The 57033-nt window shown below is 38.7% G+C and carries 57 protein-coding genes and 3 pseudogenes (1 of these 60 running past the window's edge); 16 read left to right on the forward strand and 44 right to left on the reverse strand.

The features are described 5' to 3' along the window. Together ACH0AK_RS04275 and ACH0AK_RS04280 are read right to left on the reverse strand one after the other, a co-directional pair. On the reverse strand, positions 1 to 2054 hold the 5' portion of the coding sequence (locus ACH0AK_RS04275; RefSeq protein ID WP_226075691.1) for an ATP-binding cassette domain-containing protein. Its footprint begins 190 nt before the window's first position; only the first 2054 of its 2244 coding nucleotides appear in the window; its start codon is at positions 2052 to 2054; its stop codon lies beyond the left edge, outside the window. 252 nt (positions 2055 to 2306) lie between these two features. Further along, entirely contained in the window at positions 2307 to 2963 is a 657-nt protein-coding gene (locus tag ACH0AK_RS04280) for a redox-sensing transcriptional repressor Rex (RefSeq protein WP_010734798.1), read from the reverse strand. 215 nt (positions 2964 to 3178) lie between these two features. Between ACH0AK_RS04280 and ACH0AK_RS04285 the strand changes: the two genes are divergently transcribed. Then, entirely contained in the window at positions 3179 to 5119 is a 1941-nt protein-coding gene (locus ACH0AK_RS04285; RefSeq protein WP_499796737.1) for an ABC-F family ATP-binding cassette domain-containing protein, read from the forward strand. A gap of 73 nt (positions 5120 to 5192) precedes the next feature. Here the strand turns inward: ACH0AK_RS04285 and rhaM are convergent, their stop codons facing one another. The 10 genes from rhaM to ACH0AK_RS04335 form a co-directional block, all read right to left on the reverse strand. Then, positions 5193 to 5516 carry an L-rhamnose mutarotase gene (gene rhaM / locus ACH0AK_RS04290; protein ID WP_010734796.1) on the reverse strand — a complete coding sequence of 108 codons (324 nt, stop codon included), beginning with the start codon at positions 5514 to 5516 and terminating at the stop codon, positions 5193 to 5195. A 397-nt stretch (positions 5517 to 5913) separates the two neighbouring features. Further along, the gene (locus ACH0AK_RS04295) at positions 5914 to 6984 is read right to left on the reverse strand and encodes a hypothetical protein (protein ID WP_226075694.1); all 1071 of its coding nucleotides are present in this window, start codon (positions 6982 to 6984) and stop codon (positions 5914 to 5916) included. A 265-nt stretch (positions 6985 to 7249) separates the two neighbouring features. Next, a complete protein-coding gene (locus tag ACH0AK_RS04300; RefSeq protein WP_226075698.1) occupies positions 7250 to 8380 on the reverse strand; it encodes an ABC transporter permease in 1131 nt (376 codons plus the stop codon). After that, positions 8380 to 9480: an ABC transporter permease gene (locus tag ACH0AK_RS04305; protein ID WP_438725311.1), complete on the reverse strand. Its 1101-nt coding sequence runs from the start codon at positions 9478 to 9480 to the stop codon at positions 8380 to 8382. The genes ACH0AK_RS04300 and ACH0AK_RS04305 overlap by 1 nt, the downstream gene beginning before the upstream one ends. A gap of 11 nt (positions 9481 to 9491) precedes the next feature. Then, positions 9492 to 10427, reverse strand: coding sequence for an ABC transporter ATP-binding protein (locus tag ACH0AK_RS04310; RefSeq protein WP_023520088.1), 936 nt, complete (start codon positions 10425 to 10427; stop codon positions 9492 to 9494). 65 nt (positions 10428 to 10492) lie between these two features. After that, positions 10493 to 11623, reverse strand: coding sequence for a sensor histidine kinase (locus ACH0AK_RS04315; RefSeq protein ID WP_499796739.1), 1131 nt, complete (start codon positions 11621 to 11623; stop codon positions 10493 to 10495). Continuing rightward, positions 11624 to 12256, reverse strand: coding sequence for a response regulator transcription factor (locus ACH0AK_RS04320; RefSeq protein WP_010734789.1), 633 nt, complete (start codon positions 12254 to 12256; stop codon positions 11624 to 11626). Between the two features lie 385 nt (positions 12257 to 12641). Continuing rightward, a complete protein-coding gene (locus ACH0AK_RS04325) occupies positions 12642 to 13121 on the reverse strand; it encodes an LPXTG cell wall anchor domain-containing protein (RefSeq protein ID WP_499796740.1) in 480 nt (159 codons plus the stop codon). 323 nt (positions 13122 to 13444) lie between these two features. Next, a complete protein-coding gene (locus ACH0AK_RS04330) occupies positions 13445 to 14239 on the reverse strand; it encodes a hypothetical protein (protein ID WP_023520092.1) in 795 nt (264 codons plus the stop codon). Next, the gene (locus tag ACH0AK_RS04335; protein ID WP_158411068.1) at positions 14208 to 15344 is read right to left on the reverse strand and encodes a GLUG motif-containing protein; all 1137 of its coding nucleotides are present in this window, start codon (positions 15342 to 15344) and stop codon (positions 14208 to 14210) included. Before ACH0AK_RS04335 ends, ACH0AK_RS04330 begins: the two co-directional genes overlap by 32 nt. An 852-nt stretch (positions 15345 to 16196) precedes the next feature. On the opposite strand from ACH0AK_RS04335, the pseudogene ACH0AK_RS04340 reads away from it, so the two are divergent. Continuing rightward, positions 16197 to 16292 (forward strand): annotated as a pseudogene (locus ACH0AK_RS04340) (putative holin-like toxin); the annotation flags it as partial. 309 nt (positions 16293 to 16601) lie between these two features. Further along, the gene (locus tag ACH0AK_RS04345) at positions 16602 to 16748 is read left to right on the forward strand and encodes a putative holin-like toxin (RefSeq protein ID WP_010734785.1); all 147 of its coding nucleotides are present in this window, start codon (positions 16602 to 16604) and stop codon (positions 16746 to 16748) included. Positions 16749 to 16964: 216 nt separating this feature from the next. On the opposite strand, the gene ACH0AK_RS04350 is transcribed toward ACH0AK_RS04345, so the two are convergent. The 7 genes from ACH0AK_RS04350 to ACH0AK_RS04380 form a co-directional block, all read right to left on the reverse strand. Further along, positions 16965 to 17240 carry a helix-turn-helix domain-containing protein gene (locus tag ACH0AK_RS04350; protein WP_023520094.1) on the reverse strand — a complete coding sequence of 92 codons (276 nt, stop codon included), beginning with the start codon at positions 17238 to 17240 and terminating at the stop codon, positions 16965 to 16967. Then, positions 17240 to 17587 (reverse strand): type II toxin-antitoxin system RelE/ParE family toxin, encoded by a 348-nt coding sequence (locus tag ACH0AK_RS04355; RefSeq protein ID WP_023520095.1) that lies wholly within the window; start codon positions 17585 to 17587, stop codon positions 17240 to 17242. The genes ACH0AK_RS04350 and ACH0AK_RS04355 overlap by 1 nt, the downstream gene beginning before the upstream one ends. A 317-nt stretch (positions 17588 to 17904) precedes the next feature. Next, on the reverse strand, positions 17905 to 18978 hold the full coding sequence (locus ACH0AK_RS04360) for an ABC transporter substrate-binding protein (RefSeq protein ID WP_023520096.1): 1074 nt from the start codon (positions 18976 to 18978) through the stop codon (positions 17905 to 17907). Beyond that, positions 18975 to 19805: an ABC transporter permease gene (locus tag ACH0AK_RS04365; protein WP_019723762.1), complete on the reverse strand. Its 831-nt coding sequence runs from the start codon at positions 19803 to 19805 to the stop codon at positions 18975 to 18977. The genes ACH0AK_RS04360 and ACH0AK_RS04365 overlap by 4 nt, the downstream gene beginning before the upstream one ends. Beyond that, positions 19802 to 20608: an ABC transporter permease gene (locus ACH0AK_RS04370; protein WP_019723761.1), complete on the reverse strand. Its 807-nt coding sequence runs from the start codon at positions 20606 to 20608 to the stop codon at positions 19802 to 19804. The genes ACH0AK_RS04365 and ACH0AK_RS04370 overlap by 4 nt, the downstream gene beginning before the upstream one ends. 11 nt (positions 20609 to 20619) lie before the next feature. Further along, positions 20620 to 21705: an ABC transporter ATP-binding protein gene (locus ACH0AK_RS04375; protein WP_010734779.1), complete on the reverse strand. Its 1086-nt coding sequence runs from the start codon at positions 21703 to 21705 to the stop codon at positions 20620 to 20622. Positions 21706 to 21722: 17 nt separating this feature from the next. Next, positions 21723 to 22265, reverse strand: coding sequence for a helix-turn-helix domain-containing protein (locus tag ACH0AK_RS04380; RefSeq protein ID WP_019723760.1), 543 nt, complete (start codon positions 22263 to 22265; stop codon positions 21723 to 21725). 230 nt (positions 22266 to 22495) lie between these two features. On the opposite strand from ACH0AK_RS04380, the gene ACH0AK_RS04385 reads away from it, so the two are divergent. The 6 genes and pseudogenes from ACH0AK_RS04385 to ACH0AK_RS04410 all read left to right on the forward strand — a co-directional run bounded on the left by ACH0AK_RS04385 (position 22496) and on the right by ACH0AK_RS04410 (position 27189). Next, a complete protein-coding gene (locus ACH0AK_RS04385; RefSeq protein WP_137072686.1) occupies positions 22496 to 23485 on the forward strand; it encodes an acrylyl-CoA reductase family protein in 990 nt (329 codons plus the stop codon). Further along, positions 23482 to 24210, forward strand: a complete 729-nt coding sequence (locus tag ACH0AK_RS04390) for a phosphopantothenate--cysteine ligase (protein WP_499796742.1) — start codon at positions 23482 to 23484, stop codon at positions 24208 to 24210. The genes ACH0AK_RS04385 and ACH0AK_RS04390 overlap by 4 nt, the downstream gene beginning before the upstream one ends. A 10-nt stretch (positions 24211 to 24220) precedes the next feature. After that, positions 24221 to 24775: pseudogene (gene coaC, locus ACH0AK_RS04395) on the forward strand (phosphopantothenoylcysteine decarboxylase); the annotation flags it as partial. A gap of 16 nt (positions 24776 to 24791) precedes the next feature. After that, entirely contained in the window at positions 24792 to 25406 is a 615-nt protein-coding gene (locus tag ACH0AK_RS04400; RefSeq protein WP_010734774.1) for an ECF transporter S component, read from the forward strand. A 143-nt stretch (positions 25407 to 25549) separates the two neighbouring features. Continuing rightward, complete coding sequence (locus ACH0AK_RS04405; RefSeq protein ID WP_023520099.1) at positions 25550 to 26200, forward strand: NAD(P)H-binding protein; 651 nt, start codon at positions 25550 to 25552, stop codon at positions 26198 to 26200. A gap of 2 nt (positions 26201 to 26202) precedes the next feature. After that, positions 26203 to 27189: an NAD(P)H-quinone oxidoreductase gene (locus ACH0AK_RS04410; RefSeq protein ID WP_023520100.1), complete on the forward strand. Its 987-nt coding sequence runs from the start codon at positions 26203 to 26205 to the stop codon at positions 27187 to 27189. A 51-nt stretch (positions 27190 to 27240) separates the two neighbouring features. Here the strand turns inward: ACH0AK_RS04410 and ACH0AK_RS04415 are convergent, their stop codons facing one another. Next, positions 27241 to 28752, reverse strand: a complete 1512-nt coding sequence (locus ACH0AK_RS04415) for a flavocytochrome c (RefSeq protein WP_137072690.1) — start codon at positions 28750 to 28752, stop codon at positions 27241 to 27243. A gap of 281 nt (positions 28753 to 29033) precedes the next feature. Between ACH0AK_RS04415 and ACH0AK_RS04420 the strand changes: the two genes are divergently transcribed. Then, positions 29034 to 29876 carry a DUF2238 domain-containing protein gene (locus ACH0AK_RS04420; protein WP_023520102.1) on the forward strand — a complete coding sequence of 281 codons (843 nt, stop codon included), beginning with the start codon at positions 29034 to 29036 and terminating at the stop codon, positions 29874 to 29876. 836 nt (positions 29877 to 30712) lie between these two features. Here the strand turns inward: ACH0AK_RS04420 and ACH0AK_RS04425 are convergent. The 3 genes from ACH0AK_RS04425 to ACH0AK_RS04435 form a co-directional block, all read right to left on the reverse strand. After that, positions 30713 to 31288, reverse strand: coding sequence for a GNAT family N-acetyltransferase (locus ACH0AK_RS04425; protein ID WP_499796743.1), 576 nt, complete (start codon positions 31286 to 31288; stop codon positions 30713 to 30715). Positions 31289 to 31306: 18 nt separating this feature from the next. Continuing rightward, positions 31307 to 32212 (reverse strand): UDP-N-acetylmuramate dehydrogenase, encoded by a 906-nt coding sequence (gene murB, locus ACH0AK_RS04430; RefSeq protein WP_041684266.1) that lies wholly within the window; start codon positions 32210 to 32212, stop codon positions 31307 to 31309. Between the two features lie 70 nt (positions 32213 to 32282). After that, positions 32283 to 33203: a Gfo/Idh/MocA family protein gene (locus tag ACH0AK_RS04435; protein ID WP_023520105.1), complete on the reverse strand. Its 921-nt coding sequence runs from the start codon at positions 33201 to 33203 to the stop codon at positions 32283 to 32285. A 105-nt stretch (positions 33204 to 33308) separates the two neighbouring features. On the opposite strand from ACH0AK_RS04435, the gene ACH0AK_RS04440 reads away from it, so the two are divergent. Together ACH0AK_RS04440 and ACH0AK_RS04445 are read left to right on the forward strand one after the other, a co-directional pair. After that, a complete protein-coding gene (locus ACH0AK_RS04440; protein ID WP_023520106.1) occupies positions 33309 to 34061 on the forward strand; it encodes an exodeoxyribonuclease III in 753 nt (250 codons plus the stop codon). A 153-nt stretch (positions 34062 to 34214) separates the two neighbouring features. Continuing rightward, a complete protein-coding gene (locus tag ACH0AK_RS04445; RefSeq protein ID WP_010734765.1) occupies positions 34215 to 34748 on the forward strand; it encodes a 3'-5' exonuclease in 534 nt (177 codons plus the stop codon). A 131-nt stretch (positions 34749 to 34879) separates the two neighbouring features. Here ACH0AK_RS04445 and ACH0AK_RS04450 read toward each other — a convergent pair whose 3' ends face one another. The 4 genes from ACH0AK_RS04450 to ACH0AK_RS04465 all read right to left on the reverse strand — a co-directional run bounded on the left by ACH0AK_RS04450 (position 34880) and on the right by ACH0AK_RS04465 (position 37804). After that, entirely contained in the window at positions 34880 to 35407 is a 528-nt protein-coding gene (locus ACH0AK_RS04450; protein WP_023520107.1) for a GNAT family N-acetyltransferase, read from the reverse strand. Further along, a complete protein-coding gene (gene tsaE / locus ACH0AK_RS04455; RefSeq protein ID WP_023520108.1) occupies positions 35400 to 35873 on the reverse strand; it encodes a tRNA (adenosine(37)-N6)-threonylcarbamoyltransferase complex ATPase subunit type 1 TsaE in 474 nt (157 codons plus the stop codon). Before tsaE ends, ACH0AK_RS04450 begins: the two co-directional genes overlap by 8 nt. A gap of 114 nt (positions 35874 to 35987) precedes the next feature. Further along, the gene (pta, locus tag ACH0AK_RS04460; protein ID WP_010734762.1) at positions 35988 to 36968 is read right to left on the reverse strand and encodes a phosphate acetyltransferase; all 981 of its coding nucleotides are present in this window, start codon (positions 36966 to 36968) and stop codon (positions 35988 to 35990) included. A 155-nt stretch (positions 36969 to 37123) separates the two neighbouring features. Beyond that, positions 37124 to 37804 carry a uracil-DNA glycosylase gene (locus tag ACH0AK_RS04465; protein ID WP_023520109.1) on the reverse strand — a complete coding sequence of 227 codons (681 nt, stop codon included), beginning with the start codon at positions 37802 to 37804 and terminating at the stop codon, positions 37124 to 37126. Positions 37805 to 37927: 123 nt separating this feature from the next. Here ACH0AK_RS04465 and ACH0AK_RS04470 point away from each other — a divergent pair, with 123 nt between their 5' ends. Both ACH0AK_RS04470 and ACH0AK_RS04475 read left to right on the forward strand, forming a co-directional pair. Continuing rightward, positions 37928 to 38797, forward strand: coding sequence for a Cof-type HAD-IIB family hydrolase (locus ACH0AK_RS04470; protein WP_023520110.1), 870 nt, complete (start codon positions 37928 to 37930; stop codon positions 38795 to 38797). A gap of 26 nt (positions 38798 to 38823) precedes the next feature. Next, the gene (locus tag ACH0AK_RS04475; protein WP_010734759.1) at positions 38824 to 39339 is read left to right on the forward strand and encodes an LURP-one-related/scramblase family protein; all 516 of its coding nucleotides are present in this window, start codon (positions 38824 to 38826) and stop codon (positions 39337 to 39339) included. Positions 39340 to 39513: 174 nt separating this feature from the next. Here the strand turns inward: ACH0AK_RS04475 and ACH0AK_RS04480 are convergent, their stop codons facing one another. The 5 genes from ACH0AK_RS04480 to gloA2 form a co-directional block, all read right to left on the reverse strand. Continuing rightward, positions 39514 to 41058, reverse strand: a complete 1545-nt coding sequence (locus tag ACH0AK_RS04480) for a hypothetical protein (RefSeq protein WP_226075710.1) — start codon at positions 41056 to 41058, stop codon at positions 39514 to 39516. A 285-nt stretch (positions 41059 to 41343) separates the two neighbouring features. Further along, positions 41344 to 41910 (reverse strand): GNAT family N-acetyltransferase, encoded by a 567-nt coding sequence (locus ACH0AK_RS04485; RefSeq protein ID WP_023520112.1) that lies wholly within the window; start codon positions 41908 to 41910, stop codon positions 41344 to 41346. A gap of 53 nt (positions 41911 to 41963) precedes the next feature. After that, positions 41964 to 42143 carry a hypothetical protein gene (locus ACH0AK_RS04490; protein WP_010734755.1) on the reverse strand — a complete coding sequence of 60 codons (180 nt, stop codon included), beginning with the start codon at positions 42141 to 42143 and terminating at the stop codon, positions 41964 to 41966. An 80-nt stretch (positions 42144 to 42223) separates the two neighbouring features. Next, a complete protein-coding gene (locus tag ACH0AK_RS04495) occupies positions 42224 to 42733 on the reverse strand; it encodes a hypothetical protein (RefSeq protein ID WP_010734754.1) in 510 nt (169 codons plus the stop codon). A gap of 92 nt (positions 42734 to 42825) precedes the next feature. After that, positions 42826 to 43206: an SMU1112c/YaeR family gloxylase I-like metalloprotein gene (gene gloA2 / locus ACH0AK_RS04500; RefSeq protein ID WP_010734753.1), complete on the reverse strand. Its 381-nt coding sequence runs from the start codon at positions 43204 to 43206 to the stop codon at positions 42826 to 42828. A 277-nt stretch (positions 43207 to 43483) separates the two neighbouring features. On the opposite strand from gloA2, the gene pnuC reads away from it, so the two are divergent. Further along, positions 43484 to 44230 (forward strand): nicotinamide riboside transporter PnuC, encoded by a 747-nt coding sequence (pnuC, locus tag ACH0AK_RS04505; RefSeq protein WP_010734751.1) that lies wholly within the window; start codon positions 43484 to 43486, stop codon positions 44228 to 44230. A 148-nt stretch (positions 44231 to 44378) separates the two neighbouring features. Here the strand turns inward: pnuC and ACH0AK_RS04510 are convergent, their stop codons facing one another. The 6 genes from ACH0AK_RS04510 to ACH0AK_RS04535 all read right to left on the reverse strand — a co-directional run bounded on the left by ACH0AK_RS04510 (position 44379) and on the right by ACH0AK_RS04535 (position 51318). Then, complete coding sequence (locus tag ACH0AK_RS04510) at positions 44379 to 45644, reverse strand: hypothetical protein (protein ID WP_023520113.1); 1266 nt, start codon at positions 45642 to 45644, stop codon at positions 44379 to 44381. Positions 45645 to 45809: 165 nt separating this feature from the next. Continuing rightward, positions 45810 to 46454: a pyroglutamyl-peptidase I gene (gene pcp / locus ACH0AK_RS04515; protein ID WP_010734749.1), complete on the reverse strand. Its 645-nt coding sequence runs from the start codon at positions 46452 to 46454 to the stop codon at positions 45810 to 45812. Positions 46455 to 46703: 249 nt separating this feature from the next. Further along, on the reverse strand, positions 46704 to 47648 hold the full coding sequence (locus ACH0AK_RS04520; protein WP_034691805.1) for a DUF979 domain-containing protein: 945 nt from the start codon (positions 47646 to 47648) through the stop codon (positions 46704 to 46706). Between the two features lie 10 nt (positions 47649 to 47658). After that, entirely contained in the window at positions 47659 to 48345 is a 687-nt protein-coding gene (locus ACH0AK_RS04525; RefSeq protein WP_023520114.1) for a DUF969 domain-containing protein, read from the reverse strand. A gap of 412 nt (positions 48346 to 48757) precedes the next feature. Next, a complete protein-coding gene (locus ACH0AK_RS04530) occupies positions 48758 to 49510 on the reverse strand; it encodes a TraX family protein (RefSeq protein ID WP_318841658.1) in 753 nt (250 codons plus the stop codon). Between the two features lie 383 nt (positions 49511 to 49893). Next, the gene (locus ACH0AK_RS04535; RefSeq protein ID WP_023520116.1) at positions 49894 to 51318 is read right to left on the reverse strand and encodes a basic amino acid/polyamine antiporter; all 1425 of its coding nucleotides are present in this window, start codon (positions 51316 to 51318) and stop codon (positions 49894 to 49896) included. Positions 51319 to 51526: 208 nt separating this feature from the next. On the opposite strand from ACH0AK_RS04535, the gene nrdI reads away from it, so the two are divergent. Next, positions 51527 to 51976: a class Ib ribonucleoside-diphosphate reductase assembly flavoprotein NrdI gene (gene nrdI / locus ACH0AK_RS04540; RefSeq protein ID WP_010734744.1), complete on the forward strand. Its 450-nt coding sequence runs from the start codon at positions 51527 to 51529 to the stop codon at positions 51974 to 51976. Between the two features lie 36 nt (positions 51977 to 52012). Here nrdI and ACH0AK_RS04545 read toward each other — a convergent pair whose 3' ends face one another. The 6 genes and pseudogenes from ACH0AK_RS04545 to ACH0AK_RS04570 form a co-directional block, all read right to left on the reverse strand. Further along, positions 52013 to 53986, reverse strand: coding sequence for a glucose PTS transporter subunit IIA (locus ACH0AK_RS04545; RefSeq protein ID WP_023520117.1), 1974 nt, complete (start codon positions 53984 to 53986; stop codon positions 52013 to 52015). 13 nt (positions 53987 to 53999) lie between these two features. After that, a complete protein-coding gene (gene murQ, locus ACH0AK_RS04550; protein ID WP_023520118.1) occupies positions 54000 to 54893 on the reverse strand; it encodes an N-acetylmuramic acid 6-phosphate etherase in 894 nt (297 codons plus the stop codon). Then, positions 54890 to 55957, reverse strand: a complete 1068-nt coding sequence (locus ACH0AK_RS04555; protein WP_023520119.1) for a DUF871 domain-containing protein — start codon at positions 55955 to 55957, stop codon at positions 54890 to 54892. Before ACH0AK_RS04555 ends, murQ begins: the two co-directional genes overlap by 4 nt. 270 nt (positions 55958 to 56227) lie before the next feature. Beyond that, positions 56228 to 56500 carry a hypothetical protein gene (locus ACH0AK_RS04560; RefSeq protein WP_010734740.1) on the reverse strand — a complete coding sequence of 91 codons (273 nt, stop codon included), beginning with the start codon at positions 56498 to 56500 and terminating at the stop codon, positions 56228 to 56230. 19 nt (positions 56501 to 56519) lie between these two features. Next, positions 56520 to 56825, reverse strand: a complete 306-nt coding sequence (locus ACH0AK_RS04565) for a hypothetical protein (protein ID WP_023520120.1) — start codon at positions 56823 to 56825, stop codon at positions 56520 to 56522. 16 nt (positions 56826 to 56841) lie between these two features. After that, a pseudogene (locus tag ACH0AK_RS04570) lies at positions 56842 to 57033 on the reverse strand (triacylglycerol lipase); the annotation flags it as partial.

The following is a 57033-nucleotide window of genomic DNA, read 5'->3' on the forward strand; positions in this document are numbered from 1 at the left end:
CGCTCGATGATTTCTAAGATACTCTTGATATCTGCCATGTGTAAACCGGTTGTTGGTTCGTCCATAATGTAGATATTGCCTTTTTTACTTAATTCTTTCGCCAGTTTCAACCGTTGACATTCTCCTCCTGACAATGTATTTAACGGTTGTCCCAACGTCATATATCCTAGCCCTACTTCTAAAATTTGTTTCAATTTTCGTTGAATCGATTTTTCTTCAAAAAATGCCACCGCTTCAGTCACACTCATCGCTAATACTTCATCGATCGATTTCTCTTTTAATTTGTACTGATAAACTTCTTCTTTGAATCGTTTACCGCCACAGGCTTGGCAAAGGACCTCTACAGAATCCATAAAAGATAATTCCATTTTGATATGACCATGTCCTTTACAAGTTTCACATGCCCCTTCTGAATTATAAGAGAACAGTCCGGCAGAAACATTATTTTCCAACGAGAAGACCTTGCGGATATCGTTCATGATCCCTGAATAAGTCGCTGGGTTAGAACGAATATTCCCTGCAACAGCTGACTGATCGATATTGATTGCTTCCGGGTAATCCTTCGCAAACACACCATTCACTAAACTGCTCTTTCCTGAACCAGCTACTCCGGTCACTACTGTAAAAACACCTAATGGTACTCTGAGAGAAGTATTTTTAAGATTATGCAATGTCGATTTTGAAGTTTCAATAAACTTGTCTGTTTTTCTTGGCTCCTGTTTGAAATCTGTCATTTGTCCAAAAGCTTTTCCTGTCAATGTATCTGAAGCCAGTAATCCTTCGTAACTACCTTCATAGGTGATATACCCACCATTTTTTCCTGCTTTTGGTCCAACGTCAATGATATGATCTGCTGCTTTGATGACATCTGGATCATGTTCTACAACAATGACCGTGTTTCCTTTATCACGCAATTTGATCAATAGTTCGTTTAACCGATGAACATCTCGTGGATGTAACCCAATACTAGGCTCATCGAAGATATAAATGACGTCATTCAAACTAGAAGATAAGTGCTTGACCATTTTCACTCGTTGGCTTTCTCCTCCAGATAAAGTCGCTGTCTCGCGATCTAAAGAAACGTAATCTAACCCAATATTGATCAGATCTTGTAGTCGTGATTGGAGATTTTTCAACACTGGTTGGATCATTTCATCTGTGATCCCCGGTAAGATTTCTAATAGTTCATCCAGTTGCATCGCTAAGAAATCTGCGATTGAATATCCGTTGATCTTGCAGCCCAAAACCTTTTGATTGAATCGTTTTCCCTGACATTCTGGACATCTTTGTTCATCCATGAACGCTGCGATTTTTTTCTGGGTCGCGGCAGAGCTCTCATTGCCCCCTTTGATATTGGAACGATTGAAACGTGCCACTAATCCCTCATAGGTCGAACTCATCCCTTCCATATACAACGAATCGATTTTTTCTCCTGAAGCATACAAGAACTTTTCCATTTCTTCTGTTGAATAATCCTTTAATGGCTTATCATTGTCAAAAAAACCTGTGTTCGTGAAAGACTTCAATAACCAAGATCCGACTTTGTAGCCTGGAAGTATAATCGCTCCTTCATTCAACGATTTTTCTAAATCTAACGCTTTGTCTAGATTCAATCCAACGATTCGACCAATCCCTTCACACGCTGGGCACATGCCGTGAGGATCATTGAATGAGAAATTCCAAGCGGGGCCTAAATGGGGAATGCCAATACGAGAGAAAAGCAAGCGGATCAGTGGGTTGATATCTGTGATCGTTCCTAGTGTTGAACGCGAATTCCCACCTAAACGGCTTTGATCTACAACGACTGCCATAGATAAATTGTCGATGGCATCTGCTTCTGGCTGACTATACTTAGGTAAGAAATTCTGCACAAATTTAGAGAAATTTTCATTGAGTTGTCTTCCCGCTTCTTGGGCAATCGTATCAAAAACGATGGAAGATTTTCCCGAACCGGAGACACCTGTAAAAATCGTGATCTTTCTTTTTGGGATTTGTAAATCAAACCCTTTTAGATTGTTCTGTCTGGCATTATGTATCCTGATATATTCCTGCATTGCTGATCCTCCCGTATTCCCTCGATTTTTTTGGTGAAGTATTATTATAACACAGAAACAATGTATCACTATAATAAATTTCGAAGCTTTCAGTTGTTCACCTATCAGCCTCCTAATTGAAGAGACGCCAATGAAGGAAAATATCACTTATTTTTATCTATTTCTAAAAAAGATCATAAAAAAACAAACTATTTTTTCTAGTGAATAGAAAAATAGTTTGTCATTGATGGTTTAACTTTTCTTTATTTCCGGTTATTCGTTGTCGTCATGCTCATGCAAGGACGCATCGGAATGCAAGAAGTAGATCAACGTTTGTAACTCGTTCGTCAAATCGACATTTTGGATCAATACTTCGGATGGTGCATTTAGTCGAGCAGATGTAAAGTTTAATATCCCTTTGACACCAGCTTCTGTCAAACGATTCACTACTTCTTGTGCTTTTTCGGCAGGTATCGTTAAGATTGCCACTTCGATTTGTTGGATCTTGATTTGTTCGATCATGTCATCCATTGGATAAACGGGGATACCATCAACGATCCGACCCACGATTTCTGGGTTCACGTCAAAAGCGCAGCTGACACGGATACTATTACTTTGGTGAAACTTATATTTCAACAAAGCACTTCCTAGATTACCGACCCCGATCAATGCAACGTTCGTCAATTGGTCATCATTCAAGGTTTTTGCAAAGAAATGCATCAAGTCCTCTACATCATAACCGTAACCACGTTTTCCTAGTTCGCCGAAATAGGAAAAATCACGACGGATCGTCGCACTATCTACTTGGACTGCTTCACTTAGTTCAGTTGATGAAACTTTTTTCTTACCTGCGTTATTCAAGATTCTTAAATAACGATAATATAAAGGCAGGCGTTTTGCGGTTGCCTTTGGAATTACATGGTCTTTCACTTCATTACCTCCACTGTATTTCTTCTCGATTTATACATCATATCAGTACTTACACAAAAAAATCAATTTCGTTGCTTGTATATTGTGAATTTTTATTCTTATTCTCATTTTCCTAGCTTCTCAGAACCTCGCAGTAACTATGAATTTGTGGTAGACTACAATAGAAAAAGTCCATGAAATTCTAGGATAATTCACAAAGTAGAAAAGAGGATTCGATGATACTATTACAAGCCAATCAAATCGCTCGCCATTTTGGCGCTGAGATTTTATTTGAAAATATCCACTTAGAGATCCAAACGGGCGCACGTATCGCTTTAGTCGGACGTAACGGCGCCGGTAAATCGACATTATTAAAAATCATTGCTGGCATTGAAGCCCCAGATGTAGGTAATATCGCAAAAAATAAAACAGCTACCCTTGGTTATTTGGCCCAAGATACAGGATTAGATTCCACTGAAACCGTCTGGAATGAGATGCTAAAAGCATTTGAAGAAGTGCGCTTGATGGAACAGCGGATGCGTGACCTTGAAGTATTTATCAGTGAAGGCACTCCTGACACGCCGGCTTATCAAGCCTTCTTGAAAGAATATGATAAATTGCAGCATGATTTTTCTGATAAGAACGGCTATAGTTATGAAAATGAAATTCGCTCTGTATTGCATGGATTCAAATTTGATCCGTCGTTTTACGAGCAACGAATCGATACGTTATCTGGTGGTCAAAAAACAAGATTAGCTTTAGCTAGGATGCTTTTACAACATCCAGATATCTTGATCCTGGATGAGCCAACCAACCACTTGGACATCGAAACACTTGCTTGGTTGGAAAACTATTTGCAAAGTTATACTGGTGCCCTTCTGATTGTCTCCCATGACCGTTATTTCTTGGATAAAGTGGCGACTGAGGTATATGAACTAAGTCGGAAAAAGATGCGTCACTATAAAGGAAATTATTCCAAATATTTAGATATGAAAGCTGAACAATTAGCTTCTGATTGGAAAGCCTATGAAAAACAACAAACAGAAATCAATAAACTCGAAGATTTTGTTGCCAGAAATCTTGTCCGTGCGTCAACGACAAAACGTGCCCAAAGTCGTCGAAAGGCATTAGAAAAAATGGAACGGTTAGACCGTCCACAAGGAGATGAGAAACAAGCTCATTTTCTCTTCAACGTGGCGAAACCTTCGGGAAATGTTGTGTTGCAAGTAGAAGATGCCGCTATTGGCTATGACGGCACCATCTTATCTGAACCAATCAACTTGGATATCCGTCGTCAAGAAGCAATCGCATTAGTGGGACCAAATGGAATCGGTAAATCCACTTTACTAAAATCGATCATCCAACAGCTGCCTTTCATCCGTGGAAAAGAAACACTTGGTACGAATGTCAGCATTGGTTATTACGATCAAGGACAAGCGGAACTGCACACTAATAAAACGATTCTAGCTGAATTGTGGGATGAACATCCAACCGTTCCAGAAAAAGATATCCGTTCGATTTTAGGCGCTTTTTTATTTTCTGGTGAAGACGTTGAAAAAACGATCCCCTTGTTAAGTGGTGGAGAGAAGGCACGTGTCGCGTTAGCTAAGCTAGCAATGAATCAAGAGAACTTTTTGATTTTAGATGAGCCAACCAACCACTTAGATATCGACAATAAAGAAGTGTTGGAAAATGCATTGATCGACTATGAAGGAACATTGCTCTTTGTCTCTCATGACCGCTACTTCATCAATCGTATCGCCACTAAAGTCATTGAACTCTCAGAAAACGGAAGCAAAGTCTACTTGGGGGACTATGATTATTATTTAGAAAAGAAAAAAGAAGAAGAAGAAATTGCAGAACTGTTAGCAGCTGAACAACCTGAGGTCAGCACGCCTTCAACAAACAAATCCACTTACTTCCAAAGCAAAGAGCAACAAAAGATCATGCGGAGCTTGCAACGTAAGATCACGCAAATCGAAGAAGATATGGCTCAACTAGAAGAAACAGTGGATGAACTCGAACAACAGATGGTTTCTCCTGCTGTATTAGATGATCATGTCAAATTGAATGAATTAAATCAAGCGCTTGATGAAGCACATCAACTACAAGGAGAAAAGTTGTCTGAATGGGAAAACTTGAGTCTTGAGTTAGAAGAAATCGAAAATAATCAATAGACTCGCTCCTGTCATCCTTTTTAAACAAAACCGCTGAAAGCTGGCTTTATATCCTGCTTTCAGCGGTTTTACTTTAGACTTGTTGATATAAATCGAAAACATGTTTCAATTCGACAGTTACTGGAGAATGGTCTGGATTTGTTTCCATCAGATCTTCCATGAACACCCACCACTTTTGATTGATTGCTGTTTCTGGTACATGGCGCCATTTTTCTTCATCTTCAATCTCTAGATACCCAAAAAGAGTATTTGTTTCTGGATCAAGAAAAATCGAATAAGAGCGCGCACCATGTTCAGCCAACATGTCACGCATCTCCGGCCACAATTCATGGTGTCTTTTGAGGTACTCTGCTTCGTATCCTGGGTACAACTTCATTTTTACTGCTTTTTTGATCATTTTTATTCCCCTTTCACTGATTGTTCGATCTGCTCGACCCTAGCAATTATCATTTGGTTCTTACTTCTTTATTTTCCAATTTAAAGCAAGCGTTTACAATAGCAAAAAATAAGGATAATGGTGGCAGATTCACAGGAATTCATCATAGGACAAAAAAGCGACCGCGGTGGGTGGCCGCGGTCTAGGAGTTTATTTTTACTTGAGGAGTAAAAATGAAAAAGTATAGGGTTGTTGGTTGGTATGTATATAGAATAGAAGAAAAGTTTGAAGAATTTTCACTATAATATTTGTCTTTTGTTAGGATAATTCATTAAGAAAAAGTAAAATGCCAAGTCCTTTAGTTACTTAGTAACAAGATAATCATTCCATAGGATAAACTTTACACCTTGTTTTCCCCTTATCTAAGGTAGTTAAAGTAATCGGTTCGTCTACTTCTTACTTTCTTGCTTGCTTTTGCTTGTTGCTTTAAGAAACTTATTTTTTTTCGATTTCTGAAATTAAGTTTTCTTAGTTGGTTCCGAATAAAGACGAATCTTCTTCTATTATTCATTGATTTTTGTTTCTTTTGATAAATGGTTACTTTCCTATTCGCGATGATAATAGCCTTCTTATTTTTTTGTCTGGCGCTATTCTTGCTCGCATCTAGCACTGATGATAACTGTTTTTTTTGACTCTGATCATCTTTTGATGACGCTGTTCCTAATTCTTGGGGCTCTTTGTTTTTTTCTAGGATGGTCATTTTTCTATTTTGAACCATCACCGTTTCAAATACACCCACTCGTCTAGCATCCTGTTCTTGTTTCAGACGATTATTTTTTTCTAATACGCTCTCTGATGACAGGTTAGTCAATGAATCTTCTTGAACATTCGTTGATGGAATAGCGGCTTCTTGCTTGTCCATGTCTTTCAAATATTCTTGGATCATCGGATCAAGCATAAAAAAGCTAGGTTTCGCTCGGTGGCTCACTTCTTCTCTTACCTCATCCTTCAGCAGTCGATTGTACTTTGGATTCTTTAAGCAGAACTGAAGGATTCCCTTTCGTATATCAACGGTTTCTTCTAATGACTGAACTAATCTCGTAAGCACACTAGCATCGACATTTGCATCGATTGTTCGATTTTTCTGTTGCTGAAATTGCTCAAGTTTTTCTTTATCGATACTTAACCATAAATGTATATAATCCGATAAATAGAAATTTTTATCGTAATACTTAGTTATTTGATTAGTCAACTCATTTTGTCCACTGTCTTTGCAGTTGATTGCAATTTTTTCTGCTTGTTGGAGGCGAATGATGGCAGCTTCCTTACTTGACCAAGCCCCGTCAGGTATCTGGTGTTTTAGAATTTTCTCTACTTCTTCTTTGACCGTTTTGTCAAACTCATTAAAAGAAGTTTGTTGATTTCCAATCGTCAAGGTTGGTTCCTGATTTTGACTAAAGATATTCCTGATACGTTGGCTGATTCCCATAATATTCCTCCTTGTTTCTGTTGATAAAATGAGTATACAGTTTGTAAATCGATTCGTTCGCCTTTCTTTTCTTATACATGCAAAAAAAAGACTTGACGTTTTTATTGAACTTAACCTCTTCAAAAACAAGGCGCCATCCACAAAAATTTGAAACACAAATTCCGTGGATGACGCCTTATTTTTCGAGGTTAAATACTTCTGTATCGGTCTCTTGTTTTTCTTTTAATTTGGCGTATCCATCATGAATTACCTCACGCTTTTTTGCTCAGCTATATACTTCTTGCCTCGTTCTTCTCGTATATCCATATATCGCCAAACTTAGAAAGAATAGAATATAAATGACCAAGATGAGTATTTCCCTACTGTTAGCTCCCCATGTTTGTCCGGATTGAAGGTTTTTGATAATCGTCAAGACCCAATATTGCGGAGTAATCATCGATACGTTCTGCATCAATTCTGGCATCACCTCATGGGGGATCAAAGCACCCGATAGTAAACTTGTGACGGTAATCAAAATACTTTGCAAAGCCGCTGCCACACTTGTACTTGGTGCAAGCACACCAATCGCGATCGACCAACCTACCGCTAATAAACTAAATAGACTTAGTAGGCCAATCAAATCAAAAGCGCTTAACCCTGGGTCGATGTTGAATAGACTTGTCATGACGATAACTGCTAACATTACTTGGATCAGCATAGCGAATGTCGCAAAAATCGTTGTCCCGATAAAATACGTACTTTTAGCTACCGAAGTCGTCATCAAACGCGTATAAATTTTATTTCGTCGTTCTTGTTGAATCGTCGTCGTTCCAAAATTATCTGCTTGGAAAAGAAACATCATCAACAAAAAGCCAACGATTTGCACTGACATTCGTTCGCTCGTTGTGCTTTGATCTACTTGCTTGATCTCGATTTCTGTCGATTCTTTCAAGCGTTCCAGCGATTCGTCCTCCCCTTCAGCTTCTGCTAACAGATGGATACTAGAAACTTCTGCCAATGCGCGTTGGGTCAATCGGTCGATATTCTCCAACAGCTCCCCTTTTTGGAATGTTCGGGGAGAGAGTTTCGTATTTTCAGAAACATTTTCTTGATAACCTTTAGGGATTGTGATGACTGCCACCGCCTGTTGTCGGGAAAGAACCTGATCGATTTCTTCTACTGAACCAATTTCCTGAACGCTGACTCGTTTTTCCAAACTTTCAATAAGCAATTCACTATAGGATGAGCGGTCCTGATCAACTACCCCTATCGTCAGTAGATTCGTTTCTTGATCTCCATAAGCAAAAAGATAAAGGACGACACTCAAGAAAGGAATTCCTAAAAGAAACAAGATTTGCAATGGTCGATTTCTCCAAAGAACCAACCGTTCTCTAACGATCCAAAAGATATCTCTCATTAGAATACCTCCCTTTTATCTAAAATGACGACTGACGACATGAGTAAAACAAACATTAATCCAAAATTCCCATAGATACCTAACCATTGCAAGGAATTGTTGGTCCACAAACTTTCTCTTACAGATGCTAAAACCCAACCTAATGGTGACAATCCCATCATTGTTTCATTCGTTGGAAAATAGGCACCACCTAAAAATCCAGTGAGTTGAATAAATATCTGGGTAATGCCAGAACCAATTCTTTTTTCATCACGGTCTCCAATGGTTTCTAAAAATAAACCGAGTGCGAGAAAACTGCCCATAAGTGCGATTAAGTTTAGGTAAGAAAAGCCAAATCTTAAATACCATGGAACATCAAATAAAAATTGAGAGATGAGCATCAAGACCAACACTACCAACATGCCAAATATGAAGTGTCCAGAAAATGTCGAAAAAATGATTGTTTTACGGCTAAGTGGCGTGACTAATTCTCTTTGCACAGTTCCATGCTGTCGTGCTTCTCGAAACATGCTCAGACCAATTTCAGAAAAATATAAAACAAATAGACTAATCATAGCAATCGCATAGTATTGGTAGGAAGATGCGCTTTCTCGTTGATTTTCTTGATCGACGACAATCGCCTCTGTAAACTGCTCTGCTGAAACTAGGCCAGTAGTTGGTGGCAAGTGCTGTTCCATAATGAAACTTTGTCGTTTGATTTCCTGTACGATTTCTACTAGATAGCTTTGTAAGATTGTTTTTTCTACATTGGTCAATTCCCGACTCTGCACTTCGATGCGATCGGAAAAATGTAAGTAAGCATCAGCTTCTTGTTGTCTTATATTCGCTAATCCTTCCTTTTCATTTGTCACTTCTTCAAAATGAATAGCACCTTCTGCAAAAGAACTTACTTGTTGGAATATTTCACGAACTTCTTGATCGTCTACCTGATATTGTACCGTCAATGGCTCTATATCAGAGGTTATGTCATTATTGAATACACCTTGGAGGACGGCCCCTAGAATAAACATCAACGTGATCGGAAAAGCGAGATAATAAATGTAATTGGATTTTTCACGAAAATTTTGTATCAGGGTCCGGATAATTATTCTTTCATTCATACTCACTCCTCCTAATCACGTAGATTACGTCCAGTCAAACTAAGAAAAACTGTTTCTAAATCTGGAGCTTGTTGCAGTACATCGACTACGCTAACTTCTTGCTTGATCAGTATCATTAATATTTGATTCAACAATTTGCTCTCAAGCACCGTCACGATCTGTACTTGCTGTTTGTCGAGTGAAACATTGATGATCCCGTTAATATTATTGATTTCTTCTAAATCCAGTGCCTCTGGATTCTCCACAGTGATTTGCAGATTGATTTTATCCGTGACGAGATTCACCAATTCTTCTTCACTACCGATAGCAATCACTTGACCTTTATCAATAATGACGATTTCATCCGCCAAACGTGCGACTTCTTCCATATAGTGACTCGTATAGATGATCGTCGTACCGTTTTCTTTCATTTTTTCAATGGCATCTAAAATATAATTTCTAGATTGTGGATCGATCCCCACTGTCGGTTCATCCATGATCAGTAAAGCAGGTTGATGGGCAATCGCCATTGCAATATTCAATCGTCGTTGCATTCCTCCAGAAAAAGCACTCGGTCGCTCTTTTCTTCGTTCATACAAATCAACCGTTCTCAATGCCTTTTCTACATTCTTTTTTAGTTCTTCCCCTCTGAGTCCATATAGCCCACAAAAAAAGCGGACATTTTCTTCAGCAGACAAATCATAATAAATCGCTAACTCTTGCGGAACAACGCCTAATTTTCGCCTAAGTTCTCTTTTTCGCTCGCTCATCTCTTCTGAAAACAACTGAACCGTTCCAGATGTCTTATTCAATAAACCAGTAATCATATTGATAACGGTTGACTTTCCTGCTCCATTTGGACCTAGTAACCCTAAAATCGTTCCTTCTGGTACTTCAAATGACACACCATCCACAGCAATTTTCTGTCCAAATTTTTTTGTCAATTTTTGCACACTGAGTATATTCATTCAATCACTCCTTTTCTTTATTTTATAAAAAAAAGAGAAACTGTAATAGTACAGTTTCTCATGATTTACGAATTAGAAATCTCATGTTCTTCATCAAAAGGTAATATCGTGGTGATGTGAAAACCATCCGTTCCATCGATCAACAATTTGCCGCTCAATACGGCTGTTCGTTCTTCCATTCCTACGATCCCCAGACCTTTACGATAGTCTATTGCACTTTTTCCATTGTTCTTCGATTCAAATCGTAAAAATTTTTGATACACATGTAAACGCACCGTAACCGTTGAAGCTTCACTATATTTCAACGTATTCGTCAAAAACTCTTTCAAATTCGCCGCTAATACTTGCCAATGAAAACGACTGATTTTATCTAAGGAACCGCTATATTGGAAATCCACGATAATCTGGTGAATCTCGGAGAAACGTTGGAGTTCAGCCTTTACTTTATTGATGTTCAAGGTTTCATTCTTTGGTCGCTCGTCATGTAACACGTTGCGCACTTCGTTGATCGACTTTCTTAAGCGACCAGCAGATTGACTCAATAATTGATGCGCTTGTTCCGGTTGTTCTCGATTGATGACCTTTGCCGCCTCTATTTGGATCAAGCAACTCGTTAAGTCGTGCCCAAGATGGTCATGGATTTCATGAATGATCCGTTGTCTTTCTACTAACGTTGCTTCTTTTTGCATCGCTTCAGCATTCAAAGTGCTTTGTGCAAAGAGTTTTGATAATTTGTTTCGTTCAATCCGTAAAAAATCGGAAGAAGTAGTTAACTCTTCTTGTTGTTTCATCATTTTTTCCGCAGACCAAACGATACTGATCATACCACTTACCCACAGTACAAAGAGAAAATAAAGTGAATCAGAGAGAAAAAAGCTGCCAACACTATAATTGATCAAGGCTACGACTAAAAGTAACCATGATTTTTGGAAGCAAAAATAACCTTGCAGCAAGGAAAGTGACAATAGAAAAATCGCTTGTTCGACAAAAATCAAACTCAATAGAACACTGATCAATTGCAAAGCAACAAACCCAGGCCGATGTTTCTGAAAACTTTCGCCTAAGAAAAAAAATGTCAACCATACCATACTTAAACTAATGACAAACATCAAAATGGTAGCGGATGTTTGATAGATCATCAACCCGATCAAACCAATGATCGATAGCAAGTTGATCGATAATTTGATTGTTTGCATCTACGTCATAACCTCACCTGTGAGAACATAGATCGCTAATTGCGTACGATGATCCAAGTTCAATTTTTTTAAAATCATTGAAAGATTGTTATGGACAGTTCCTTCACTTAAAAATAGTGTTTGCGCAATCACTTTATTTGTCATTCCTTTTGCGACGAGGTAGGCTATTTCTTGCTCTCGTTCCGTCAGTAAGGAGAGATCTGCTTCTTGATCATTCTTGTTACCTAATTGTTGCGTTGCCTTCACGAGGATTTCTTTCGAAAGGATCGTTTGTCCCTGTAACACACTCTTGATTGCTTGGATCACCGCTTCAGGAGGAGTTGTTTTCAGCAAGTAACCACTTGCACCGTTGCGTATCCCTTCCTCTATGTAACGATCTTCATCAAACGTAGTTAAAATGATGACAGGTATCTGATATTCTTCCGTAATCTGTTGCGTAGCAGTGACGCCATCCATTCCCGGCATTCGGACATCCATCAATACAAGATCGACTTGATTTTTTTCGCAAAAAGCAATAGCTGAACGCCCATCATGACAAATACCCACTACTTGAAAATCGTTTGTACTTTCTAAAATGATTTTTAAGCCGCTTGTAATCAGTGCACTATCATCTACTAATAAAATGTTTGTCATAGTGATTCTCCATTTTTTTATTTTGAGCAAGTAGGAGTAACAAGCAATCAAATCAAAAAGTGTTGGCTTCTACTTACAAAGTAGTCTTTGCATGTGTTATCTTTTTTTGATGAGTTCATTTCTTTTGCCTCTCGTACTTGATCTTTTCTTATAGTATACTCGAAAGAATCAGCAAATAGAAGTTTGAGCCCGTAGGCGACGATTGTCTGTCGAATGACTACTCACTGATCTTCCCTATTCTTTTTTAATCAACGAAAAAAAGATTGAGACAATCATGTTAGTTCTCAGAAATAGTCCAAAACCTAAAAATCCGAAAAACAAATTCTAGATTCATAGAAATATTTCTTGACACTATACACAATTAGCTCAATCTTTATGTCACCGCTTAATTATTTTTCTTACGCTTCAGCCAGCTAGATAAAGCTGTACCTACCGAGCCAAAACCAAGTAATGCGAATGTACTAGCTACTTCGCCAGTTTTCGGTAGATTGCTGTCTCTGCCATTATTTTTTGTTGATGCAACATTTGTCGCTACACTGCCACTACCACCATTTGGAGTCGTGCCGGTTTGATTGTTGCCTGACTGATTGTTGCCAGAAGGAGCGCTGATGTTATTCCCACCATTTCCAGTATTCCCAGTGCCTCCCGACTGTGCTGTAGTAAGCATAATGGGTTCAGACTCTTCCCCTGCTAAAAAGTTGTCGCTCTCATCTGAAATTGTAGTGATCCAATAGGTAGTGTTGGCACTTAATCCTACAAAAACCCCATCTACCGCTGCTACACCATCCGCATAAGCTACTACTCGTGCAAGCGGAGTGGCTTGTGGATCTGTGTCGTAAATCAGGTAGGTCACATCTTGCAGCAATTCTTCCGCATGGTCATGTACCAGTGCTCGCCTGGTGTATTTGGGGTGTCGTCATGGTGTAGAAGTGCAGTATCCGCAATCGTGATCACTTCATGGGTATTGTTTTGTTTTGCTAATTCCTCATCTATTCTCAGAAATGCACCGGCTGCTTTCGTGATTGCTTCGACATCAAAGAGATCTGTGACCAGATACTCATGATTCCCAATAGTCGGTAAGCCGGTAACCTCATAGTTGGAAAGGTTAACCGTGCCCCAATCAATGGTCCAGTTCGCTCCTTCGATCGTATTCGTTCCAGCAGCACTATTCGTATATTGGAAGCTTGCTTATTGCCAAATCACCTCATCTCCAGGTGCCACCCCAGTTAACGTCGGCATATCGAAATGATCAATTTCAGTCGTTCCATTGAATGAACGAGCAAAAACTGTCCCTTTTTCTAGAATGATCTCAGCCGGAGTCACTTCAATCATTGCTTTATTCCAATTCTGTCCAGGTTCTAATGTAGTGATACGACTGATTGGTGTAGCAGTCACTTCATAAATCCCAACACTAGAAATTTCCAAGATCAAATCCATACCATCGGCTGAAATGCTTACCCCATCCGCATTTGTCTCAAAAAGATAATCATCTGGATTTCCACCTCGTCCGAATAAAGAAAAGACATCAGTAAGTGGAATCTTTGTTTCTGCTCCACCATATGGCACTTGAAGCGTTTCTCCTAACGCATTGATCGGTAAAGTATCCATCTCGTTACCTAGTCCTAGCTTCGGATAATTTGTCGCAGTATCCCACACCCAAGTACTACCGAAATCCCAACCATTTGATTCATAAGTCGCTTGCGTGCGCAATTCAATGACATCTTTGATCACTTGACCACCAACTGGAACCCCGCCGTATAAAGCTTCAGAGTTATTATAGTAGTAATTATTGATATTCGTTCCACCTAAACCGAAATGATCGACATCGGATTCTCCAGTGACATCCCCCATCCCATAACTGTTTTTGATTGTTAAAGAGCCGGCATTACCGACAAAACCGCCAACAGCTTCAATGCCAGTTACATGTCCTGTACTATAGTTGCGTGCTACTTCAATCGCATATGGATGAACGGACCCGAACATTCGTTCTCCCAATAACATCGCCTGTCGCATAGGAATCGACTACTGTACTGTAGAAGTCGTGTCCACCAATCAAACCTCCCACGTTTTCACTTTCCGGGCTGTCAATGTTCCCAGTAGCATACGAGCGGCTGACTTTACCCCAGCTATTCAGACCAATTAGTCCTCCAGTATTGGTTGTATTCGCTGTGACATTTCCTGTGGCATAACTATCTACAACTGTATTTCCATTTACTCCGATCAGCCCCCCAACAGCTTGAGGATACATGTAAGGATTGGCATTAACTGTTATCGTTGCTGAAGAAGATGAGCGCGCAATCGTAGTACCTGCGACAGTATTCGCCATATAACCAACTAGTCCACCAATGTTATTCCCACTTGCTTCAATACTTCCACCAATAACAGTAGAATCAGTGACGGTCGTTGGTCCTTTAGATAGGTCATTGATTTGACCAATCAATCCCCCAACATTATTTCCGTAGAGCCCTCCCACAACCCGAGGATTTTCTAATGTGATCTCGGAAATCTTTGCACCGTCTGTCACACCGAAGAACCCACGATTATGCAGATCCCCAAGTTGTACCCCAGTATTCACTATCATATTACGGATCACTGTTCCAGGTTCAGCTGTAAAACTTCCAGTAAATTTTGTTGCTAAAGTTGTCCCATATCCAACAGGTATCCAATCTGAAGTGAGTGTAATATCATTCATCAATTGGTAATGCGCCGTGAGATCATTTCGCATTTCATTCAATTCAGCTTCAGTGGTGATTTGGAAGGGCGAGGTGAGAGAACCATCACCTGCTCCAGAAAAGTACGATTCAATGATCGTTTCGTTTTGCGCTTCCATTTCTTCCATCACTGTCTGTTGCACTTCAACCAGTTGATCGGTTGTCTCGAGTGTTACATGGTCGTCTTCTTCAGTTACCACCACATGACGATCATCCTCCAGAACCACGACTTCCTCGGAAGACACTTTTTCATTTATGATTTCATCATCAAAGCTTTCTTTTTCTTCGTCTATTGGCTCTTCTTCAATAACTGTATGTCTTACTGGATCAATATCTTCTAGAACGTTTGCAAAAGTCGGTACTGTTTGCGTTAACACCATTGAACTTAAAAATATATTTGCAATAAGTTTTTCTTGTTCAGTTTAATCATAAATATGTCCGCCCTTCGCTCTCTAACCATATTTTAATTTACATACAAATTATCTCATAAAAAATTTGATAAATGAACTTTTTTTACTATCTAATCAGCACCTATAATTAGAGAACTCCAATTATATTATAACTAAATGTTTTTTTATTTATGATATGAAAGTTCATGTTTACTTCATGAAACTTCTTGTTATTACTTTTTTACCAATAAGGAAACACAAGATATTAAAACATTGTTATGCAAAAAAAATCTTTTTTATTTTCCACTAAAATAAAAGTATGTCCCTCTCTGAATCGAGAGAACTTTCAATATCTTCTTAACGGCTTCCAGTTTAATTACTAATTTGTCGATCTCTTACTTCGTTTCATAGAATGATAATTATAATGTTTCCTAAAAATAGAAAAAACAACCGCCAACTTGCACATTGTAAATTTTACTCCTCATAAAATGATAAGGTTAATCATTGTTAATTCAGGCAATCAAAAGCGAAGGTGTCCGATAACCACCATGAATGATGATTCGATCAATCATAAAACAAATATTTTTTTTGTTATTTTATTTTGATAGTATTTTCGGATCTTTTAACTGACAAAAATAAGAAAAAAAGAAAAACAACCAGAAAATACACGGATGTATTTTCTGATTGCTTTCTTTTTCTTAGCAATTGATTTACGCAGATACAGATAAACAACTAACTATTTTTTAGATATTCAAAATATGAGCCCATTGAAAAGGACGTAATCGCTTAAATTGATAGTGTCATTTTTCTAACTCTAAGTAACTGACCTTTTTGTCTTGATATGAAACAATCCAAACAATGATAGCTTTCGGTATGTTTACCGTTGCTTTAGTTGGTTTGGGTGTTACGATGCTGAAAAATGACAAAGAGAAGTAACCGTCACTTTAGCGAGCCGATGGTTTACTTCTCTTTGAGTTAACTATTACACTTGCCACTAGTTTTTAGCGGTGCTGTCAAAAGGGAACTGTTGACGCAGTTCCTTTTTTCGTTTTTATTATAGCACAACTCCAGCTTCTTCTTCAATTCTGATTCCTGATTCAGTGTATTTTAAGTGAACATACAAATTTTTCAAAAAAACATCCGTGTTTATCTAAAGTTCAAGGACTCTATCTAGGGCGATATGCAATACTTTTTGGGACAGTAAAGTTGAATGACGGTGGCGACTTCAAAAAGGTGGTGGTGCTTATGGAGATAAGTACTGAAATCGAAGAAAGGAGAAGCCTTTTGTCTGTTGAAACAGCGTTAGGGCTAATGATCAGTTTCGGTTCATTTACCGCTACTTTGATCTTTGGCATCCTAGCCTTGACCAACAAAAATGACAAAAAGAAATAGCCGTCACTTTTTCCCGGAGACGACTATTTCCAACTTAGAATAAAATTCTGTCACCGGGTTTAGCGGTGCTGTCAAAAGGGAACTGTTGACGCAGTTCCTTTTTTCGTTTTTATTATAGCACAACTTCGGCTTCTTCTTCAATTCTGATTGATATATAAGAAGGATTTATGGAGACAACTAATTGGCTGGACCAATAGATTCCGACTTAAAAAATGATTACTCAAAATTTATGACAAGCTTTTTATCCAATCCTTGTGCTAGTTCGATCACTAACTCAATACTAGGATTCATTTCACCTGTTTCAACTCGTGAAATGGTTGATTGAGGTTTCCCAATTTTTTGCGCTAATTGTTTTTGTGTTAATCCAGCACTTTTCCTTAATTCTACTAGTTTTAACGCAACATCTAATTTATCTTCTTCAATTTCCATTAGATGCACAAATTCTTCACTTTTTTCCGCTCTTTTTTTTATATAATTTTGTACTTGACTCATCATATCCACCTCTCGTTCTTACTTAAAAAATTGTCTCGCAACTTTCTACCTTTTTCTAACTCTCGTCTGGAAAGCTTATTTGCTTTCTTTCGAAACCCATGAGTAATAAAATATTCATTCCCTTTTCTTTGAAAATATATCCCTCTTAAAGCATTACTACTTATACTTGCTCGCACTTCATGTAGATTGCTCTCCAGTTTTTTTACCCACTTTTGCCGCATGGCTGTATGTATATCTGTTTTTTCAATTTTATCAATGATTGATAAAATTTTTGCAGCCTCCTTGTCACTCAATGAATCAAGGAAACTTTCAAAATCATCGTCCCACTTAAATTTAGGATGATTCAACTTATTTCCTTGTAATCATATCATTATATAGCGAATTAGCTATATTTTTCTACTATTTGTTAAAAACTTTTTTCTTTAGGCAAATCAAAATTGCATGTTTATTTTTCCCTTCTTTTCATGGTTGATTTATCCTTTACACAATCAATTACGCTAATTAAAGACTATTATTTTAATCTATATTGCTATCCTTAAATCAAAACAAAAAAAAACGCCTAAAAAGGCGCTTTTGGTAGAAAATTGGAAAACTGAGCTTTTAGAAGTACGTAAACAAAGGCTTTTGACCCCCGAGTTTTCCCCATTTTTATCGAGTTTTAGCTCTATTTTCGATACATCTTAAACTCTAAGAATAAATCATTATAGATTCCTAAGTATTCTGAACCGAGATTTTCGTAAACTTCAAGATGCGAAATCGTTTCATCAGATGGATAAAATTGTTCATCTTCGGAGATTTCCTTTGGTAACAATGCTTTGGCTGCTTTATTTGGTGTAGAGTAGCCGATATATTCTGCATTTTGAGCAGCATTCTCCGGATCGAGCATGAAGTTGATAAAATCATAGGCGCCTTCTTGGTTTTTAGCTGTTTTTGGCATGACGATGTTATCAAACCAAAGATTTGAGCCTTCTGTTGGGATCACATAATGTAAATGTTCATTTTCATACATCATATCTGCTGCTTCACCTGAGAAAGTCACAGCTGCTGATGCCTCTTCGTTGATCATATACATTTTGATCTCATCTGCAACGATTGCTTTGACATTTGGCGTCATTTTATTCAATTTTTGTGCTGCTTCGTTCAGTTCGGTCATGTCTTTGCTGTTCAAAGAATACCCTAAACTATTCAAAGATAAGCCCATCACTTCTCTTGCTCCATCAATCAACATCAAGCTGTCTTTTAATTCTGGTTTCCAAAGGTCATCCCAATGCTTGATTTCTTCTTCGTCGAACACTTTATCGTTATACACGATACCCAGTGTTCCCCAGAAATAAGGAATCGAATATTTATTATCAGGATCGAAATCCAAATCCAAGAAGCGATCATCGATATTGTTCAGGCCTTTGATCTTACTATGATCTAAAGGCATGACAAGTTTTTCTTCAATCATTTTTTGGATCATGTATTCACTAGGAATAGCAATATCATAATTGGTTCCGCCCTGTTGGATCTTGGTAAACATGGCTTCATTCGAGTCAAATGTTTCGTAATTGACTTTATAACCGGATTCTTGTTCAAACTTCGTGATCAAACTAGGATCGATGTAGTCTCCCCAGTTATAAATGGTCACGATTTTCGCTCCACTCATTCCGCTCGCTTTTTCTAATTGTCTAACACTGACAAGCAATACACCAATGATCAAGATAATACCGATCAGCAAAGATTGTAATTTTTTCATCGTAAACGAGCCACCTCCTCACGGTTGCGGCGATTTTTTTTCAATCGTTTTGGTCGGTTTTCTTTACTGATAAAGTAGTAGCCGATCACTAACACCATCGAGAACAGGAAGACAAGTGCGCTCAACGCATTGATCTCTAAGCTGATTCCTTGTCGTGCTCTTGAATAGATCTCAACGGATAAAGTAGTAAAGCCGTTTCCTGTTACAAAGAAAGTGACCGCAAAATCATCTAAAGAGTATGTGAACGCCATGAAATAACCGGCAATGATTCCTGGAGATAAAAACGGTAAAATGATATTTTTTACGACTTGGAAATTATTCGCTCCTAAATCTCTCGCAGCATCCACCATCGAATCGTTCATTTCTTGCAATTTTGGTAAGACCATTAAAACAACGATAGGGATACTAAAAGCGATATGGGAAAGCAAGACACTCTGAAAGCCTAACCCAAAGCCGATTAGCGTAAAGAAAATCAAAAAACTCGCACCGATGATCACATCGGGAGAAACAAGTAAAATATTGTTCATGCTCAATAGCGCCGTTCGTGCTTGACGTTTTTTCGTGTAATAGATCCCCATCGCGCCAAATGTCCCGATGATCGTTGCAATCAAAGCCGATAAGAACGCCAGCATAAATGTATTCAATACGATGATGATCAGTCGTGTATCCTCAAATACCGCTTGATAATTCTCCCAAGTAAAGCCGGTAAAGCTGTTCATCGTTCCGCCTTCATTGAAGGAATAAAAAATCAAATAAAAAATCGGTAAATACAATAATAGAAAGACAACTGTTAGATAGAGATACGACCATTTGAATTTTTTTCTCATGAGCGACCTCCTTTTTTCTTCTCACCAGTTAGTAACATCACAACGAACATAGCGATGATCAAAATCACGCCGATCGTTGAACCCATGCCCCAATTTTGCGTCACTAAGAAATGCTGTTCGATCGCTGTACCTAGCGTGATCACTCGATTTCCACCAATCAAACGTGTCAACATAAAAAGTGATAGTGAAGGAATGAAAACTGCTTGTACCCCACTTTTCACGCCGTTCAATGACAAAGGAAAAATCACTCGGCGAAATGTTTCAAAATTACTTGCTCCTAGATCTTTACTAGCACTCAATAATGAAGGATTCATTTCTTCTAAAGCATTAAAAATCGGCATGATCATGAAAGGAATCTCGATATATGTCGCTACGAATAAGAAGCTAAAATCAGTAAATAAAATCTGTTGTGGGCCAATGCCGACAAACTCGAAAAAGTGGTTGACACTTCCATGGATACTGAAAATCCCGATAAAGGCATATGCCTTCAACAATAAATTGACCCATGTCGGTAAAATGATCAACATCAACCATAATTGCTTATGTTTCAATTTCGTTAAAAAATAAGCTGTTGGATAGCTAATCAACAATGTGAATAATGTAATCAAGAACGCATACCATACCGAATTGATCGTCATGGCGATGTAAGTTCCTGAAGTAAAGTACGCAGCATAATTGCTTAATGTAAACTGACCACTCATATCAAAAAAAGATTGATAGATGATCATCAAAACAGGCGCAATCACAAATAATCCAAGCCACAAAACATAAGGGATGGAATAGATCCTACGCATTGTTCTCATATTCTCTCCCCCTATTCTTCGTAGCTTTCCAAACGTGCATCGAAGTCTTCTTCTGACTCATTGAAACGCATAACGTGGATGTCTTCTGGTTCAAAGGCTAAGCCGACTTGACTCCCTTCGCGCGCTTTTTTCGTTGAGTGGACCATCCATTCATTTTGTTGCTCATCATAGCAAATGATCTCATAATGGACACCACGAAATAGCTGAGTGTCAACTGTCACGACTAATTTCCCTTTATCCGGTGTTGTGATCGTTAAATCCTCTGGACGAAGTACGACTTCAACTGGTTCATTGACGCGCATCCCACCATCGACACACTCAAATTGTTTGCCAACAAACTCAACCAAGTTATCTTCAATCATCACGCCATTGACGATATTGCTTTCACCAACAAAATCTGCCACAAAATGATTGATTGGTTCATCATAAATATCCACAGGAGTACCACTTTGGACGATTTTCCCTTTGTTCATCACAAAAATCTCATCACTCATTGCTAACGCTTCTTCTTGATCATGCGTCACAAAAATAAAGGTGATCCCTAAACGTTGTTGTAGTTCGCGCAACTCATATTGCATATCAGTACGTAACTTTAGATCCAAGGCTGATAACGGTTCATCCAATAACAAGACTTTCGGCTCATTGACGATAGCTCGCGCGATGGCCACCCGTTGGCGTTGTCCCCCTGACATCTCGCTGATCTCCCGCGTTTCATATCCAGGTAATTGCACCATACGTAATGCGTCTTTGACTTTTTTTTCGATTTCTGATTTAGGCATTTTTTTGATTTTCAATCCAAATGCAACATTATCAAATACATTCATATGAGGAAATAAGGCGTAATCTTGGAAAACCGTATTGACTTGGCGCTTATTTGCCGGTAGATCGTTTAGGCGCTTTCCTTCAAAATAAATATCTCCTTCGGTTGCTTCCGTAAATCCTGCAATGATTCGTAAAATCGTTGTTTTCCCACAACCAGAAGGCCCCAACAATGTATAAAATTTCCCTTGTTCGATCTCAAAACTAACATTCTTCAAAATTGTTTCATCATCATAGCTTTTTACGACCTGATCGAATGATATGATTGGTTTTCCCACTTTTTCTGCCCCCTATATTACAAGTATGATTCGGTTGCGACGATCAATACCTTAGTTTGTTTGTTTTGATGATTGCGTAATTGATGATGTGTCGTTGCCTGATAGTACATCGATTGACCTTTTTTTGCTACATACTCTCGCTCACCCAAGCTTAGCGCGATCTCCCCTTCTAAGACAAAGATAAATGTCTCTGAGAGTGAAGGTTCAAAGGTTTTATATTCACCAGCTGTATCGAATGTCAATAAAACTGGTTCCATTTCTTTTTCGTTGGAATCTGTCACTAACCATTCCAGTTCATACCCATTTTCCTCATCATAATAGACCGTTCGATCTTCTTTCGTATAAACGATTTGAAGGTTAGGTGTTTCTTGATGAAAAAAAGCTTCTGGGGTAACTCCTAATACTTCAAGGATTGAGAAAAATGTTTCCATCGATGGCGAACTTAAATCCCGCTCAAGTTGTGAGATATAGCCCTTTGATAAATCTGTCCGCTCCCCTAATTCTTCTTGTGTCAAGTTTTTTTGGATACGCAGATTTCGTAACTTCTCACCAATTTCCATTTGTCACTGTCCCCCTATGCGAAGTTTTCTAATAGTAAACTCCAAGTTTACTACCACCTGTATTAGTATACAAATTTCCGCTGAAAAAACAACCCTTTTGCTTGAATTTCCTTTGTACTTTTTCGGTTATCTCGACTTTTTTTTAGAAGAAATTAATCAGCAAACTACTAGAAAATGAAACGCTTTATGGTATGATTAAGGAAAATTTCGAAAGGAGTATCTTCTATCTAATGAATACATTCAAACAGTTTCAAGTAAACAACGAGCCTACTTTTCATACAAGCATCGTTGACAAAGAATTTCCTGAGCTGACTAATAATGAAGTTTGGGTAAAAATCGCTTACTCAGATGTCAATTATAAAGATGCGTTAGCTTGTAGTGAACATGGCCAAGTGATTCGTCATTATCCAATGACTCCCGGAATTGATTTTTCTGGTGTCGTCATGAAAAGCTTGGACAAACGATTTCAACCAGGAGATCAAGTTCTAGCAACCGGCTATGGGTTGGGTGTTAGTCAACCTGGTGGCTATAGCGATTACCAGAAAGTAACTGGAGATTGGCTCATCCCTCTTCCAGAAACGATGAACCTACGTCAGGCAATGGTTTTAGGCACCGCTGGTTTGACTGCTGCACTTTGCGTGAATGCTTTACTTACCCAAGGAATGAAAGCAGAGGACAAAGTGATCGTCACTGGTGCCTCTGGCGGAGTTGGTAGTGTGGCAATTGCCATGTTGCATAAAATGGGCTTTCAGCAAATCACCGCATTTTCTCGTAAAGAAGAAGCAAAGACTTGGCTACAGAAACTAGGGGCGACTCAAGTCGTTCATCCAGAAGCCTTTCTACCAGAAAAAAATAAACCGTTAGATAAACAACAAGTCGATTATGTGATCGATACTGTTGGGGGCGAACAGCTCACACGATTATTGCCTTTGATTGCTTATGATGGCGCAGCTGCTCTCTGTGGCAATGCGGGTGGCATCAAATTGACAACAACAGTGTTACCTTTTATTTTACGTAATATCCAGTTGATCGGTATCGATTCAGTCAATGTCCCACATGAGAAACGCTTGAATATCTGGCAACAACTAGCAGACCTATCTGTAACAGATCATTTAGTCGTCAATGAGATCACCTTAGATCAATTGGAAGAAACGACCCAAAAAATCCTTGATGGGACACACCAAGGAAGAACACTTGTCACTGTAGGTGAAACAATATGAAGGTATTGATCACAGCCGGTGGCACAAGCGAACGAATCGACCAAGTCCGCTCGATCACAAACCATTCGACTGGACGATTAGGTCAAGCCATCGCAGAAGTCTTTCTGGCTCACGAGACGGTGAGAATCGACTACGTGACGACACGTTCTGCTGTAAAGCCTACTGCTTCTGAGCATTTGAAGATCCATCTCATCGAATCTACTCAAGACTTATTGACTACATTAGAACGATTGATGCAAGAAAATACCTATGATGCCATTATCCATAGCATGGCAGTTAGTGATTTCACACCGGCTTTCAGTCTTTCTGAACAACAGTTTGCTGAGCGCTTGAGTAAAGAGGCATTGACCCCTGATTCACTGCCGGCATGGTTTGCAGAAACAGAACGAACCGCTAGTAAAGAAGCCAAGATTTCATCTGATACGGACTATCTCTTTTTGACATTGAAGAAAACACCAAAGATTATTCGTTCTTTACGCCAATGGCAACCAAATGCTGTCATCGTTGGTTTTAAATTATTAGTCGATGTCTCGAAAGAACACTTATTGGAAGTAGCTAAAAATAGCTTGATCACCAATCAAACCGACTATATTTTAGCAAATGACTTGACCCAAGTCAGTGAAACACAACATCATGGATACTTATTATCAAAAAATGGAGAGGTCATAGAAGCCGATATCAAGCAAGAGATTGCAAAATGTATCGTCACTGCGATTTTAAAATAAGGAGGAATTAACGATGAAAAAAATCCTATTAGGCGTATCGGGCAGTATCTCTGCTTATAAAAGTGCAGATATCACAAATCAACTAGTCAAACTCGGTTATCAAGTCGATGTCATCATGACAAAAAGTAGTACCAAATTTATTACACCTTTAACATTGCAATCCCTTTCAAAACGTGCTGTCCATACAGACGTTATGCAAGAAAACGATCCTTCAGTGATCAACCATATCGAGCTAGCCAAACAAGCAGACTTGTTTTTGATTGCACCAGCCACTGCAAATATTATCGGCAAGTTAGCGAATGGTCTAGCGGATGATCTCTTATCGACTGTTGCCATGGCACTTTTACCGGAAACACCAAAATTGATTGCACCGGCGATGAATACTAATATGTACCAACATCCGATCAATCAAAGAAATTTAATGACGCTAAAAGAAATCGGTTATCAAGAGATTGAACCTAGAGAATCCCTCTTAGCTTGTGGCGATTACGGAAAAGGTGCTTTAGCGGATAACCAAATCATTATCGACCAAGTCACACTTCTGCTGAATCAGAGGTCGGTCTAGTATTTAAGGAGTTATGATGAAAAATACCAAAAACTTTACTTTAACTGCTATGTTTTTAGCAATTATGATCTTACTCGCTGTCACGCCTCTCGGATTTATTCCGATTGGGCCGATCAACGCAACAACGATGCATATCCCTGTCATCGTCGCTTCAATTATTTTAGGTCCTCGGCTAGGTGCCTTTCTCGGTGGCACATTTGGTTTGATCAGTCTGATTCGCAGTACGTTCATACCAACACCGTTGTCTTTTGTTTTCTCACCGTTTATTCCGGTGATCGGCACAGATCAAGGAAGCTGGAAAGCCTTGATCATTGCCTTGATACCTAGAATCCTGATCGGTGTTGTTCCTTATTTCGTGTATAAAGGAATACAGCGATTGACAAAAAACAAAGTTAGTCCGCTCTCATTGTTTCTCGCAGGGATCGCTGGTTCTCTGACCAATACGATCTTAGTGATGAACTTGATCTATTTTCTATTCCAACAAGATTATGCACAGGTTCTTGGGACAAATATCAATGCAGTCTATTCAGCAGTTTTAGCGGTCATCTTTACTAGTGGCGTACCAGAAGCAATCGTCGCTGGTTTAGTCACAGCTGCGGTATCTACCGTTTTACTACGAATGATTCGTTAATGATCGGATTAAAAAACCAAAAAAGAGTGATGCGGTATGGTAGCTCTTTTTTGGTTTTTTTGTTGATAAGTGTTTAGTCCTGAATTTTTTATCTTTTGGTGTTACCATGATTGATACATATATGTAGCGAAAGGATGAAGAAAATGAATATTTTTGTAGTAGGAGCAAACGGACAAATTGGGCGTCATTTGATCCAAAAACTCGGAACAACCGAACATCAAGTTTACGCGGGTGTGCGAGATGTTGCCAACCAAGCGATTTATGATGAAGAAAATATCGCTTATGTTCCCTTTGATTTAACTTGGTCTTCAGAAAAAATGGCGGAAGCCTTTCAAGAGATTGAACTCGTCATCTTTGCTGCTGGTTCTCAAGGACAAAATCTTTTACAAGTTGATTTAGACGGCGCAATCAAAACAATGATTGCAGCAGAGCAAGCAAATATCTCTCGTTATTTGATGATCAGTGCAGCTTTTGCGGATAACCGTGAGAAATGGCCTGAGTCAATGACTGATTATTATATTACCAAATATTATGCAGACGAATGGTTGAAAAATCAGACATCATTAGATTATGTCATACTACAACCTGTAGCTTTGACGAACGACGAGGAGGTCACTTCGATCCAATTGACCAAACCAGACGAAAAACCAGCTCAATCGATTACAAGAAAAACGGTAGCAGAAGTTTTAGCAGCGTTAGTGGATCAACCAAACATTTCAAAAACAACTGTTGTTCTATCTGAAGGATCGGATACAGTATCGGATGCCATCAAACAACTTGTTGAGGAGGCTTAATCATGCGTGGAATCTCTATGAAACATCCCGGTTCAGCAGACGTTTTGACTGAAGTGGATGTCCCTAGACCTATTCCAAAAGCTGGGGAGTTATTGTTAAAAGTCCACACCGCTGCGGTCAATCGTACGGATATCATGCGTCGCGAAAATACTGCACTTCAAGCGCCTTACCCGATCTTAGGTGTAGAGGTTGCTGGTGAAGTCATTGAAAACGCAAGTGACCGTTCTGAGTTTTCAACTGGAACGAGAGTCTATGGTCTAGTGAATTTAGGTGGCTATGCAGAATATGCCGTAATCCCAGCAGATCGAGCAATCCTCTTGCCCGATTCCCTTGACTACGTATCAGCCGCTGGTATCGCTGAAGTTTTCTTGACTGCCTATCAAACCTTGTATTGGTTAGGAAAACTCCAAAAAAATGAGACTGTCTTGATCCATGCTGGTGCAAGTGGCGTTGGTACTGCAGCGATCCAATTAGCCAAACAATATTCGCAAGCACGCATCATCGTTACCGCAGGTTCAGCTGAAAAGTTAGCCTTTTGCCAAGAATTAGGCGCAGATGAAGTAATCAACTATAAAACGCAAGATTTCGCGGAGGAAGTAAAAAAGATAACTGATGGGCATGGCGTTGATGTCATCTTAGATTTCATCGGTGCTTCTTATTGGGAAAAAAATCTGGCATCGATTGCTGTAGATGGTCGCTGGGTCTTGATTGGCACACTAGGAGGCACAACAGTCGAGTCTCTTGATTTAAGCGTTTTGCTGCAAAAAAGAATCCAATTGATTGGTACGCTATTGACACCAAGAAGTGATGAATACAAAGCAAAACTGACTCAAGAGTTTATGAAAAACATCGATCCTTATTTTGAAACCGGAGCGATCCGTCCAATCATTGATCGAACCTTTACATTATCAGAAGCAAAAGAAGCCCATGAATATATGGAAGCCAACAAAAACGTTGGAAAAATCATTTTGACAGTCAGTGAAACTTAAAAAGAGAAACCTAGGGCATGCGCCTTAGGTTCTCTTTTTATATCATTTCTATTATTGTGCAGAGACAAATTTTGCTGCTTGTTGTCCTGCTTGACGTCCAAAAATAATGATTTCCGCTACAGAGTTTCCGCCGATGCGGTTTTCACCGTGTAAGCCACCAGTGACTTCACCTGCTGCGTAAAGTCCAGTGATCGGTTGTCCGTCTTTATCCACAACTTCTGTGTTCGTATTGATTTTGATTCCACCCATCGTATAGTGGATACCAGGTGCGATTTTGATCGCATAGTAGTTTGGTTTAGACAGATCATGCTCCATGGCTGTCGTACGACCAAATGCTGTATCGTCTTGATTGGCAACTTCTTCGTTCCAAGTTGTTACTGTTTGTGCTAATGTTTCTGCTGGTAAGTTGATTTTCTCTGCCAATTCTTCAATCGTCTCACCTGCAGTTACATAACCTTTTTCATCATAAAACTCAATGGCTGTTGCGCGATCGCGTACCCCTTGGTCAAAAATCAAATAAGCAGATTTTTCTGGCAATGCAGTGATTGCATCTGATACTTTGTCTCGTGTATTCATTTCGTTGACGAAACGCTCGCCATCTTGATCGACTAAGATCGCTCCTTCACCACGTACCACTTCTCCGATCAAGAATCCTTCATCTTGTTGAACCGTTGGATGGATCTGGATCTTATCCATATCGACCGTTTGACCGCCTAATTTTTCAATCATCTTGATACCATCGCCTGTTGATCCCACTTGATTCGTCGTTACATATCCTTCCAGATCTGGACGGTAAGTTTGGATGTATTGCTCACTCGCACCGAATCCACCAGTTGTAACAACTACAGCCTTACCAGTGATCTCTTTTGGTTCTTCCCCTTGGACTTGGACCGTTACTTGGTTAACTGTATCTCCCGTTTTTTGGATATCTGTCACTTCAGTATTTACAAAAATCGGGATTTGGCGTTCGTGGACATTTCGTAATAACCCATCGACTAAATAGCCACCAATAGCAGAACCATCAGAAGGGCGATGTGTTCGTCTTTCGCTCATTCCACCAGTGATCGTCAAGTTATCTAATTTAATGCCATTTTCATCTAACCACTCGATTGCAGCAGCCGAATGATCGACAAAATAGCGTAACATTTCTTTATCATTTGTGCCATTCGCACCTGCTAATGTTTCTTCATAAAAGGCGTCGTTCGAATCAGTGATACCTTCTTCTTCTTGGAATTTTGTTTCAGATGCGTTCATTCCACTTGAAGATTTTAATGTATTTCCACCAGCAACTGGCATTTTTTCAAAAATGACTGGATTCAAGCCTGCATCTTTTGCTTCGATTGCAGCTGCCATACCAGCTCCTCCTCCGCCGACGATGATCAAATCATATTCTTCTTTCATATCAGCTGGATTTGTGTAAGTTTGAGCAGACGCTCCGGATGATACTTCTGTTGATTCTTTTGTGGAAGAGCTACTGGATGCAGATTCTTTTTCATCAGGCGTACAGGCACCTAAGGCAAAAATTGCTGTAACTGTCAGTAACCCTTTAATTGTTTTCTTCATAGTTGTCCTCCTAAAATTTAACACTTACCCCATCATAAGTGATAGCATTCACAAATTCAACCAACAATTTACATTTTCCGTACTACTGGTATCTCACTCTTTTATAAATAACCATTAATATTCCAAATTTTTCAAGTTTTCGTTAGTAACTATCGAAAAACAGTCGAGTTTCTTGAATAAATAGTCAGGCAAAAAAAAATTTTTTTTTTGATCCAAACAGAAGATTTGGGCTTTTTTCATTAGACAAGTATAATCGATATGAAACACGAAGGAGTTCATTTATGAAATTTATCAAACATTTTTTTTCAAAAGGGAGTAAGTCTGCTGGGAAGGTCACTCATGCGATTTACATCATTTTACGTATCATTGTGGTGGTCATGCTCGTCGACCAATTGATTGACCGGAACATGGGGAATATCATGCTCTTATTATTAACTTTATTATTGTTTGAAATCCCCTATTTACTAGAAAAATTACTAAAGATCCAAATCCCTAACACACTGGAAATCATCATCTTATCCTTTATTTTCAGTGCCACTGTCTTGGGTGAATTAAGTGACTTTTATGGCTACTTTTCACTATGGGACACAGCGTTACACGCACTAAGCGGCTTCCTAGCAGGTGGTGTCGGTTTTTCTCTTGTCTATCTTTTGAACAAAAACACGAAAACAATGAATCTGACGCCATTACTAGTCGCTCTAGTCTCTTTCTGTTTTTCCATGACCGTAGGGGTTTTTTGGGAATTTATCGAATTCTCTGCGGATCAAGTCTTGCAGATGGACATGCAAAAAGATAACTATGTTGATCAGATCAACAGTGTCAAATTAAGTGAGGATGGCAACACCGTATATAAGATCAAAGATATCCAACAAACAACCGTCACATATAAAGATGAGCATGGCAAAACCAAAGAGTATGTCATGGCAGATGGGTACTTGGACATCGGGATCTTAGATACGATGAAAGATTTATTCGTCAATTTTATCGGAGCCCTTGTCTTCAGCGTTTTCGGCTATCTTTATACACGAAACGATTATCGGAAATTTACGTTCATCCGGAACTTCATCCCTAGAAAAAAAGGTGTGACCACACGGATGGATACTGCTGGAAACAAAAAAGAGTAGCTGGAGAAAAAGTAAAATTGATTTTAGTTTTGACCTCAAGCCCAAATAACCGGCTGAACCATAAGCGATAATAGTCAGAAAAAAGGTGAAATCCACAGAAATTCAAAGAGTAATTTTTGGGGATTACACCTTATTTCTCGTGACCAAACACTTCTGTCCCACCTTTTTTTGTTTTGTAGGATCAATAGCCATGATCTTTTGAAGTTCTGTTTTTTTGTCTGTTGTAAACCAGTCACAAAAACAATGATTGACATATTTATCTAATGAATGGCCTAAATCATTCGAACGATCAGGATAAATTGCTAGATTTGGCAGAAATACCTGCTTGGAATCCTAATAAGCTATTTTACGCTGGAAATGGACAAGTAATGAACGTGAGGTTCTTTTCCATGCGAAATTTTTGTAGTATTTTAGCAAAACACCTTGCATTTTTTGGTGATTCAACTATCTCGAGTATCTAATTGACTCTTATAACTAAATCATCTGGACGATTTGTTGTTTTTTTATTAACAGGATTATACACACAAACCTCTTTCTAAGTTGACCTATTATTTCTTGATATTTAAATAACGTTGGTATATGAACTAATAACTTTAATACCTTAGTGAAGGATTTTCCACTTAGCGATCAACCTAATAATTCTCTAACATTGAAGCAATTTGAAGCGTTAGGAAAAAAATGAAATTCCTTTTTGTTTCTATCCTTAAAATCGTGTATACGGTATTCGCAAGCCAACTCCGTCAAAAATAAGCCGTGAAACCCAAAAATTTGAAGAACAATTTTCGGGTTTCACGGCTTATTTCTCGGAGCTGAATACTTCTGTCATCACCTATTTTTTAGGCGCCTTTTTTAATTTTCGATGATAAAATATCTATCACCATTTCATAATCGGGATTTTCGCTACCATCAAATTTCTCAGGGATGAACGTGAAACCTAAACTTTGATAAAGTTTGATTGCTGGATGACTCCATGTCTGTGTGTGTAAATAAATTGGACTTTGTGTCGTTATTTGCTGAAAACAACGGAGCACTTCGATCGTCAAACTTCTGGCAATCCCTTTTCCTTGATGTTCTGGCTTGACCGCTAACCAATGAAAAAGCGGATATTCTTTCTCACGAAGCTTCCACCAAGCAGTGCATGTGGCAATGCGTTCACCTTGTTCGTTGACCACAAAATACATGCGCTTTGCCAGTTCTTCTGGATAAGGGGCAAAAGCTTGGTCAAAGTAAACCAGTGCTTCCTCCACAGAGTCAAATTCACCGACTGCTGTTTCAATGATTGCCCAATCCTGCTCTGCGCCTGGTTGATACTTTTCAAAGCGATACTGCTGATTCAAGGGATAAGAAGGCAATTCTTCATTGAGTGGGCGTGTCATCCAAATCTCTGCATAGGGCAATTGCTTATCTAACATCACGCCACCTACTTTCCTTTAGCTTCTTTTTTCACCAATGATCCGTACTTCTGTTTCTAATGCGACATCAAACTTCTCTTTGATCACCTCTTGGATATGGGCAATCAACTCTGTATAATCAGTTGCTGTTGCATGGTCGATATTGACGATAAAGCCGGCATGTTTTTCCGAAATCTGTGCGCCGCCCCATTTCAAACCTTGTAAGCCTGCTTCTTGGATCAGTTGTCCTGTGAAGTGTCCTTCAGGTCGTTTGAAGACACTACCGCATGAAGGGTATTCCAATGGTTGTTTTGCTTCACGCAATTCCGTCAATTCGTCCATCCGACCTTTGATCATCTCATGATCACCAGGTGTTAATTGGAAACGAGCTTCTAAGACGATGGCCTCCATCTTCTGTAATTCACTGTGGCGATAAGAAAAGGCCATTTCTTCATTTGACAGAGTTTGGATCGTCCCATCACTTAATAATAAATCGACTTCTGCAAACACGTCTTTGATCTCCCCACCGTAAGCTCCTGCATTCATGTAGACTGCACCGCCGATACTTCCAGGAATCCCACAGGCAAATTCGAATCCTGTCAAAGATTCTGCTAAGGCTGCATACGTCGTATCGATCAGTTTCGCACCTGCTTCTGCAATCACCATCGTGCCTTCAACGCTGATTTGGTTCATCTCTGTCAACATGATGACCACGCCGCGTATCCCACCATCTTGGACGATCAAGTTACTTGCATTTCCTAATACCAACCATGGCACTTGGTTTTCTCGACAATAGTCAACTACCTGTTTGACTTCTGATTTGGTTTTGGGAAAAGCTAAAACATCTACCGGTCCACCGGTTTTGGTAAATGTATAATGACTTAACGGTTCATCAAGCAACAGATTCAACTCTGGATTTTTTTTAACGATATCTTCTTTATTCACTGAGGACTTTCCTTTCTTTTCAAACGTCCCCATCATTCTATCACGCTTAAAACAATCTTGCCAGTTTTGCTCAAAGCTGATGACGATAAAGATTATTCAACATCTCCTCACAAAGTGCATGGCTCTCATAAATGTTGGTTTGTTTTAACTTTTCATTATTTGGCGTCGGTTGTTGGATTTCTTCAAAAAATCGTTCAACCATTGGCACAAAACCACGTTTGCTCAGCGTGGTTTCCCAATCACCAAATTTCTTTATTTCCACCGTATCTGGTTTACGGATGACTAATTCTGTCAGATCACTCAATTCATAGGTTCCTTGTTTGCTCGTTACTTGATAGGTTTCAGTATTTGCACCACTTCCAAGATCCATCGTCACAATTGCCATTTGGTTCGCAGTTTCAAGTTGCAACATCGCTACTTCCATAGATCCTTCCTTTTCTCGGATATGAGAAGTTGTTTTGATCACTGGTTCGTCTAATAAATAAACAGCCGTGTCCACCAGATGCAAGAACAGATCGTAAATGACAAAAGCAGTTGCTTCTTTTGCCGCAATGCGATTTTTTTGTAACTGGATCAACCGTTTTTCTGGAATCGCTTTTAATTCTTCGACCATTGGGGCGAATCGTCGGTTGAAGCCCACCATTAAAATCACTTGATGTTGTTCTGCCAATTCTTGTAACTCTTGGATTTCTTTTAGGTCGACACTTAAAGGCTTGTCGATATAAACATGGATATTATGTTCCAAACATTTTTTAGCTAATTGAAAATGAACGCTTGTTGCCGCATGGATCATACATGCTTCGATCTCCTCTTCAATTAAGTCATCCAAAGACTCATACAAATGAGCAAATCCATAGGTTTTCTTCAGACGATCTTTCGTTACCTGATTACGTGTCGCAAAATAAAAATCAACCATTCCTTGTTTCCCTGCATATGTGGGTAAATATGCTTTTTCGGCAATGTTACCTACTCCTACTACGCCAATTTTCATGGTTTCCCTCCTGCTATCTGTTATTACTCTTATCTTACACTATTTTTAATAAAAATGAGGTACAATATAATCGCACAGACTTGATAGAAAAAGGAGCGTGTTTTTTTGAAACTGATTTCGTGGAATGTCAATGGTTTAAGAGCCATCGTCAACAAAAATTTTCTAGAAACATTTAAGGAATTTGATGCAGATTTCTTCTGTCTTCAAGAAACAAAGTTACAAGAAGGTCAAATCGACTTGGATTTACCAGGTTACCATCAATATTGGAATTATGCAGTCAAAAAAGGCTATTCAGGTACAGCGATCTTCGCCAAAGAACCTGCATTGAACGTTTCTTATGGAATGGGCATTGATGTCCATGATCAAGAAGGCCGATTGATCACGTTAGAATATCCTGAATTTTACTTAGTCACTTGCTATACACCAAATTCACAAAATGAATTGAAACGTCTCGATTACCGTTTAGAATGGGAATCTGCTTTTTATGATTATTTAGAAGAGTTGAAAAAACAAAAACCGGTAATTGTTTGTGGGGATCTAAATGTTGCCCATGAGAACATCGATTTGAAAAATTGGAAAACGAATCAAAAAAGTGCCGGTTTCTCTATCGAAGAACGAAACGCATTGTCTCATTTACTTGATAATGGTTTTGTAGATACTTTCCGTTACTTCTATCCAGAGTTAGAGGGTGTCTATTCTTGGTGGAGTTATCGTTTCAATGCTCGAAAAAACAATGCAGGTTGGCGTATCGATTATTTCTTGACGAGTGAAGATTTGACACCTCGTTTGGTTGATGCAAAAATCCATACATCGATTCTAGGTAGTGACCACTGCCCTGTCGAATTAATTATCGAATAGTTAGGATAGCAACGGAAGAAATTGGGTTGTCCCGATTTTCTTCCTTTGATCCTTCACTGGCACCATATTTACTTGATACATAGTCTGAAAAAGCTATTTCTTTTCATACAAATCTATGTTATGGTTTATTTTTTAAAGGAGGCTTATTTGAAAATGAATTTTATCGCGATGGACTTTGAAACTGCGAACCACCAATCTCATAGTGCGTGTTCCTTAGCCCTTGTCAAAGTGGAGAACAGTCAGATTGTCGATGAATTTTATACCTTGATCCAACCGGAAACGCCATTTTTCTGGCGGAACATCCAGATCCATGGTATCCGACCCGAAGATGTCCAACAGGCACCTAAATTTCCAGATGTTTGGCAGAAAATCGAAAAGTATTTCCAAAAAAACCGATTAGTCGTTGCGCATAACGCCGCATTTGATACAAAAGTATTAGCTGGTTGTTTAGATTATTATCAGTTGCCTCAACCGAACTATCTCTCATTGTGTACCGTCAAAACAAGTCGCCGCTTGTTTCCAGAAATGCCAAATCATCGCTTGAATACAGTTTGTGAAAATTTGGATATCACGTTGAAAAATCACCATGATGCGTTAGAAGATAGTCGAGCATGTGCGGAAATCTTGTTATATCAGGAAAAATATTTTGGGACAGACCCATTGAAAAAATTAGTCACAGTGAAATAGTTCAACTAGCTAAAATAAGCTAATTCTTGCATTTCTATTGGTTGATTCCCTCGTACGAAAGAATCAAAGATGATGATAAATAAAGAACCTGAAAAGTGGACAACTATTTTTCAGGTTCTTTGTTTTTGAAATCAGTTTATTTTATGCTCGATCGTTCGTTTCATCTTGATTATCGCCAATGATTGACCTTGTCTTCTCGAAGAGTCAACACTTTGGGTTTCCTCTTGAAACCCCATTTTTTGATAAAGATTTATGGCTCGTTGATTGCCCGCCAATACGTCAAGAACCAACGTACTAAATCGCGCATTTTCTGTAGCCCAAATGATTGCCTCCTCTAAAAGAATCTTACCTAACCCCATTCCCCAATATTCTTTCAAGATACTGATCCCTATTTCGCCATGACGGGGCAAGTCAGGTTTGGGAGCAACAGAAACAACACCTACCACCTGTTTTTTGACACAGGCTAAAAATAATAAATGTTCTGCACTTTCTTTTATTCGAGACAATTCAGTTGCAAGTACCTCTTTACTTTTATTGAGTGAACGCTCCTCAACAACAAAATAATCCGTTTCTTGTCTCGCTTGGCGTAGCATCACTAACAATCCTTCAGCATCTGATTTCTCCGCTTCTTTTAACGTCAGTTCAACATCATTAGCCATGAGAATTCGCCCATGCTTCATAGATACGTTTTTCAAACTCTTGACTATTCGGTCCGTATGATTGGAATTTCACATATCTTTTTTCTAATTCTGTATCACTTTTCTCAATAATCAGTTCCAAATAATCTTCAGGTAAAGCATCTTCTAATAGATTTCCCCACTCAATGACTGAAAGTCCATCACCTTCAAAATATTCATCTAATCCCAAATCAGCACCGCTAGCAGCGACACGATAGATATCCATATGGTACAAAGGCATTTTTCCTTGTGTATATTCCCGAATGATCGTATAGGTCGGACTCTTGATCATTTGAACGATGCCTAATCCTTTTGCAATTCCTTTTGTCAAAGTCGTTTTACCAGCACCTAGATCGCCAGTTAACACTAGATTATCTCCCGGATGAGCGACTTTTCCAATGATTTCTGCTAATTGGTCTGTCATCGCCACACTTGTTAATTCAATCATCATCATTTCTCCTCATTCTTTTTTGTCAGTATAACGTGTAATCCAACAAAAAAAAAGAAAAGAGTCAGGAATCCTCAGCTCCCTAGCCCTTTTCTTTTTAGATCTACTGTTCGATTAATCTAATAATGTTTGTGCACCTGTAATGATTGCTAATTTGTAGACATCTTCTTCATTAGCACCACGAGAAAGGTCACTTACTGGTTTGTTCAATCCTTGTAAGATTGGTCCGATTGCTTCAAAGTTACCAAAACGTTGAGCGATCTTGTAGCCAATGTTTCCTGATTGTAATTCAGGGAAGACAAAGACTGTTGCTTGACCTGCCACTTTAGAATCAGGGGCTTTTAATTGAGCGACTGCTGGAACGTAAGAAGCATCAAATTGTAATTCGCCATCGATCGTATATTGAGGCGCTAATTCTTTCGCGATTCTTGTTGCTTCAACCACTTTATCTACTTCAGGAGCTGCTGCAGAACCTTTTGTTGAAAAGCTCATCAATGCGATTTTTGGATCGATATCGAATAGTTCAGCTGTTTTTGCTGATTCCACAGCAATTTCAGCTAATTCTTGTGCGTTTGGATTCACGTTGATCGCACAGTCAGAAAAGACATACTTTTCTTGATCTCTACCGCGAACCATGATCATAGCACCACTTGTACGACTTACACCTGGTTTTGTTTTGATGATTTGTAGTGCTGGACGTACTGTATCTCCGGTTGAATGGATCGCTCCAGAAACCATACCATCAGCAATGCCCATATATGTAAGCATTGTTCCAAAGTAATTGACATCTTTTAAGATTTTTTCTGCTTGTTCTTTTGTTGCTTTTCCATTACGGCGTTCAACAAAAGCTTCGACCATTTCATCCCATTTTTCATAATCATTTGGATTGATGATCGTGAAGTTAGATGTTTGGATACCACGTGCATTTGCTGCTGCTTCAATTTCTTCTTTGCTGCCGATCAAAATCGGTTCAACTAATTCTTCTGCTTTTAAACGTGCTGCTGCTCCTAAAATTCTTGCATCCGTTGCTTCTGGAAACACGATTTTGATGCCGCGACGTACAATTTTAAATCTTAAACTATCAAACAATTCCACAAGATGACCCCCAGTTATTTTTATTAACTACCATGATACACTATTATCAAAAAAAAGAACAGTTTTAAATTTCTGTATCAGTCAAATAATGGATAATAATTAAGTTTTTCACATAATCCGGAAAAACTGCACTATAACAGGAAAGCGCTGTATCATTACACTGTTTTAGGCAGTTGCCAATCAATCGGTGTTTCACCCAGAGCAAGCAACGCATCATTCGTTTTTGAAAATGGTTTTGAACCAAAAAAGCCACGATGCGCCGATAATGGGCTTGGATGTGGGGCTGTTATTATAATGTGTCGACTTTTATCGATCATTTTCATTTTTTCTTGTGCAGGTTTCCCCCAAAGAATAAATACGATCGGTTTGTCTCGTTCATTCAGCTTTTCAATGATCGCATCCGTCAATTGTTCCCAGCCTTTTCCGCGATGAGAATAAGCTTGCCCTTCTCTGACAGTTAGTACAGTATTCAACAGCAGCACACCTTGTTTGGCCCAAGTCACTAAATTCCCATGAGAAACTGGTTCGATCCCTAAGTCATTCTTCAATTCCTTGTAGATATTGACCAGAGACGGTGGTGTTTTTACTCCTGGTTGTACGGAAAAAGAAAGACCATGCGCTTGATTTACTCCATGATAAGGGTCTTGTCCTAGAATCACGACTTTGACTTCTTCATAGGGAGTCAGCTCTAACGCTTCATAAACATGATACATATCCGGATGGATTTTTTGAGTTGCGTACTCATTTTTTAAAAATATTCTCAACTGCTGATAGTAATCTTTTTCAAATTCATCAGCTAATACTTCTTGCCAACTATTGTGGATGATTTTCTTCAAATTTCCCACCTCCTATTTTCCAGAATAACTCACAAATTATTTGTTAACAAGTCAAAATCTTCCATCTTATCTCGCATTAGTATGTTAAACTAGGAAGGAGAAAAGGAAAGGAACGGTAATCACATGATCAAATTAATTGCCTCTGATATGGACGGCACTTTACTCGATGCACATATGAGTATCTCAACAGAAAATACTGAAGCAATCCGCATGGCAAATGAGCTGGGTATTGAATTTATGGTCGCTACTGGACGTAACGCACAAGAAGCACGAGCAGCCTTAGATGAAGCAGGAATCGATTGTGCGATGATCACTTTGAATGGCGCGCAAGTTTTTGACAGATCCGGTAAGTCGCTTTTTACAGTACCAATTCCAAGTCCCCAAGCCATGACAGTTATGGATATTTTAGATGCAAATGGTATTTATTACGAGGTAGCGACAAACCAAGGATTGTATTCGGAAAGCCAACCAAAAAGAATCGAAAGCTTTGCTTCTTCCATTGCGACCCATATGCCCCATTTGACTTACAAAATGGCGATCGCCATGGCTTCAGCTAATCTTGAACTCTTACACATCACTTATGTTGACAGCATTCGCGAATTACTACTTGATGATAAACTTGAAGTCCTAAAAATCATCTGTTTCCATACTGAAGGTCCACGTATTTTAGGCCCTGTAGGGAAAGAAATCAGTAATTTAGGCGAACTGGCAGTGACCTCTTCTGGTCAAAATAATCTTGAAGTCAACCATAAAAATGCTCAAAAAGGAATCGCAGTTGCTCATGTCGCTCATGAACGAGGGATCACTTTAGATGAAGTCATGACGATCGGTGATAATTTCAATGATGTCAGCATGTTGCAAACCGCCGGCGTTAGTTTCGCTATGGGAAATGCAGAGATCGAAGTCAAAGATTACGCTAAATACTTAACAGACACGAACCTTGAATCGGGTGTTGGCAAAGCCATCTTACGCGCAATCAACGAAAATCTATAGTTGTTTGAAGAAAGAGGGGAACAAATATGTCAGAATTTTTCATTCAGGAAAAACAGCTGAGTCGTGCGACCCGGACAATCGTCAAAGACGAAAAAGGCAAATCACTTTTTTTGATGGTCGGCCGCTGGGGAACGAAAGGAGATGCTTTATCTCTTTATGCCATGAATGGAGATCTAGTCGCTCATATCAAACAAATCAGTCTGACATTTGGGACACGCTTTGAACTTTATAAAGATTTCGAAAAAGTCGGTACGATGCAAAAGATTTTCAATTGGCCAGGAGATTTTTATTATATTCGCCGATTACATTGGACTGTTCAAGGAGATATCTATAATCATCGTTATCAGATCCAGCATTTCAATGAACCAATCATGGAAATGGACAAAGCAACCCTCTTTACCGGTGATTATTATGTCCTTGATATCCCTTGTGAAGAAAATGCGCCTATCTGTATCTGTATCGCTGCTGTCCTTGATTACTGGCTCTATCGAAAAAACAAAGACAAAGAAACACCTCTTTCTTATCGCTTTGATGTCAACTAAAAATAAGGTTGTGACAGAAATGTCCAGCTCCGAGAAATAAGCCAGAAAACTCCGAAAATTGTCTTTCAAATTTTCGGAGTTTTCTGGCTTATTTTTAAAGGAGTTACTTCTGGAACACCGTTTATTCAGGTTTAAAGGGATCAGACAATCGATGTCACAGCTTCGTTTTTTCTTTTACACCTGTTTTCTTCTATAGAAAAGAAGTGTCACTACATAGACAAGCACTGCACCTACCATGATCCACAAATTATTTCTTTCCCCATTTGTTTGAGGGAAAAGCTGTTGATTTTGTGATTGTACATTCTTAGTCGAAGGATCATCATTATTGGTATTTGATTCAACAGCTAGCGCTACTTTATTTTCACGTCTATCGTTCATTTGCATCGTACCTGATCCATCGCTTTCAACTGTTCCTTCTCCACTGATAACAGGCTCGTCAGACTCGTTTGTTGATGAAACACTACTAGCACTACTTGTTGTGGTACTTGTATCTGATTGCTTTCCATTTTTACCTGGATAGGTACTGCTTTCACTCGTACTTGGCTCTGTACTGCTTTCACTCGTACTTGGCTCTGTACTGCTTTCACTTGTGCTTGGTTCTGTACTGCTTTCGCTCGTACTTGGTTCTGTACTGCTTTCACTCGTACTTGGTTCTGTACTGCTTTCACTCGTACTTGGTTCTGTACTGCTACTTGTTGTATCTGTCGTGTCATCATGCGTATTTGGTACAGCAAAAATTTCATTTGGGTCCCAACGATTTGTTGTAGCATTCAAGATCACATTTTTCCCTATGATCGTTCCATCTTGACTTTGATTGACTGTAATATCCGCACAAGGTGCAATAATCGTTCCTTGGAAAGGCGCATTGATTTCTAATTTTTCTGTTAGATTACCAAAATTCCAAGAAATATTGGCATCAGAAAAATCTTCTGTTTGATGATTGGAACGTTTATTATATTGGATCTGGGATTGTACCGAAAAATTAGTCGGTGCATCGACAACATTGATTATAAGCACTTTTCCCTCAGGATTGTTGATTCGTAAGGGGGTATTCTTTGCCAGAACAGAAGCAGCAACATTGATGACATAGGGCTGGTCCCCAACCAGATCTGTACAGTCAATCACACGATTATTCATATCAGGGAAATCATCTGGCGTATATGTTTTTAATGGATCTAATGACATCAACATATTTGATGTCAGCATTAAATTTTCAAACTCTTTGTTGAAATCAATATATTGAGCATCTTCTCGATCTTGATAGAACTCATCCACTGATAAATGATCCAATCTTGTTCCATTGACAATTATTTTATCGTTTTCCGTCGTGATCACATTGTTTGGTCCCACAATAAATTTATTCGATCGTTTAACAGAAGCCGCAGTTTCTGCTGAGCTAATGATTGTCTCAACGGATTGTGCATAATTGATCTCTTTATTTAAATCCCCTGTACTGATCGATGTACCGAAGTTATTCGTTGCTGATAAAACACTCGTTGCTACATTCCCCTCTGTATGCGCATTGATGGTCGTTTTTTCTTTTGCGAACACATGGAACTGAGAAGCAATCCCTAATACCCCATAATCACCAGTCAAATCATCATAAACACTTCCTGGATCTTGTGGAAGAAATGTCTCAGCAATTACTTGGATTGGAAAAAATAAATGGAGAAGCAAAACAGACATTAGGGAAAGATTCACAACTTTATTTTTGAACATTTTTTCATCTCTTTTCATCAATATATGAAATTTCATAACATAAAAACATTCGTAATTATATTCCTAAAAATCGATAAAATACATATTTTTCTGAAATTATATAGAAAAATTACATTAATTTCATACATTCTTCATTTAACATAACGTATAGTATTTATATTCTTTCACAATTATTTTTGAATTATGTGATATTCCTCACTTTTTTATTAATAAAAAAAGACACACCTTTTCAGGTATGCCTGCATTTTGTTAATCTGGTAAGCTTGATTGAGCAATAAAAACTCACTAGACGATTTTCTTTTGCATATGATCATACAGATGTCCACTAATCGTTCGTTCCCCGATTACTTTGAACCCATGGCGCTCGTACAATTTTCTAGCTTGCGGGTTTTGCTTATCGCAACTTAGTCCAATGACATCGCGGTTTTGTTTTTTGACGATTGGTGGCAATGCTTCTAACAAAGAGGAACCGATTCCTTGTCCTCTAAATTCTTCTGAAACACAGATAGAATCTAAATACCATTCATCAGGGAATGTTTCTCTATCCGTAAACATTTTTACTTGCTCATAAATGCCATGCTTTTGTAAGATTTTTTCTAACGGCTGGTCGATGATTGGTTCTTCTTCGTCTGTATAACCGTAAACGATTCCTGCTACCTTGCCTTCTCGCTCATCAACGATCCCTCTTGTATAGCTGTAACGATAGTCTGGGTCTGTAATGGCTTCTTCCAAGACTTCTAATGTTTTTTCTTCACCGTACTTTAAAAGAAACGGTAAGTCCATATCTTTCAATATAACTAAAATAAGCGGAGCGATAGCTGCCGCATCTTCTTTTTTTGCATTACGAATCATTTCTGACACTCCTTTTTTTCATTTTACCATAATGAAATCTCAGAGCAAAACAGCTAATTCAAATAATCTTCAATTTTTTGTGTCACGAAATAACCATTCGAAACGATTGTTTTTGCTTCAAAACGACAGTAGGGGCAAACAATCGGCATCTCTTTTTTTACGTGTTCGACGATATGATTTACTTCTTCATAAGTGAATTTTTTTCCACAGTTTGGACAAACCATTTTTTGCATGATTCCCTCAATCCCTTCTTTGTTTTACACTTTTAGATTACTCTTATCTATAAAAAAAGAGAAGTGAAACCACTTCTCTTTCAAGCACTGATCAATACATCTTCTAAATGATTCGTTCCATCGACGGCTACAGAATAATACAATTGACCACTTTTTGTCGTGATTTCCCAACTTTTTGCTTTCCCGTGATGTTTTCCGACTTTATGGACTGCTTCTTTCATTGCTGCCTGTGGATGTTTCACTTGATGGATCGTTTTCAAGTGAAAGAATTGCCCTGGTTCGTTTCGGCTTTCATCAACAACCATCGTCTTTCCTGAGATTGGATTCACTGTGATCACTCGATTGGGAGTATAAAAAATATATTCATACATCTTTTTATTACTTTGTTCTTCGTCTAATTGGTTGAACTGGATACGACTGACTTTCTCTTCATGGTACTCATCTCGCAAAATAGACACTGCCTTTTGCAATGAGATTTGATATTCTTGGTCACTGATGTCATCAAAAGAAAAGTTTGCATCCAATAGTCCTAACGAAGCCGCTAAGCTAACAATGATAGCAATCGATGCTGCAATGATTATTTTTTTCATTCCACTCTCTCCCCGTTTTTTTTTTAGAATAACAAGAAATAGGAAAGAAAAAAATCGAATGAACGGAAGAAAAAGTGACAAATTTGTTACCTTTATTCGTGTAACTCCAACGGCAATCCGTCCGGATCAAAAAAGAAAGTCATTTTTTCGCCTGTAAAGGTATCGATACGGACTGGTTCAGTTTCAATCCCCAATCCTTGTAGTTCCGCGACTGTTTCTTCGATATGTTCCACTTTGAATGCTAAGTGCCTCAAACCACAAGCTTCTGGATAGCTCGGTCTTTTAGGTGCGTCTTTGATGCCAAAAATCTCAAGCTCCATATCTCCTAGTTTTAAATCTAGCTTATAATCGCCACGGTCTTCTCGATAATTTTCACGAATAACTTCAAAACCTAGCAAATCAACATAAAAAGCACGTGACTTTTGGTAATCCGACACAATGATCGCAACATGGTGAACGGTTGTTAAATTCATTCTCACACTTCCAATCTTTTTGTTTCCTTTATCTTATCAATACTTTTAGACATAGCATAGATTTTTCTCCCGCTGCACAAAAAAAGAGAGACCACATCAAATGGCCTCCTACTTTTCATCGTTTGAAAGTAAATGTTTCTCAGAAAACAATCAAATCGAATAATAACATATATTTTTTTAAAATGAAAGACTAGAAATAAATTTTAAAAGGAATACAATAATTTGTGTCTCTAAAATAAACAGACACTATATATTGTGTTTCAAGGAGTTTTTTATTATGAGTAATTATTTCAGATTTTTGATTCATCAATTGAAAGGTTGGCCTCAACAAAATTATTATCTATTCTATTTTAGCCTAGGTTGCCAAGTCATGACACTTGTGAATCAGCCAATCACTTGGTTATCGATCATTACCTTTATCGGGACAAATCTAGGGGTGTTATGTATTTTATCAATCAATGCCGCTAAATCAGTCAACGGTATTCTAGGAATTCTCTCTGCTATTTGTTTTATCGTCGTTGGCTTTTCTGCCAAAAACTATTTAAGTATCGGCGAACAAATTGCTTACATGGTCACATTGGATATCCCAGTTTTATTAAGTAAAGAATGGAATCATAATATGGCTTCTAAAATTCGAGAATTTAGTGGAAAAAGTTGGTTGATTGCATTAACCGGGACTGTTTTCGTTTACTTGATTTCAGGTTATTTGATTGGTACGTATACAGACGACCCTCGTCCTTGGATCGATGCCATTGCTTTTTCGATCAGTCTTTCTGCCGGCATCATTAGCTTCCTTCGCTACAACAATCAGTATTATTGGTGGCTAGCTTCTGGTCTTGCACAAATGGTCTTATGGTATGTTTCCTATACCCATGGGTCTGCTAGTTTAGCTATGTTTATCAATAGCTCTGTTTACTTGATCAATGACTTATTAGCCTTTACTGTCTCTCCTTGGTACAACAAAAAAGAAAGAGCGCGCATGCAGCGCATGGAAGCAGAATATTTTTCGCACCATGTTTCTTGATGGAAAACAATAAATAAACTTGTACTAGAAATTGGTTTGTTTTTCAAACCTCTTACTAAAGCGAGAAAGTCACCCAAAATAGGATGGGACTTTTCTCGCTTATTTCTAGGTATCGTCATACCAAGATTCTCTCAGCGGTTCGAGTCAACTAAATCAAATCCTTGAGCAACATTCTAATGTCTTCATCCATCGTTTGTATCACTGATTCCAATTCTTGGAATTTTTTTAATGCAAGCTGTTGTTCTGAAGTAAATACATAGTCTGCTTGTTCATATTCTTGGATCAAAGAGGCGACTGATTGTTTTTTGATTTTCTTTGCAAGTTCTTGCCATTCAGTTTCTGTCACAGTTTTTGTTGTAGCTTGCTGTTTTTCTTCGCGTTCTTTGCGTAAAATCTTTAGAAAACCATTTCTCATCACCCGAGGGATACTATCGAAAAAACCAGTTGTAAATCCATAACGCTGATATTGTTGCCAAACAAAATAATAAATTTGCGGTTGGATAAAACGCTGTTCTTTTGCTAATCGATCGACGTCTACAGCTTCATTCTTCGATCCTTCTCGCAGATTAGCGATAAACTCTGCAAAAAAAGCGACAGATGGTTGGCTTGTCTCAGCCATTGAAACAGATGACCAATCTTTTCGAAGAAATAGTTGATAATTAGTCAAGAACGCTTCAACATCTTTAGTCAAATCTTCTGAAAAATCCTCAAATAATGATTTTTTCTCAAGGATTTTTTTCGGCTTTTCTTTTGCCTGATAGCTCACTTGTTGGATGTACTTTTCCATTGCTTGATAGTCTGCCAGATAAATCGGTAACTGGGCATGACGAAATTCAGTGAGTCGTTTAGTCAGCTTTTTATCTGGTAAAATCGGTTGTTTCAGCCGGCGATTATGATACAACATTAGACAATATTCTTGCCAGAGTCGTTCAGGAAAGGCAATATTTTGTTGTTTCAGCCAGAGGATCTCATCCAGCGCTAGATCCACTTTAGTCATTCCCTGATTGATCGACGCTGCAACTGTTGGACTAACGTGCAAGTGTTCTGCAAAATGATTGATCCCTAGTTTTAATTCCTTACCTGTTTTAGGGGAACGAACGATGTATTGGACTTTCAGTTCACGGCCACATTCACAATAAAGTTTCTGTTGCCTACGTGATGTGCGATAAAATGGATTGATCTTAAAGTCAGAAAAAATCCAATCCGTTGCTGCTAAATAGTTTTCTTCCAAAAACCGTGAGTGGATCAAGTAACGACGATGTTGATCCATGACAATTCGTTGTTGTTTCGTCAATCGTTCATAGATTTCCCATCGTTGGCTACTTGTATATTGTTTGGAGATTTTTATTGGGTAGTGTTGCTTGATTTCTTTTGGGAACCATTCATCAAAAATTGCTTGCCAACTTTCATTCATACCTTTCACCTGCCTTTCTAAATTAAGAGAGTAAAAATAAATACGTTCAAAGAGCAACAAAAAAGCCGAAAATAATGTGAGCTATTTTCGGCTTTTCGCTTTTTTCATACGTGAAGCTGAGGTTGTGACAGGAGTGTCTTGCACTTGCTGCGCTTCAGCTAACTATCAGTGAGTTGTTCCTGCGTTACCTGAAATATCTTCTTTGTTGTTGACTGCTGCTTCTACCGCATAAGTCAATGAAGCCGCAATATCATCAAGTGACATTGCCGGTGTCCCTACAGGGCGATCGATGACTTGATCTGGTGAGAATGGTACATGGATAAAGCCTCCACGAATCGTTGGGAACTCTGTTTCGATCAAGTGTAACAATCGATACATGATGTCGTTGCAAACAAACGTACCAGCTGTATAAGAAATATAGGCTGGTAAACCATGTTCATGGACATTTTTTGTCATTGCTTTGATTGGTAATGAAGTAAAGTAAGCAGCTGGGCCGTCTGCTTCTAACGGCGTATCAAATGGCTGGTTACCTTCATTATCTGCAATACGTGCTTCAGCTAGATTGATTGCTACGCGTTCAAAAGAAATCGCTGAACGTCCACCCGCTTGACCAACACAAATCACGATTTCAGGTTGATGTTCTTGGATTGCTTCTTTTACGACTTGACCACTTTTACCAAAAACAGTGGGAACTTCTAATTTGATGATTTCTGCACCGGCAATCTCAGACGGCATTTTTTTGACTGCTTCATAGGCAGGATTTACTTTATCTCCACCAAATGGATCAAAACCAGTTACGAGTACTTTCATTTTTCATTCCTCCATTATTCTATAAAATGATGCGCTCAATTCATCCTTCAAAGATTTAACTAAACATTAAAATTTGATTGTTTCTCACTCGTGTATTTAGTACTTTCAGTAAGTCATTCCTATTAGAAGGACTCAGTGTCTATCTATTTTAACAAAAAACAGTCAATAATGAAATGCTTAGCTGTTCAGAAAAAGAATCAATCTTCTCCATATTTTATGGAAATCATTGATTCTTTTTCGCTCAAGATACTATTTAAATAAAATCATATAGATGATTTGGAAAACCAGCATGAATACAGCAACAAATAGTTGATTCTTGATCACGCCGTATTTATCTTTCATTTCTAACATCGCCACTGGTACTACGTTAAAGTTAGCAGCCATCGGTGTCAACAACGTTCCACAGAAACCGCATGTCAACGCGACCATACCGATCAATGCTGGATTAGCCCCTTGACTAAAGACAAAAGGTGCACCGATTCCGACTGTCATGACGGTGATTGCCGCAAAAGCATTCCCCATGATCACTGTAAATAGAACCATTCCTAGCGCATAGATGATGATACCAATATTGACATTTCCTTCTGGAACGATCGTACCGACTGCACTAGAAATCACGGTACCAACACCTGCACTCGTGAAGACCGCACCCAATGAAGCTAAGAGCATCGGTAACATACTTAAAGGACCGACTGTACCTAACATGTCTGAGGCATCATCCAAGAAAGTCGTTGGTCGATTATCTCTTGAAAAGAACATCAAGATCAACATCGCTACAAATACCCCAACACCTACACCGACTAAAGCACCTAAATCAGTGAATAGTGCGAATAAAATGGCAAAGATCCCAATACTCAATGCCGGAATAAAGATTTTCATCCCTAATTTATCTGACATTTTTTCCATGTATTCTTTTGATGGCAAACGACTTGCACCTTTACTCACTCTTTTGGTGATTGCTGGGATCGTCATCGCGAAAATCAAGATTCCGTTGTAAGTTGGAGATATCCAACGTCCAGCAGCAATCACGACTCCTAAAACTGTCCAGAAAAAGGCAGAACCAAATCGATGAGGATTGCTTTTATCAAAGGCATTACGAAGGCCCGTATAGATCAAGACTAGTCCCATCAAGATATATAAGATTTCCAATAATTTTTCACTTAACAATATTTCAGAATTTGTAAAAAAGTTCAAAAAATCCATCTTATTTCTCCTTTCCTGAATAGTATTTCTTCGCTAATTTCTTTTCTTTTAGATAAAAATAGACACTCGCCACGACTAGAGCTGTGATTGCGACTGGTATTTGCACCAGTGCCAACTGTCCAAGAGTTACCTCGTAGCCTAAGTCTTTTAATGTGGATTGTACTAACAAAGCACCGGCCCCACCGATAAATAATACTTGACCAAAGAACCAACAAATATTTTCCATCGCTGAAGACATTCCTTTTAATTCCTCTTCATGTTCGGGATTGACGGTTAATCCTTTTGATTCAACGGTACCTAACGCCATTGGCATGATGATTGGACGTACAAAGCCGGCCACCCCACCAAAACTGACATTGAAAGCTGCAAAGATCATGCGGAAAACACCATAAATATCGATGATCATTCCAGCGGATACCTTCTTGAAACGTTTGATCAACGTTGCAGCAGACTCCTTCAGACCATTGCGTTCTAACGTACCAGTTGCTAACATAATAATAATAAAAATTGCCATTCCTCGGTTATTTACAAAACTTGTACCTAAAGTTTCCAGCATACCTTCAAGTCCTAATCCACCAGTAAATGCGGTCACGACTAACGCAACCATAACGATCAAGATCGAATCTAACTTGAAAGCAAAACCAAGAATAACAATCAGTACGCCTAACAGGCTAAGATAATTTTCCATCTGTTTTCCTCCTAAAAATTACATGATATTTTTTCATTATAAAATAAAATTGATTGAAAATATAGAGAATTCTTACAAAAAAAATAATATATTTTAAAAATTCTGTCAATTCCATAACAACAAATGACTTGAAGTCTTATTTATACTGCCGATTTTCTTGAACTACATAACATTTCTTTACATCTAACTAAGGGATCAAAACTGTAATGTTTGAAACAACTCATAAAAACAAATGAGACGTTTCTGAGACATTAGTCCTCTCTCCCTTAAAACCGAATAAACGACAAGAACAGAAGTAACCTCTTCGAAAAAACAAGACGCCATCCACAAGAATTTGAAGAACAATTTTTGTGGATGGTGCCTTATTTCTTGAGGCTGAATATTTCTGTCCAGACCTCGCCTCATTTGTTTCTTAATGAATAAAAGAAAAAATCAAATAAATGATCCATAGATGTAACGGATAAAACAAGTAAAAAAAGTATTTGTCGAATGCGCGTCCGGCTCCACCTAGTTTTCCATTATAAAGAATGATAAATGGGATGACGGTGACCATCATAAATTCATTATCAAACGTTAAAAATTGATACAATGATTGATAATCAGGCATTTGTGTGTAGGATAAAATTGCTAGACAAAATAAAATCAGCGTATACACAAAAATACCTAGAACCAATTTCCCTCGTTCTTTTTTCTCGCGGAAGAAATACATCAGCAACAACATTGGAACTAAATACAGACCACCTTCTGAAAAAGCAATCGTGATCATGACCAATAAAAGTGCTACTGCTACGAGCATTCCTTTTCTCCAAAGTGTTTTTCCTTTTATTATAGAAAGAAGCCACATCAAGCAAAACAGCAAAAATAATGTCAAAAAGATATTATGTGGACCTAAAAATAAATAATAGTTTGGCTGATGATTATATTCACTGATGTAATTTCCTGTTAATAAATGATAGATGATATTTCCAATCGCTACTACGAATGCAGCTATTCCTAATCGTTTCGCATACTGATATTTACTATGCGTATACTTGAAACCTTCAACTAATAAAAATACAAATAATGGCGCAACAAAACGTCCCAACCACGAGACCCAAATTGGTAACCCTAATTGCATCCCGAAATAACTGTTGATATGATCAACGACCATAAAAACAATTGCTATTCATTTCAATTGATAGCACGTCAACCCTTTCACTCTCATATATTCCCTCCATTTTTTTATGCCTCAAGGAATAAGTATAGGCAATCACTACCTATTTCGACCATCTTTCTCTCAACTTTTTCTCTTACAAAATTGTTTGTTTGGATCATCATTAAAACAAAATCTGCCTCAATGTGTCAAAATGTGACAACGTAACCATTCCTCTTCACTGAAATGAAACGAACAATCGCGGAAAAACGTTGTGAGAAAGTCACGTATCGTTTTTACTAAACAATCAGTGAATAGGCAGCATGAAAAAACACCTAAGAAATGACCTGAATCGGGTCGATCTCTTAGATGCTTTTTGAGTGATACAAAAGAATGGGTTTCAACTTTTGTGCGTTTTATAAATGCAATACTCCAGTTGCAAATAATGCCAATGCCACTACTCCAAAAATCGATACTAACGAAAGCAATAAATAATCAAGTTTTGTCTGTGGAACAGCTTGCTGTTTTTCTTTTCTTGCTTTGAGATAAAATAAGATACCTGGTAAAAATAATACAAGAACGAGCATCACTTCATTGAAAGCGACAAATAGCATTGCCCAAATTTGAAAAGCACTTGCTAATGAGCCAACCAAGAACTGGACCCATTCTTTTCTTTGATAAGATAGTTTCATTTGATACAATCCTAAGAATAACCACGTAAAGAAGATCGCTGCTGTTCCGAGGGTATAAGCAAAGTTATAGGCACTATCTGTAAACAGTAGCGAAAGCAAAAAGACATTTGTACATAAAGTCGTTAATACGATCGCATATGTGGGTGCGCCCTTTTTATTGACTTTTCCCCAACGCGCTGGCAATAAGCCGTCATCCGCCATATTGCGCATCGTTTCAATGGGTAAAATCGTCCAAGATAACCATACACCGACCAAGGAAATGATCAGTCCACCATTGATCACGACAGCTCCCCATTTACCAACCATCATCTCAAACACATAGCCCATTGCTGGTTGCGTTTGGATTGTTTGGAGTTCTTCCATCGTCATTGTACCGTAAGGCAACATCGAAACTAAAACATAGATCACGATCAATCCAAAAATTCCTAAAATCGTGGCTTTTCCGACATCTGATTTTTTCTTTGCTCGTGAACCAACCACAGATGCACCTTCAATTCCAACAAATACCCAAAGCATCACCATGATACAACTTAGTATTTGACTTGAGAAAGGAATCGGCTGTCCATTGGCATTCAAGATGATATCACTTGAAAAATTATTGATGAATTGTTGCAATGAGAACGTGCTGATAGCAACAATGATAAATAAAAATAGCGGAACTAATTTACAAATTGTCACGATTGCATTGACGTAACTGGCATTTTCGACTCCTCGATTGACGAGCCAAGCATATCCCCACAAAAATATAGTACTGACGATGACCGAGGCGACATTTTGCCCCCCATCGAATACTGGAAAGAAATAGCCCAACGCACTCATCAATAGCGTAGCAAATGCCACGTTTCCTAACCAGCAGGTCAGCCAATAGCCCCACCCACTGATGAATCCCGAAAATCGACCAAAGCCAGCTTCGGCATAGCTAAAAATACCACCTTCTAATTCTGGACGTTTCTTATTGATATTATTGATTGACAAAGAGAGCATCATCATGGACGTCCCAACTAATACCCAGCTGAACAATGCTGGGCCACCAGCCGATCCTGAGATGTCGGTCATAATACCGAAAACGCCACCTCCAATCGCTGACCCAATCACTAAGGCCGCTAGTGGGATCAATCCAATACCTTTTTTCTGTTGCTCTGTGTCCATGTACGCATCCTCCAAAATAAACCGCTTTTATGCAAAGTATAGCAAAACTTCGTTTCATTTATTTTTTTCTAAAAAATTCTAATTGAAATTTAATTGTAACTATTTTTTTCTAATTATACAAGGAAAGCGACCGCTTCTCTTCCTCTTCTTATCTACCCAAAAAACAAAAAAATGCTATACTGGATAAGAATGATTGGAGGACGATATCATGAATATCTTATATATCTCAATTTCTGGTAACACCCGAGGATTCGTCAAAAAATTAGCAGCATTTGCTGTGGAACAACATGAAAAAGATGCTTCACTTCCCTTAGTCCACCTGAAAGAGATCCATGAAAATAGCGACTTTGAAAAAGAAACTAAACCTTTCTTTGTGTTTGTGCCAACCTATCTAGAAGGAGGCAATGGCATTGACAGTGGTGACCAAGAGATTTTGACAGAAACCATGCGAGAATACTTGGAATATCAAGAAAATCATGCGCTTTGTCTTGGTGTTGTCGGTAGCGGAAATAAAAATTTTAACTATCAATATTGTTTGACAGCGAAACAATATGCTGAACAATTCGGCTTTCCTATGATAGAAGATTATGAATTACGTGGTACACCAATAGATGTTGAAAGAATCTACCATGCCTTAGTTCAACGATATAGAGCTTAATAAAAAGCGCAAAATCCTTTGATTTTGCGCTTTTTATTATTTTACACTTTCCACATCCATCACGGGTGTTTTTGCTGTTACTTCACCTGTATGTGTTAAAACAAACGTTAGGACATGTTCCATATTTGTCAGGAGAACCATCATAGCGGTTTCTTTTCCTGCCTCTTTGATCGCAGCTAGATCCACGTCCGCTATCATCGTATCTTTTGTGACAGCTTGTCCTTCACTCACTTTTATATCAAATGGCGTCCCACCTAGTTCCACAGTATTGACTCCCATGTGGATTAATAGCTCTAACCCATCAGCTGTTGTTAATCCGATGGCATGTTTCGTTGGGAAAATAGAGCTGATGATCCCAGAAGTTGGCGCATAGATATGACCATTCGTTGGTTCAACAAAATACCCTTCTCCCATCATCTTTTGAGCAAATACAGGATCACTCGCTTGTTCGATTGATTGCACTGTACCATCTGCTACTGCACATAATTGAACGGCTTGTGTTTGATTTGTTGAGTCAGTACTTGATGCTGTATAAACAGGTGCTTCTTCTGCTAATTCTTCTTTCGCTAATTGTTCTTTAGGAATCCCGAAAAAGAAAGTAGCTAAGAATCCGCCCGCATAAGCAGCTAATAATCCAAGGACGTAGCCAAACCATTTGCCATCTGAAATCAAAGGAATCAACGCTGCGCCAGAAGGTCCAATAGCAATGGCACCAATATTCCCGATCAAGCCAATCACCGCACCACCGATACCGCCTCCAATACAAGCAGTAATGAATGGACGACCTAAAGGCAATGTTACCCCATAGATCAATGGTTCACCAATCCCTAAAATCCCTACAGGTAACGCACCTTTGATCATTTCAGTCAATTCTTTGTCTTTCTTACAACGTACCCATAAAGCAAGCGCAGCACCAACTTGTCCAGCTCCTGCCATTGCTAAAATAGGCAATAATAATGTACGTCCTGTTTCATCGATCATTTGCACATGGATCGGAGTCAATATTTGATGCAAACCAAACATGACCATCGGTAAGAATAATGTACCTAATACAAATCCTGAGAAGGCACCACCCACACTAAGTACCCAATTGATCCCTCCTACCATACCATCTGAGATAAAACCAGCTAATGGCATGATCAAGAAAATCTCGATCAGCCCGATGACAATCAATGAAAGTGTTGGTGTCACAATGATGTCTACTGCATCAGGAACGATTTTGTGTAATTTCTTTTCAACGATCGAAAGCAACCAGACCGCAAAGATCACTCCGATGATCCCACCTTGTCCGGCAGCAAGTGGGGTTCCAGTAAACAGGTTCGTCAAAGGAGCTTCTGGATTCATCCCTGTCAACATGACAACCGCACCGATTACTCCACCAAGTGTTGGCGTTGCGCCAAATACTTGAGCGGCATTGATCCCAGTATAGATGACAAGATAACTAAACATCCCATTTTTAAGAATGTTCATGATGTCAATGTACTGTTGCCATGATGCGCCATCGATGGTTCCGGCTGTCACAAGGTTTGTCAATACTGCGGCAATCCCTGCAACGATCCCTGTACCAACAAAAGCTGGAATCATTGGGACAAATATATTCGAGATATCTTTTAAAATAGATTTGATTTTTGACGGTTTTTGTTTTGATTTTTGTACGTTCTTCATCTCTTGGGCACGTTCGTTGACCTTGTCTTTCCCTGATAAACCAGTTGTAACATTAGGGTTTCCAGGAATTTTTTCACCTAGTTTGACTCCTGCTTGGTCAACCATTTCTTGTGCGACTTTGTTTACTTTCCCTGGTCCGATGATGACTTGTAACTGTTCGTCCTCAACTACCCCTAACACGCCCGGTATCGCTTTCAATTTCGCTACGTCGACCAACGATTCATCAATGACCTTCATCCGAACCCGTGTCATGCAATGGACAACGCTGTCTACGTTGCCCATGCCACCAGCCCCAGCATAAATTTGTTTTGCCAGTTCTGTCAAAGTCAATTCATTTTTTGCCATTTCCTTTTCCCCCTTACAACGTTCGTTTTACAAAGCCGTCTGCCTCAGCTAGTTTTCTTTTTGCTGTCTCTTTGTCACTATTCGTCAATAACATAACGATCGCTAGTTTAACATTTTGTTCCGCTTCATAAAAGTATTTTTCTGCTGTTTCATAATCCACTTCTGTTGCTTCCATGATGATTCGCTTTGAACGTTCGACTAATTTGTCATTTGTTGGCTTGACATCGACCATTAGATTATTGAATACTTTTCCGATACCGATCATACTGATTGTAGAAATCATATTTAAAATCAATTTCTGTGCAGTTCCAGATTTTAAACGTGTCGAACCTGTTAAAAATTCTGGTCCGGCATCTACCTCAATAGGAAAATCAGCATGTTGACTGATTTCAGCTTCTTTATTACAAGAAATCGTGGCCGTCTTTGCGCCGATTGAACGAGCATAGTCTAAGCCACCAATCACATAAGGCGTGCGACCGCTTGCCGCGATACCTACGACCAAATCATTTTCCGTCAAGTTCAACTGGATCAAATCTTCTTTCCCTAACTCAAGTGAATCCTCTGCACCTTCAACTGCGACAGTCATAGCCGCTTCACCACCTGCAATCAAACCAACGACCATTTCAGGCTCTACACCAAATGTAGGAACACACTCGGCTGCATCCAGTACACCCAATCGTCCACTTGTGCCAGCGCCCATGTAGATCAAGCGTCCATTTTTTTTGAAAGAAACAATCGCGGCTTCAATCACTGGTTCAATACTTGGTAGTTCTTTTGCGATAGCTGCCGCCACTTCATGATCTTCTTGATTCATCAAGCGAGCGGCTTCAGAAACACTCATCTCATCCAAACCAAATGTCTTTTGATTTCTACGTTCCGTTGTTAATTTATCTAAATCGATCGTCATTTCTCAATTCCTTCTTTACATTTAAATTTATAAATCATTCCTGCATGGATTTGTTGGATCAATGGCAAATCAGCCGAGATCACTCGTGCCACACAATTGACTTTTTCATCTGCTGGTAAATCTTCTTTCATTAGTTGGATTTCACCCATATAGCGAAGATACGCTTCATTATCTAACGTGACCGTACCTGTTTTCCGTTCATCTGTTAGTCGAGCAGGAATAGGAGGGATTTCTCTAAATCGTGCATCTGCACTACGTACCACAGCTTTAGCTTCATCTTGTCGATTCGTATGTGTACCTAAAATGATTGGACCAAATGTTGGGTCCAACAATGTCACATGCAATAAGATACCACCTGTTTCTTTATAATACGAAAATTGTTCCTGCGTGGTCAGCGATAGCCCACCGTCACCAATATAGATCAGATCCGTTCCACATGAAGCTAAGTCTAGCGCTGCTGCCAAAGGATGTTGGTAACGATGTTCTTCCAATGTTGGAAGTCCTTTGTATAAAGGCCCTCTCAACACTTCATCTCCTGGTACAAATCCTTGAATCGTAAATCCTTGTTCTGCTAACCATTGATTTTTTCTTTGGTACCACGATTTGTCTAACCCTGTTTCTGGGCGCGGATAATAATTGTGCCAAGCTTCCATCTGAGTAAAATCAGCACCTGCTTCTTTTAATTCTTGCACATCTTGTTCAGTGATCGTGCTTGCATTCAAACTGATTTTCAATTGATGAGACCACTTCGCAATCTGTTGGTTCGACAGGTGATAATCCATCCGCAGACCTGTCACACCAATCTCTTTTAATGGCTCAAGATTTTCTAAGGAGAACCCTGCCAACTCTAATGCCTTACCCGATATATCTACCATCAACTCTAATCCGGTTGCTTTTGCTTCTTGGCCAAGTTCAGTCAAACGCCTTTTATAAGCTGAAGGATCATCTTCTGGAATATGCATGGATGTAAAGATACCAATAAATCCCTTCTCTGCCATTTCATGGATATACGTTTTCGTTTCTTCGGACAACTCTTGATTCATAAATACAGAAAAACCAAACATGTACTCTCCCCCTTACCATGTATCCGCATTCATTTATAAATTGATTATACTTCGTATGAAATAATTTTTCAACATAAATATAAAATATATTAAATTTCATTTCTTAATAGTGTAAAAAAAAACGAATCAATGAATTCATCTAAGCAACTAATCCAAAAAAGCCGAAAATAGTCCAACCTATTTTCGGCTTTTATAGATTATTCAGTTGATCAGTTCTGACAGAATCCTTTAATCAATTTATGTAAGAATAAGTTTTTTGTGTTTCTTTGACTAACCTTTGTCTAAGGCTTTTTCTTGTTCGTCTAAAGCTAGCGACACTTTGTTGCCAAATTGCCCTTTGAGGGTCTCCTTCAATCCTGTACCTGCTGAAGAAATCGTGCGTTTTGCTCTATTTGTCTCATTCTTCCCAGATTGATTTGTCGTTCTTATTTTCAATCCCTTCTCACTTTTCAGCGCGATTCCAAGTGAACGAGTTAAGCATTTCTCCATATCTTTCTGATATTTCTCCCACCATTGATCAATCGTTTCAATCATTTCAAACATCTCAAAACCTCCATTCTTTTTAATCCAATTGTGCCAGTTTCTTACGATAGACCTGCTCGTTATCTTCTAGGTCAAGCTGGATTTTCTTTCGTTGATGGCGCAATTCCGTCGACAGATCCTCTTCTAAACGAGAAATCATGATACGTCCATAGTCAAAGGCCTCTTGTGGTTCAGAAAAAGAGTGCAAAATCAATCGGAGATCTTTGTAAGTTGCTTCCGCTAGCTCATGGACTTTTCTTTCTGTTGCAATCAATGCTTCTTCTTGCTCTGATAACCCTCGTTTCGTTGCTTGATATGTTTCATAAAGCTGTATTTCCTGACTCAATTTTCCTCTCCTCCTTTTATACACCAAACAATTGATTCGCTAATTCTTTGTCACTTGTCACCATTTCATTGATTTTTCGGGTGATTTCATCGGCGAGCGTTTGAAACTGTTCCGACATCTGATCGATCTGGCGGATTTTATCTCTAAATTCCTGTGTTGGCTCATCGACAATCTCCCATTTTGTACAATTAACTTCGGCTAATGTTTC

The organism is Enterococcus pernyi (assembly GCF_045371165.1).
Classification (GTDB): Bacteria; Bacillota; Bacilli; order Lactobacillales; family Enterococcaceae; genus Enterococcus_B; species Enterococcus_B pernyi.

Excerpts from the sequence above, each read along its gene's own strand:
- ACH0AK_RS04320 (WP_010734789.1), bottom strand. The coding sequence starts at position 12,256 with ATGACAAACATTTTATTAGTAGATGATAGTGCACTGATTACAAGCGGC.
- ACH0AK_RS04525 (WP_023520114.1), bottom strand. The coding sequence starts at position 48,345 with ATGGAAAATTATCTTAGCCTGTTAGGCGTACTGATTGTTATTCTTGGT.
- ACH0AK_RS04480 (WP_226075710.1), bottom strand. The coding sequence starts at position 41,058 with ATGTTCAAAAATAAAGTTGTGAATCTTTCCCTAATGTCTGTTTTGCTT.
- ACH0AK_RS04535 (WP_023520116.1), bottom strand. The coding sequence starts at position 51,318 with ATGGACACAGAGCAACAGAAAAAAGGTATTGGATTGATCCCACTAGCG.
- gloA2 (WP_010734753.1), bottom strand. The coding sequence starts at position 43,206 with ATGAATTTAACAACCGTTCACCATGTTGCGATCATTGTGTCGGATTAC.
- ACH0AK_RS04390 (WP_499796742.1), top strand. The coding sequence starts at position 23,482 with ATGAAGGTATTGATCACAGCCGGTGGCACAAGCGAACGAATCGACCAA.
- ACH0AK_RS04555 (WP_023520119.1), bottom strand. The coding sequence starts at position 55,957 with ATGTTTGGTTTTTCTGTATTTATGAATCAAGAGTTGTCCGAAGAAACG.
- rhaM (WP_010734796.1), bottom strand. The coding sequence starts at position 5,516 with ATGATCAAAAAAGCAGTAAAAATGAAGTTGTACCCAGGATACGAAGCA.
- ACH0AK_RS04475 (WP_010734759.1), top strand. The coding sequence starts at position 38,824 with ATGTCAGAATTTTTCATTCAGGAAAAACAGCTGAGTCGTGCGACCCGG.
- ACH0AK_RS04380 (WP_019723760.1), bottom strand. The coding sequence starts at position 22,265 with ATGGAAATTGGTGAGAAGTTACGAAATCTGCGTATCCAAAAAAACTTG.
- ACH0AK_RS04330 (WP_023520092.1), bottom strand. The coding sequence starts at position 14,239 with ATGTTCGGGTCCGTTCATCCATATGCGATTGAAGTAGCACGCAACTAT.
- nrdI (WP_010734744.1), top strand. The coding sequence starts at position 51,527 with ATGAATATCTTATATATCTCAATTTCTGGTAACACCCGAGGATTCGTC.
- ACH0AK_RS04510 (WP_023520113.1), bottom strand. The coding sequence starts at position 45,644 with ATGAATGAAAGTTGGCAAGCAATTTTTGATGAATGGTTCCCAAAAGAA.
- ACH0AK_RS04300 (WP_226075698.1), bottom strand. The coding sequence starts at position 8,380 with ATGAGAGATATCTTTTGGATCGTTAGAGAACGGTTGGTTCTTTGGAGA.
- ACH0AK_RS04420 (WP_023520102.1), top strand. The coding sequence starts at position 29,034 with ATGAAATTTATCAAACATTTTTTTTCAAAAGGGAGTAAGTCTGCTGGG.
- ACH0AK_RS04285 (WP_499796737.1), top strand. The coding sequence starts at position 3,179 with ATGATACTATTACAAGCCAATCAAATCGCTCGCCATTTTGGCGCTGAG.
- tsaE (WP_023520108.1), bottom strand. The coding sequence starts at position 35,873 with ATGATTGAATTAACAAGTGTGGCGATGACAGACCAATTAGCAGAAATC.
- ACH0AK_RS04545 (WP_023520117.1), bottom strand. The coding sequence starts at position 53,986 with ATGGCAAAAAATGAATTGACTTTGACAGAACTGGCAAAACAAATTTAT.
- murQ (WP_023520118.1), bottom strand. The coding sequence starts at position 54,893 with ATGACGATCGATTTAGATAAATTAACAACGGAACGTAGAAATCAAAAG.
- ACH0AK_RS04445 (WP_010734765.1), top strand. The coding sequence starts at position 34,215 with ATGAATTTTATCGCGATGGACTTTGAAACTGCGAACCACCAATCTCAT.
- ACH0AK_RS04400 (WP_010734774.1), top strand. The coding sequence starts at position 24,792 with ATGAAAAATACCAAAAACTTTACTTTAACTGCTATGTTTTTAGCAATT.
- ACH0AK_RS04560 (WP_010734740.1), bottom strand. The coding sequence starts at position 56,500 with ATGTTTGAAATGATTGAAACGATTGATCAATGGTGGGAGAAATATCAG.
- ACH0AK_RS04490 (WP_010734755.1), bottom strand. The coding sequence starts at position 42,143 with ATGCAAAAAATGGTTTGTCCAAACTGTGGAAAAAAATTCACTTATGAA.
- pnuC (WP_010734751.1), top strand. The coding sequence starts at position 43,484 with ATGAGTAATTATTTCAGATTTTTGATTCATCAATTGAAAGGTTGGCCT.
- ACH0AK_RS04305 (WP_438725311.1), bottom strand. The coding sequence starts at position 9,480 with ATGAATGAAAGAATAATTATCCGGACCCTGATACAAAATTTTCGTGAA.
- ACH0AK_RS04345 (WP_010734785.1), top strand. The coding sequence starts at position 16,602 with ATGGAGATAAGTACTGAAATCGAAGAAAGGAGAAGCCTTTTGTCTGTT.
- ACH0AK_RS04425 (WP_499796743.1), bottom strand. The coding sequence starts at position 31,288 with ATGTTAGATAAGCAATTGCCCTATGCAGAGATTTGGATGACACGCCCA.
- ACH0AK_RS04450 (WP_023520107.1), bottom strand. The coding sequence starts at position 35,407 with ATGGCTAATGATGTTGAACTGACGTTAAAAGAAGCGGAGAAATCAGAT.
- ACH0AK_RS04365 (WP_019723762.1), bottom strand. The coding sequence starts at position 19,805 with ATGAGAAAAAAATTCAAATGGTCGTATCTCTATCTAACAGTTGTCTTT.
- ACH0AK_RS04435 (WP_023520105.1), bottom strand. The coding sequence starts at position 33,203 with ATGAAAATTGGCGTAGTAGGAGTAGGTAACATTGCCGAAAAAGCATAT.
- ACH0AK_RS04415 (WP_137072690.1), bottom strand. The coding sequence starts at position 28,752 with ATGAAGAAAACAATTAAAGGGTTACTGACAGTTACAGCAATTTTTGCC.
- ACH0AK_RS04485 (WP_023520112.1), bottom strand. The coding sequence starts at position 41,910 with ATGATTCGTAATGCAAAAAAAGAAGATGCGGCAGCTATCGCTCCGCTT.
- ACH0AK_RS04405 (WP_023520099.1), top strand. The coding sequence starts at position 25,550 with ATGAATATTTTTGTAGTAGGAGCAAACGGACAAATTGGGCGTCATTTG.
- ACH0AK_RS04310 (WP_023520088.1), bottom strand. The coding sequence starts at position 10,427 with ATGAATATACTCAGTGTGCAAAAATTGACAAAAAAATTTGGACAGAAA.
- ACH0AK_RS04360 (WP_023520096.1), bottom strand. The coding sequence starts at position 18,978 with ATGAAAAAATTACAATCTTTGCTGATCGGTATTATCTTGATCATTGGT.
- ACH0AK_RS04495 (WP_010734754.1), bottom strand. The coding sequence starts at position 42,733 with ATGAAAAAAATAATCATTGCAGCATCGATTGCTATCATTGTTAGCTTA.
- pcp (WP_010734749.1), bottom strand. The coding sequence starts at position 46,454 with ATGAAAGTACTCGTAACTGGTTTTGATCCATTTGGTGGAGATAAAGTA.
- ACH0AK_RS04370 (WP_019723761.1), bottom strand. The coding sequence starts at position 20,608 with ATGAGAACAATGCGTAGGATCTATTCCATCCCTTATGTTTTGTGGCTT.
- ACH0AK_RS04410 (WP_023520100.1), top strand. The coding sequence starts at position 26,203 with ATGCGTGGAATCTCTATGAAACATCCCGGTTCAGCAGACGTTTTGACT.
- ACH0AK_RS04315 (WP_499796739.1), bottom strand. The coding sequence starts at position 11,623 with ATGCAAACAATCAAATTATCGATCAACTTGCTATCGATCATTGGTTTG.
- ACH0AK_RS04295 (WP_226075694.1), bottom strand. The coding sequence starts at position 6,984 with ATGGGAATCAGCCAACGTATCAGGAATATCTTTAGTCAAAATCAGGAA.
- ACH0AK_RS04470 (WP_023520110.1), top strand. The coding sequence starts at position 37,928 with ATGATCAAATTAATTGCCTCTGATATGGACGGCACTTTACTCGATGCA.
- ACH0AK_RS04385 (WP_137072686.1), top strand. The coding sequence starts at position 22,496 with ATGAATACATTCAAACAGTTTCAAGTAAACAACGAGCCTACTTTTCAT.
- ACH0AK_RS04350 (WP_023520094.1), bottom strand. The coding sequence starts at position 17,240 with ATGAGTCAAGTACAAAATTATATAAAAAAAAGAGCGGAAAAAAGTGAA.